We start from the raw sequence: 57,671 nt of genomic DNA on the forward strand, positions 1-57,671 counted from the left end.
ATGAGAGGAAATGTCAAAATTATCAGCAGTGCCGATCGCATTAATGGGACCGCCGCTGAGGCCCATTTCGATTTTGGGAAGAAGGCAATGAATCTGAAGGGAAGTGAAAAGCAGAGCGTGAAACTGATTCGTGGCAATGGTTCCCAGAATACACAGATTGAAGCCACGGAAATTCAGGTTCAATTTAAAGATCAGAGTGGCATGGAACTGAAAACACTGGGGGCGGCTACCTTTACGGAAACAAAAGCGGCTCAGTCAAACCCGTTCTCGTTTCCCGATTCTCGAAAGAAGAACCAGTTACCGTCGTTTTCTACGGATGATCAGTTTGGACCAGCGCGTTTCGAACCTCCAAAATCGAACAATAAGCCGGCTGGCGGCGTGTTTCAGGATAACACGACACCGTTTTCTGGTTCGTTCGCTCCCTGAGTCATAAATCCGGTTAATCAAATTAGATACCGTTCGTCCCGATGAGTCCATTTTCCCCCCAGAGCCTGTCAGCAGTCCGGCTGCCGACAGGCTCAAAATCGCTATTGACCCCATTTGCTGTTTGCAATAAGCTCCCGATCTCCACAAATCTCTCTCAAATCAAATCTCAATTTCTCTTCAGGTTTTCTGCTGTGTCGATTCCGGCACTGTTTGATCACTCAAGACAAGATTCAGTCAAACAAACTGAACTCAGTCAGGTTCTGTATATGCCTGTCTGCTTGAGAATCAACGTCTGTCCGGAAGCGGTTTCAGTGGCAAAACAACCATTCTGAAAAGACTATTTTCTCACAAACGGGGTCGTACTGTGAAGAACACTGTCAATTTATTAATCGTCGTGCTCATCGTCGCAGCCGGTTTTACGGGCTGTCAGAAACTCAATCTGAATCCGCAGAGCTGGTTGAAGTCGGCCAGTATGCGTTCACAAAGTCCGGATGAAGACGATGACAGGTCTGAAATTGAGAAGTTTGAAACGAAGGTCGAAACACCATTCATTGGTGAATACACACAAATTACCGGTAAGAACCTGATCGCGCTGCAAGGCGTCGGTCTGGTGACCGGCCTGAACGGGACAGGGGGCAACCCGCCTCCTTCGGTGCACCGCGAAGCGTTATTGCGCGAGATGCGTCGCCGAAATGTCAAAAATCCGAACCAGATTCTGCGCAGTCCCTCAACCGCGCTGGTGATTGTTAAAGCTTATCTGCCACCACTGATCCGCAAAGGGGAGACGTTCGATGTGGAAGTTTACCTGCCTGGAAACAGTGAAGCGACCAGCCTTGAAGGGGGCTGGCTGATGGAATCGTATCTGGCCGAGCAGGCGATGATCCAGGGACGGGGGCTGCTGAAAGGTCATATCCTGGCGAAAGCCCAGGGACCGATTCTGATTCCCCCCATGGCGGAAGAAGATCGGAAAAAAGGAACCTCGGGACTCCTGCGTCGTGGTCGTATTCTGGCGGGGGGTGTTTCGGTCGCGGAAGATCGTGACCTGGCTTTATACCTGCGAAATGATTTCAAAAGTATTCGAAATGCACAGCGTATCGCCAATCGTATCGGCACCCGGTTTCATCACTTCGACCGATATGGGATCGAAGAACCACTGGCCGAAGCCAAGACAGATAAAAAAGTGGTACTCAAGCTGAAGCCACGCTATAAACATAACGATTCACGCTACCTGCAGGTGGTCCGTTATATCGCTTTCCGGGAAACCGATGTGGCGCAACGGGTGCGCATGCAGAAACTCACAGAAGATATTATGATTCCGGAAAAAGCAGAACGGGCCTCCATTGAGCTGGAAGCGATCGGGAAAAAATCGATTCCGATTCTGAAATCGGCATTGAAGAATCCACTGCTCGAAGTTCGCTTCCATGCGGCGGTCGCGCTGGCTTACCTGGATGATGGTTCCGGGATCAAGGATCTGGCGGAAGCCGCCCGCGAAGAACCGGCGTTCCGAGTGTATGCTCTGGCTGCCATGTCGGCCCTCGATGAACCAGAGGCGCATCTGCATTTGCGGGAGCTGATGTGCATGACCAGTGCCGAAACTCGCTACGGCGCCTTCCGCGCACTGTGGACGCTGGATAAAAATGATCCCTTTATTCGTGGCGAAGATATGAACGGCCAGTTTCTGCTACACGTGCTGCAGACAGAACTGGAGACTGTGACGACCCATGATCCCAATGCCAAGCCAGGGAGCCCGAAAAATGGTGGCCCGATGATTCATATCACTCACCGTAAACACCCGGAAGTGGTGCTGTTTGGTTCGGAACAGGAATTCCGAGTGCCGCTTACCGTTCGTGCCGGGAAAGTATTGGTCACCGGAGCGCCCGGAGTCGAACAGCTGACAGTCAGTAAATACGAAGTAGGTGAACCCGATCAGCGTAAACTGGTCCCCAAAAATATTGCGGTCGTCATTCGTACCGCGGTGGAAATGGGAGCCAGCTACCCCGACATTGCACAAATGATTTTGCAGGCACACCAGCAGGGGAACGTGGAAGGTCAGGTGGAAATCGATGCCTTACCGGAAGGGGGCCGCATGTATTATCGCCCGGTTCACGACGATTCTCTACTCGCTCTGAAGTCGGGTGATATGAAATCATCCAAATCGAAGCGGAAGAAAGGATCGCGGGTCGGCAATCAGAATATGGTCCCCAACATCTTCACAACAGGTGCTCCCAGTACAAGTTCTTCCAGAAGATCGATAAACAGGGATGCAGAATCTGACGAAGAATCAGCGGATGAAACCGTGGATCAGTCAGACAGTAAAGGAAAAGCGACGCTGGTTGATTCACGTAAACCCAAATCGACGGAAGATGATGATGACAAGTTCGTGAAACAGAGTGCCTTCCAGAGCTGGTTCCGCTATTTCTACAAATAAAAACAATCGGTAAATATGATTGATACTGAATGGTGTAACTCCACTGCAAGTCAGGCTTCTGTTGTTTGTTTTCCCGTGTAAGGTTTTGTGATGCTGAAATCATTGGAACTGTTCGGCTTTAAGAGTTTTGCCGACCGGACCATCTTTGAATTTTCGGATGGCATCACTTGCGTTGTCGGGCCCAACGGAAGTGGCAAGAGTAACGTCGTGGATGGGATCAAGTGGGTTCTGGGTGACCAGAGCCCCAAAAGCCTCCGCGGCAAAGATATGACAGACGTGATCTTTAATGGTTCCGCGGGCCGCAAGGCCAATGCGTATGCCGAAGCGACGTTGACCTTCAATAACCGGCAGGGCTTTCTGGATATTGATGCAGATGAAGTTCAGATCGGCCGTCGACTCTGGAAAAATGGTGATTCGGAATACCTGCTCAATCGTAATCCGGTCCGTTTGAAAGATATTCGTGACCTGTTTATGGGTACCGGTGCTGCGACGTCGGCTTACAGTATTATCGAGCAGGGCCGCGTCGATCAGATCCTGCAGGCCAACGCTGCCACCCGGCGCGTTGTATTTGAAGAAGCCTCGGGCATCAGCCGCTATAAATCCAGGAAAATCGATGCGGAACGAAAACTCGAACGTGTCGGCCAGAACATTCAGCGGTTAACCGATATCGTGGATGAAGTCGAAGCGCAGTTGAATTCCACGCGCAGCCAGGCTTCCAAGGCAGCCAAGTACCGTGAAGTGTCTACCGAGTTGCGCAAACTGTGGATGGGGATGGCAGCCGACGACTGGCGGCATCTGACTTCGCAACAGTCGACTCTGAAGGACAAAATAAATCAGTACCAGCAGCGCATTGAAGAGTTGAATACAGACTACCAGACTTACGAAGAGAAGCTGGGGGCCATTGATGCTGAAGTCTCTGAGTTTGACGACCAGTTACGAGCCGTCGAGAAAAAATTGTCTTCACACCGCGAAGGGATTGCCGGTAATCAGACCGCGATAGAACATCAGCTTGAACGGAAGCTTGAATTCGAAACGGAAATTATCCGGTTACGAAAACAACGCATTCTGATGGCCAGACGCACTTCAGAAATACAAAGAGACCTGGAAGCCGTCACACAGGAAAAACTTAATTCTGAATCCGGTTTTCAGGAACAGCGTCAGAAGCTGGAAGAGACGCGCGCCAGAATTACTGCGGTCACAGCAGAACTGGATGCAGCCAGCGAGCAGATTCAACTGAAGCAGCAGCAGGTGCATGAACTGAACAAGACATCGCTGACGCTTGATAACCGCGTGTTTTCGATGCAGACACAGCTGGAAACCTATAGCAATTCCATCGATAAAGCCGAGGAAAAACGCGAACAACTTGAGGCAAAAGTTGACGATGCGCAATCTGTTGTTGAAGCTTGTGAATCGCGTTTTCGTTCCGCAGGCCAGCGGGTTGCTGAATTTGCGCAAAGCCTGTCAGAAGTAGATGAAAAGCAGCAGACACTCCTCAGTGAGCAGGACCAGAAAACACAACAGCTGTCCGAACTGCGGGAAAGACGCAGTGCCTACCAGGCCCGGAAAAGTGTGCTGGAAGATCTCGAACGGCGGCAGGAAGGGATCAGTATCGGGGTCAAGGAGATCCTGAACCGGGCGCAGACGTCGCAGTATTCACCATGGAATACGATCATCGGCAGTGTGGCAGATCTACTGGATGTGGATCTGGAACAGGCTGCGCTGCTGGAGGTGGCGTTAGGCATTCGCTCTCAATTACTGGTGATCAGTGAATTTGAACCTCTCTATGAATTTCTCAAAGAAGGCAAATACTCCATCTCCGGCCGGGTTGGATTTATTACCCGTCCGAGTTCACCGGCAGAACTGCCTGCGGCAATCCAGGGGTTCACTCTGGAAGGTCAGGCTGCTGACCCGGCGGACTTTTCTACTGATCAACCATCGGAATTCCTGGATCTGTCTTCGGAACGTGGTGTTGTTTATCGTGCAGATCAGTTGGTGAAACCCACTCCGGAAAATCAGTTGCTGGCGCAAATGCTGTTGGCGGATACGTGGATTGTTGATTCGCTGGAGACAGCCATCAATCTGTCGAAGGGCGCGGGCAAAAAATGTCGCTTTGTCACCCTGCAGGGAGAACTGGTTGAAGAAAACCAGTCGATCTTCGTGGGTGCCATCGGCGGTGAATCTGCGATCTTCACCCGTCGCAGCGAATTGCGAAAACTCAAGAATGATCTGATTCGTATCGACCGGACATTGAATGACAATGAAACCGCGCTGGAAAAGCTGGACGCGCTGCTGTCCACCGTAGATGAAGAACGGAGTGCCTGTCAAAGTCAGATGCAGGAGGCTTCCGAGGCACTTTCACATGAAAAAGCTGCAAAAGTCGCTGCCGAACAGAAGCTGGAACAGTGGAAGGAAGAATGGACGACCGTCAAAAATGATCTGCTCGATCTGGAACGTCATTCTCAAAAACTGCATGCTGAGATGGAAACTGTTTTAACAGAAAAGCAGGAAACAGAAGCGAGACTGCAGTCATTGAATACGCTGATTCAGGAGGACGAGTCAGTCCTGCTGAATAAACAGTGTGAAGTCCAGGAACTCAAAGAACAGCAGAATGCCCGTAAACTGGAGCTGGCGACACACGAAGAACGCCTGGCAGGACTGAATCAGCGCTGCGACCGACTTCAGCAGGATTTTGAACAGCGACAACAGCAGCAGGAAGAATCCAATCGACGTTATGAACTGTCGCTGGAAAAAAATTCGCAGATTAAACTGCACATCCTCAACACACGCGCGGTGCTGGATGAACAGTATTTAATTCAGGAACATCTGCTCGCATCTACATCCAGCCTGACAACCATTCGCGATCAGAAGCGGCAGCTCAAGAAACAATTCAGCTCAGAAGAGGCGGCGCTCCGCAAAGAACGTCGTGAATTAAGCGAACAAAAACACGAAGAAGAATTCAAAACCCGGGATATCGATCATCAGATCAGTACCCTGGCGGAACGAATCGAAGAGGAATACCAGCTCACTCTGGAAGAAATCGTTTCTTCAGGCGAATCTGTTCTCAAGCAGCATCTGGAAGAACAGGCACAATACGAGGAAGAAGAGACGGCTACTGCAGAAGAAGCAGAAGAGACTGCTGAGCTGGCAGAATCAACCGATCCGGTTACAGATGGATTCGAAAATGAGGACGAGCCGGAACTCGTGGAAATCGAACTGGTCGAAGAGGAGGATGCGCCGACCGAACCCGGGTTTAATGTAGCGCTTTACCTGGAAATTCGTCCCGAGATTGAAGCGCAGGTCAATCGTTTGAGACGGAAGATCAAGATGATGGGCAGCATTAACTCAGACAGTCTGAACGATCTGGATGAACTGGAATGCCGCTTCGAGTATATGAAATCACAACTGGATGACTTAAACGAAGCCAAGTCGTCGCTGGAAGAAATTATCCGCCGGATTAACGTGGAGAGTCGGCGTCTGTTTCACGATACGTTTGAAGTCATTCGAGGACATTTCCAGGAAATCTTTCGTAAGCTGTTTGGCGGGGGAGAAGCGGACATTATTCTGGAAGACCCGGATGATGTGCTGGAATGTGGTATCGAAATCGTCGCCCGTCCCCCTGGAAAAGAACTCCGCGGTCTGACCTTATTAAGTGGTGGAGAAAAAACATTAACTGCCGTCGCGTTACTGATGTCCATTTTCCGCAGCCGTCCCAGTCCGTTCTGTATTCTGGACGAAGTGGATGCAGCTCTGGATGAAGCCAATGTGGAACGCTATGCCGGCCTGATTGATGATTTCAAAGACACGACCCAGTTCATTATGATCACACATAATAAACGATCGATGACTGTTGGAAACGTTTTATATGGCGTTACAATGGAACAGTCAGGAGTCTCCAAACGGATGTCTGTCCGCTTTGATGACATCAGTGAAGACGGGAACTTCAAACAGTCGGCGACTGCCGATGATGCCTCCGAGGCTGCCTGATCGTTGCGGGGCTGTCTCACTGCTCCACTGTTAGCCAGGATTCCAGAGAGGTTCTCATGTCTGAATTAACCCATTTTGATGAAGATGGCGCCAGCCGCATGGTAGACGTGGGGGACAAAGCGGTGACTTCGCGCATTGCCGTCGCTGAATCCCTGGTGACCATGCAGCCTCACACACAAAAACTGATTCTGGATCGCCAGATTTCCAAAGGTGATGTCCTGGAAATCGCCCGTATTGCAGGGATCATGGCGACGAAAAAAACTGCCGACCTGATTCCGTTATGTCATCCATTGAGTATTACCAGTGTCCGCCTGGATTTTGATGTCCCCAATGAAACGACAATCCGCATTCTGGCAACGGTAAAAGTTGATGGCAAAACCGGGGTGGAAATGGAAGCACTGACTGCCGTCAGCCTCGCTGCCCTGACGATTTACGATATGTGTAAAGCCGCTGATCGTGGCATGACCCTCGGCCCGACCCGGCTTGTGGAAAAATCAGGCGGAAAAAGCGGCCATTTTATCAGGGAAACCTATTGAGCCTGCCCGTTTCTTCTGTGGAATCACACGATATTTCTCGCTGGTGAACCGGATTAGCTTCCCCAGCAGACAGGAAAGTCTGATTTCAACCCCGGAAATCCAACACCGGCCCCTGTTTGCATTCCTATCTGCAGGGAGAATGCTTACAATGGCTGCGAATAGTGAGCTGGGTAACGGGTCATTTGTTCCGTATCTGTGATATAACCGACCGCCAGACGAAAACTGGATAAACGATTCGATATTGTGGTGAGGCTGTAATGGGGGACCATCTTACGACACACGACCTGCTGGCACGTGTCGAAGAGTTAATTGGCGGTGAGCTGGAACAGGCAGAACGAGTCTTCTTGAGCGAAGTCAGCTCGAAGCATCCTTATGTTCATGATGTCCTGCAACATATTACCCGATTTCAAGGCAAACGACTGCGTCCGATTCTGTTACTGCTGTCCGCAGCAGCATCCGGGGGAATTAACGAAAGTCATTATGTCCTGGCCTCTGTCGTGGAGATGATCCATCTGGCCACGCTCGTGCATGATGATGTATTGGATGATGCCCTTATCCGCCGCCACGTCGCGACGGTCAACTCCCGCTGGAATAATGAAACCAGTGTGCTGGTAGGCGACTTCCTGTTCACGCATGCATTTCATCTGACAGCCAGCCTCGGTGATGCCCGTGCCTGTCGACTGATTGGACGGGCAACGAACCTGGTCTGTGAAGGTGAACTGGCTCAGATTTACGAACGGGGAAATCACGAGCTGTCCGAAGAACAGTACCTGCAGATCATCAACGGAAAAACCGCAGAGTTGTGCGCCATCAGCACTCAGCTGGGAGCCTTGTATGCCAGTGCCGACGAAAGCATTGTCGAGGCCATGGATGAGTATGGTCGTGCCCTCGGGGTCGCATTCCAGATTACAGACGATCTGCTGGACCTGCTGGGCGATGAAGAGCAGATGGGGAAATCACTGGGATCGGATCTGCAGAAAGAAAAATTGACACTGCCGCTGATTCGACTGCTCGATCAATGCAGCCCGGAAGATCGTGCAACAATCCAGGAAATTCTGTCACAACCAGATCCAAACACCAAACAGCGACTTGCAGAATATATTAAAAACAGCGATGCGATTGATTACGCCAGTAACCGGGCACGCGAATTCGCGAAGCAGGCCCGAGACTCGCTCCAGAATTGTCCTGCTTCTCCGGCTCGGCAGATACTGGAGGAGCTGACAGAATTTGCCATTCAGAGAACGATTTAGAGCATACGACAATGAACCAACGCATCTCTGAAACTAAAACACTCGGTCCAAATGCCCCTGGAGACGCGACAGGAAAACTGGACACAGTCTAAAATGATTAGTGAAGCAACAGATTATCAGGTTGCACGCTTCGGTCGTGGGGAGAAGGACGCCTCTGATTGACTGCTGTCACCTGTCGGATAAAGAGGTGAGAGAGCATTGTTTAACAATCCAATTTTTGTTCGGGAAGCGTTGACTTCCCCCCGTCAGTTGAAGCATTACCTGATACGTTCCGGTTATGTTGCCGCTGTGTTTATTCTGATCTTCACTGCCGGTCAGACAATCCTGGGGACACAGCAGATCCAGACAACAACGATCGGCGAATTTGCCCGGCTGGGAAATCTGATCTTTCAGATGATCGCATTTCTGCAGTTATTGCTGGTCCTGTTTTTCACACTCCTGTTCTCTGCCAGCAGTATTGCTCAGGAAAAAGACCGTGGAACGTTGATTCTGCTGTTGATGACCGAACTGAAAGACCGTGAACTTGTCAGTGGGAAAACTCAGTCCAGCCTGTTAATCGTCTACGTGCTGCTGGCATCATCAATTCCCGTCTGTGTATTTCTACGCCTGTTGGGGGGGATTGAACTCTCGCAGATTTTCTGGATGGAACTGTTATGTCTGATTACGGTTTTTGCAACGGGCAGCTGGGCCGCCTTAGTGGCTTTCTGGCGGGAGAAAACATTTCAGACACTGGCGATCAGTGTGCTGGGAATGGTTGTCTTTCTGGGGGTTGTGGAAGTCATTGTGAATCTGATTCCCGTGGGTTCCGGCCTGCGTCCCTGGATTGCCGGTCTGAATCCGTTTCGTTCACTGTATGAAATTCTGAACCCGCTTACGTTATATAATGGTCTGGATCCGATTACCGTCAGTGCCTGGCCTTCCCTGATCAGTCTGTTTGTATTGGGGATCGCTTTGAAGGCATTTACCGTGCTCAGGCTGCGGGTCTGGAATCCTTCCCGTTCGGTTTATAAATCCACCGCCAAAGCGGAAAAAGAGACGGTCATCGTCAAGGAAAAATCCCGTGTGATCTGGTCTAATCCTGTGATCTGGCGCGAGATCATGACCAAGGCCTACGGGCGAAAAGTGTTCGTAATCAAGCTCGCGTATTTTCTGCTGGCTGGATTTACGCTCTGGTCCGCGGTTAATTCAGAGGCCGTCGCGCAAGGCGTTTTGTACCTGGGAGTGATTCCACCACAGGGACTGGCATTCGCCGGGATTGCCTGGTTGAGTCTGGTACTGGCCAATACGCAGGCGGTGACCTCCCTCACAACCGAAAAAGACAGCAAAACACTCGAGCTGTTGCTGGTGACGGATATCACTGCCAAAGAATTTGTACTGGGAAAACTGGGCGGGATCTTCTATAACAGTAAAGAACTGATCCTGGTCCCCGTCCTGGTTTTGTTCTACCTGGTCAGCCAGGGGGCATTTTCCACAGAAGGTTTTCTGTGTGCCCTGATTGGATTTCTGGCATTGATGGTGTTTGCCATCGTGCTGGGGCTGCATATGGGACTTACGTATGACAACAGTCGTTCTGCCATCGGTGCCAGCCTGGGAACCATGTTCTTCCTGTTCGTCGGGATTGGTATTTTCATGATTCTACTCGTGCAGGCCCGCTCTTCGTTTGCCCTGCAGCTCCAGAGCTTCCTGGTCTTTATTGTCGTGGGTAGTGCAGCCCTGCATTCCGCGATTACACACCGGAATCCGTCGCGGGCACTGGCTATCTCGGCCTGGATGCTCCCGTTTTTGACGTTTTATGCTATTACTTCGTTTTTGCTGGGGGGAACTCTGGGAGTGCTTGTTACCATTCTGTTTGCCTACGGGCTTCCCGTTCTTTCCATGTATATTCCGGCAGTATCTGAATTTGATGTTGCCTTGGGAAAAACCACTTATGATAAAGGGTAGAGTGGCTGTTCCTGATTCATGATGATCGCATTCATAGATACCGTTGCAATTTGGTTTCCAGGGTCACTGGCGTTACTCGCTCTGATTTTTGCTTCCGGGTTCTTTTCGGGCAGTGAGACAGCGATTTTTTATCTGTCGCGGAGCGAACTGAGACAGTTCAGCAAAGGCAAACCAAGTGAGCAGATCGTCGCTGCCTTGGCCGCGGACGCCGACCGCCTGCTGACAGCCGTCCTGTTCTGGAACCTGCTGATCAATCTGAGTTATTTTGCGGTCGCTGGAGTGATTGCCAGGCGCCTGGCCGATCAGGGGATGACAGCCGCAGCCGGGGTTTTCACCGTAGGCAGCCTGCTGGCGATTATTCTGTTCGGCGAAGTCCTGCCTAAGAGTCTGTCGATTGTATTTCGCAAAAAAATCGCGATCCTGGTCAGTTGGCCTCTGGCTGCTTCTGTCCGTCTGCTGGATCCGGTAATTCCATTGCTGCAGAATATCAGTCGCCTGATGCGACGCACCTTCTGGCCACATATCCAGAAAGAATCCTATCTGCACTCCGAAGACCTGGAACGCGCCGTCGATGCCTCGGGCTCCAGCGAAGAAGTCATCCGTCATGAAAGACAGATCCTGCATAATATTCTGGACCTGTCGGAGATGCTGGTCGAAGAAGCGATGCGTCCCCGCGGGACTTATCTCACGTTCAACATGCCTGTGCAGCTGGAAGACCTTACAAAAATCACACCCAACACGGACTACATCATTTTAAGAAAACGGGACACCGAAACAGATGAAATTGAGCGGATTATCTCGCTGACGGAACTTTCGTCTTTCTCAGAAAAAATGCTGAATCAGAAATCGAAGCGTGTGATTCATGTGCCCTGGTGTGCGAATCTGTCGGATGTGTACTCCCGCTTTCAGGCAGAAGATTGCCACTTTGCCTCCGTTGTCGATGAATACGGAGAAACGATCGGCATCGTCTCTCACGACGATATCATCGATACGCTACTCTCGCCTGAACCGAGCCGGGCCAAACGAATTCTCCGCAGAGAACCGGTACGCGAAGTTGCCCCGGGGGTATACCATGTCGAGGGGATTACGACGCTGCGGTATTTGTGTCGCAAGTTGCAGCAGGATTACGAAATCGCCGACGATGGTCTGCTGACAGTTGCCGGCATGTTCCACGAAAAACTCGAACATATCCCGGAAGTCGGTGATGTCTGCGACTGGCTGGGTTTCGAACTGGAGGTAGTCGAAGTCCGCAAACTGGGGCACCTGATCGCAGAACTGCGGGAAAAGATGCCCGGCGATGAGACTCCGGAAGCAGAATAAAGCCAGCGGGCTGGTTGCCGTCAGCGAAGCTACTTCTTCCACATTCCCGTCATCAGGTAGATCGCAATAAAAGGTGTTACGAGTGTCGTCAGCATGAAATGCCAAGGCCAGGTCTGGGAGAATACATAATTCTTGAGGATGAACTGATCGATCAGGATCGCCCCGCAAAAAGCCCAGCCACAAAAGATGAAGGCCAGCTGTTTCTTCTCTTTCAGTTCTTCCGCAGTCAGCCGGCTCCCGCCCCGTTGCGGTTTCTTTTTTTCAACTTTTTTTACAGGCTTGGCTGCTTTGGCCGCTTTTTTCGATTTGCTGCCAGAGGCAGCTTCTGCTGCAGCCGGCTCTTCGTCTTCCTGCTCCTCTGCAGCCGCATAATATTTTGTGATTCCATTATTAATGGAGCGTGGCATGGCCAGTACCCAGCGGGAAGGAACCTGATACCGCATCCGCAGGTCATCTTCCAGTTCATGGGTTGGCTGGTCTGCACACGCTACGAGCAGCATATCGTCATCGATGAAAAGCGGGAGAATCGTATTTCGTTTCGCCATCTGTTGTGGCAGTTGCAGGAGAATACTGTTATCCGGGATCGTTTCGTCGAGATCGATATAAGGCATTCCCTTTGAGCGGGCCATGGCCTGGGTTGCTGTCTCGCCGTTGACAAACCGCATCTGGACGGCGGCATCCCTGGTTGTCAGTCCCCGTTTTTCTGCAAATTCCTTCAGTTCCGCTGCCTGGGCTTTATCGATATGCCCCTGTTCTACGAGGATCTGTTCAACGGATTTAAGGCCGGTGTCTTCATCTTCATCAAACTCACGACCCAGACTTTCATCATATTCGTGTTTTCGCTCGGGGTCGGTCAGGCAGAGCATGGCTTTGGCCAGCTCGTTCAACAGTTCCTGGGATTCATTAGAGTATTTCCCCGAGGCATACTTCCGCACATGGGCATTCAGCTTTTTATAGTGCGCCCTGATTTTTTCTTCTTCATCTTCAAATTTGACTAATCGCAGTAAGTCATAATGATGTGGAGGTCGCTCCCCTTCCGGTATACCCAGCCAATCCTTATAGACGTCTATTGCCACCTCAGAGGACTCCTTGCTCTTAGATCAAAATCGAAGTGAAACAGTTTCAGTATGACACGGTCGTTGACGCGATTCAAATTACCCCCCGCAGGGAAACCGGGACTGTGTCCCTGCAGGGGATTGAATCATTACTCAACCAGGTAGTCTTTTGCCAGCAGTTCAAACCGGTCCACTCCCGCAGTGTCCAGACCAGAGTCACGGACAATCTCGGTGGCCGATTCGTTATTACCTGTCAGTTCTCGTGCCGAAGCATGAATTCGACCGTTGGCATCATAACGGTATGTCACTTCAACAGGAGAACCTTTAGGAAGATTGGACGGCAAATTCAGAATGCGGAAGTCACCGATCGTAGAACAGGCATCAGGATCACTGGCCTCTCCTTCCAGAATGATGACGTGAATCCGCTGCTGGTTATCAGAGGTGGTTACGAACTTCTGACTGACGCTCGCGGGAATCTCTGTATTACGTTTAATCATGATATGATTGATTTTGCGGCTGCGCTCTTTGGGGTCTGTGATTTTGACGCCCAGCGAGTGGGAGTTCACATCAGCAGTACTGACGCTCCGCAATCGTTTGATGACCGCCTGTGCCATACGGCTTTCGCCACCGGTCGCACGTGCTTCCAGAATGGCGGCATGGATCGCTGCTCCCTGGGCCACTGCTTCTTCGGGGTTCATGGTGCGCGATGGTTCGCGTCCACAGACCTTTTTCAGCATCTCTTCAACCACAGGCATCAACGTCGAACCACCGACCAGAACCACATCGTCCAGCTGACCTTTTTCCACACCCGCCTGCTGCATGACCAGCTCGGTTGTGTCGCGTGTTCGTTGCAACAGGTCCGCGGTCATACGTTCGAAATCGCCACGGGTCAAAGCAACCGTCAACGTGTTGCCTTTATGATAAATGGAAACGGGAGTCTGTGCTTTCTGGCTTAATTCTCGTTTGGCGTCTTCGCATTCCTGCACACAGGTTCGCAGTGTCACGGGATCCTGGCGGGGATCGCTGCCGAATTTCTTCATGAATTGTTCAGCAACATGATCCACGATACGCTGACTCCAGTCGAGTCCCCCCAGCATCACATCCCCGTCAGTGGCGAGCACGCGGAATTGTGTGGGAGAATAACGCACAATGGTGACGTCGAAGGTACCACCACCCAGGTCGTACACCAGGATCGTGCGTTCGCCATCGGGCATGGCGTCAGGGTTCCCCAGCTCATCCCGTTTCCAGGCATAAGCCAGTGTAGCCGCCGTAGGCTCATTGATAATATCAATCACGTTCAGACCGGCAATGCGGCCTGCATCCTGAGTGGCTTTACGACGCACATCGTTGAAGTAGTAAGGAACCGTGATCACGGCGTTGGCGATTGGCCCGATTTCCTTTTCAGCATCCTGCTTCATCTTTTTCAGAATCAGGGCGGACAGGAATTCAGCCGTCAGTTTTTTTTCCTGGTAGACAACGTAAAAGTTGTCGTCTCCCATATGACGTTTGACCGCTTCAATGATGCGGGAGGGATCATCTTCGATGGCCGTTCTTTCAAAAGAAGGCCCGACTACCACGCGCCCCTCTTCACCCAGCAGGACGACCGAAGGAGTAATCGATCGACCATCCGTGTTTTTCAGCGAAATGGGCTGACCTTCACTGTTAAGCTGCGCAATTGCTGAATAGGTGGTTCCCAAGTCAACGCCAACAGTATGACCTTCAACAAACTTCATAGTGCTACCTTAATTTCGTTATTCATGCAGGTTCATCATGGATCAGGACATTAGAGCGGATTCGAGAGAATCAGGAAACCAAATGGGAGAATTCCCTCCTCTATTCTCGTGACTCTGAAATCAAGATTGGTATAACGTGAATTGTGCTATACCGTTTTAATTCACCTATTCTGCCACTGTTAGGATGGGGAATCAAGGACTTGATCGGTGGGAAACCAAAAACTGGCAAAGTCTTAACGTATGGAAATTGCCTTTCTGGGCAAAGATTCAGTGCGTTCGTCTGTACTGACTCAATCCGTCAGCTGATACATTCGTTGTAATCAGACTTTTTATCTGATTCGGGCACTCCTTGAACCGGATTTCGCGTGAGGGTTGGCTCACAGGGTTTTTCACTCTACAATCTAGAACATGTCTGGAAAGTGTGATCTTTTTCAGTTCACTCTGGCTCAATTTTGTCAGGGGAGAGAAAGCCCGTACCGTCAATATCTGGTTTCTGGTCAGACCTGCATTACCGGAAACTGACACGCCGGCAGAAAATCCCTTCGGGTCAAGACGGGTAAAGAGTTGTTCCGAAATGGAACTCAAACCTGTTTCAGTTACAAACACGCATCAAGAACCCGCGATCTCAAATACGGAAAAAGTCACAGGATGAATCAGCCTTCTCCCTCTATTGATTCCACACAGGCAATGGAACTCGCTCGTACTGCCGTTGCCGAGAAAAAACTCTCCGAATCAGCCCTCGGAAATCTGCAACGCTGGGTGACGGAACCACAGTATGCTCCTTACCAGCCCGCTCTGATGAAACTGCTGCAAGAAAAAGATTTTGCTCAGCTCGATACCTGTTTCTGGGAAGTCATTCCTTTTGGGACCGGCGGTCGACGCGGACTGATGAGCGAACTCGGTTCCGCGACCATCAACGAGCGTACGATTGCAGAATCAGCGCATGGTCTGGCTGCCTACAGCAAACAGTTTTCGGGTAAAGAAACAGGTAAAGCCGCGATCGCGCATGACTCGCGAATCAATTCCTCTCATTTTGCCCGCATCGCAGCCAGTGTGCTGGCAGGGCACGGACTGACCGTCTATTTCTTCAAAACCTCCCGCTCCACACCGGAACTCTCCTTTGCCGTCCGCGAGTGTGGTTGTGACGTCGGTGCCATGATCACCGCTTCACACAACCCCCCCTCAGATAACGGTTTCAAAGCCTACTGGTCTACCGGGGGGCAGGTTCTGCCACCACACGATCAGGGAATTATTGACGAAGTCTATCAGGCGACCGATATCCCGCTGCTCGATTTCGATCAGGCAGTCGAGCAGGGCCTGATTCAATTGATTGATGAAGAAGTCGCCGCCAAATATCGCAGTTCGGTGGTGAGCCACAGTCATTCAGACAATCGCGACCTCACGGGGTTCTTCACACCTCTGCATGGCGTGGGAGAAGCGTCCGTGTATCAGGTACTGCAGCAGGCGGGCTTTGCGGGGATTCAGCGGTATGAACCGCAGTGTGCCCAGGACGGAAATTTTCCGAATGTTCCCGATCAGCTCCCGAATCCCGAGCGGACGGAAGTCTACCAGCCCGCGATTGAACAGGCGAAGCAGACCGGCGGCGAAATCATTCTCGCCAGCGATCCCGATGCCGACCGCATGGGCGTCTGTGTCAAAAACGATGCGGGTGAATTTATTCATCTGACGGGAAACCAGGTGGGGGCCTTACTCGCCGACTATGTGCTCCGCAAACGTCAGGCGGCCGGAACACTCTCGCCGGAACACTTTGTGGTCGAGACAATTGTCACCACTCCGCTGATCGCCGCCATTGCCCGCAAAGCCAATGTGCGGATCATTAATAACCTGCTGGTCGGTTTCAAGTACATCGCCGAGACCATGGACGAGGAAGGACCGGACAAATTTGTCTTCGGAACCGAAGAGTCACTGGGCTACCTGGCAGGGGAGTACTGTCGGGATAAAGACGCGGCGATTGCTGCCCTCTGGGCCTGTGAACTCGCTGCCGAACTCAAAGCAGAAGGCAAAACGCTGCTGGATCGCCTGGATGAACTTTATCGTGAACACGGGTTTCATCTGGAAGGCCAGGTCTCCAAAACCTGTAAAGGTTCCTCGGGGAATGAGCAGATCAAACAGCTGATGAAAGCCTTTCGCAATACGCCTCCCGAGAAAATGGGAAATCTCAACTTTACATTAGTCAGAGACTATCAGGATCTGGAAATTCGGTCATTACCCGAAAATACGGTGACCGAGACCTTTTCGAAACCTCGGGGAAATGTTCTGATGTTTGAAGCCCGAGCCGAGGGATCGCCGCTGACGGTGCAGTTGGGTGTACGGCCTTCAGGTACTGAGCCCAAAATTAAATTTTATTACTTCGCGCAGGCAGAAGTCACAGATCCAGGTCAGCTTGATCAAACCAAGGAGACAGCCTGCTCGACGATTGAAGACTTCAAAGCTGCATTGATGGAGTGGATCGACCAGACCCTCGCAAATACTTGATTTTATGACTTTATTACAGAGATACGGACATTCTTCTCTACAATCAACATTTCTTTGATTGTGAACAGCTACCAGAGACCTATAATTAATAACATATTTTATTATGTACCATGACCGGTTTTTTTTCTGATGACTGGTCCCGGAAATAATATTCAGCAGAAAGCAGCAGGGGAGTCTGTGCAACGACAGGTCAGGCAGACTGCGATCTGTCTGCTCCCACCTTCGAAATCACCCGTTTCAATTGAATTCAGAAATATCAGTTTCAGGCAACATCATGACGCAACAACGTATCGGGATTTGGATCATCGGCGCATGGGGCGGTGTCGCGACGACCGCCGCCGTCGGATTATCAGCACTTAAACAGGGACTCACAGGGACCAGCGGTCTTGTTTCAGAGAATCCCTATTTCGAAAAACTGAATCTCAAAAGCTGGGACCAGTTTGTCGTCGGCGGACACGAAATTCGCGACACCTCATTTGTCGAAGCCGCCCGGTATTTCAGCGAAAACTCCGGCGTCTTTCATCCGGCTCTGTTACAGGCTGTAGAAGAAGATCTCAAAGCTTACGATCAGAACGTCAAACCGGGGACCTTGATTCATGTCGGCGATACGATTCGCTCTCTGGCCGGGGATGCAGTCAGAAAGTTCGATACCGAATCTCTGCAGGAAACCCTGGCACGATTAACGAATGACATGAGTGAATTCCAGAAGCAGCATGATCTGTCACATGTTGTGGTTGTCAATCTGGCCTCCACGGAACCCCCCGTCGAAGAATCTGCCAAATCACTGACGCTTGCAGAACTGAAAGAGTCACTCGCTTCAGCGGTAACCTCTCCCGTTCCCGCCAGCGCCCTGTACGCGATCGCCGCCATGAACGCCGGCTGTTCGCATCTGAACTTCACCCCCTCCGCTGGCACCGATTTGCCGGCACTGATTGAACTGGCTGAAGAAAAACAGGTACTGCATGCAGGCCGTGACGGCAAAACGGGTGAGACGCTGATGAAAAGTGTGCTCGCGCCCATGTTCGCGCATCGCAATCTGAATGTGATGAGCTGGGTCGGACATAATATCTTCGGAAACCTGGATGGAAAAGTGCTGGATGATCCGATCAATAAATCCAACAAGGTTGTCTCTAAAGATCACCTGCTGACTGAAATCCTGGGTTACAAACCACAGACTCTGGTTTCGATCGAATACATTGAATCCATGGGTGACTGGAAAACCGCCTGGGACCACATCCATTTTAAAGGCTTCCTTGATACCAAAATGGCCCTGCAGTTCACCTGGCAGGGAACCGACTCCATCCTGGCGGCCCCTTTGATGCTCGATATGGTCCGCTTTACCGAACGCGAATGGCGTCGCGGAAACAAGTCGGGCGTTATGACCCATTTAAGTTCGTTTTACAAAAGTCCGATGCAGGCAACCACACCCGAATTCGAACGCCAGTATCAGCAGCTGGAGCAATGGGCCGACACGGTTGCGGAAGAATCGTAGGTCGTATGAAAACCCTGCTTGCTTACTTTCAGTTGATGCGTTTGCCCGCTGTGTTTACAGCGATGTCGGATATCATTCTCGGCTTTTTACTGACGCATGGATCGTTCTCACCCCCCGTCTCATTTGCGTTACTGCTGGTCGCTTCGGCCAGTTTGTATCTTTCGGGAATGGTGTTCAACGATGTCTTCGACCGCAAGGTTGATGCAGAAGAACGTCCTTCACGCCCCATCCCCTCCGGGCGCATTTCGACCCAGAAAGCAGCGACGCTGGGAGGCCTGCTGATGCTTGCCGGCGTGGGCGCTGCCCAGACAGTAGGCACGCAGAGTCTGATCGTCGCCAGTCTGCTGGTTGTCGCCATCCTCAGCTACGACATGCTGTTGAAAAAAACGTTTCTCGCCCCCCTGATGATGGGCATCTGTCGTTTCCTGAATGTCATGCTCGGCGCCAGTGCTGTTTCCCGGGAAATCAATCTCTGGGTCAAACCACAACTGCGCATCGCTGCTGCACTCGGGTTATTCATTATCGGGTTGACCTGGTTTGCCCGTATGGAAGCAAAGAACAGTCATCGCGGCCACCTGGTCGGCGGTCTGCTGGTTATCAATTCCGGCCTGGGGGCACTCGCCTGGATGCTGGCCACTTATCCCTGGCCTCGAGAAACCAATCTGTCGATGGTTCTGGCTGCTTTAGGAGTCGTCGCGCTGACCATCAATCGCCGCCTGGTTCAGGCGATCCTCAATCCTGTACCGCAGAACGTCCAGATCGCCGTCAAAACCATGCTCTCATCCTATGTAATGCTGAACGCGATCCTGGTCTTCGTCTGGACAGCCAATCCGCAATATGCCATCCTGACGGCAGCACTCCTGCTGCCGACGATCCTGCTTTCACGCTGGATGTCGGTGACGTAATCAGTCAGGAGCGCAGTCTGCAAACGAGGGGGCCAACGAGCGTGCGGACCATTTCGGGAAAGCTTTCAATCCAGGACCGATAAGAGTCTATGTTGTCGGCTGAAATCCCATCACCTGGTAACGGGCCAGTTCTACCGGATCAGTCAGTTTGATGGCACAGATCGCACTGTAGGCAAGCATTACTTTTCGCGCCCCGAGTGAGTCGGGCTTGTCCCGTTCGAACATCACGACCGAACTCGACAGCAGGAAATTCTGAAAGGGAATCGATTCCTGGTAAGTGGTGACGATAATCCCCTTTTTGGGAATCGCTGCCGGCCAGTTTTCCAGAATCGAACGCCAACCTTCTGCACTATCCATGGTATTTCTCGTTATGTTAATGGTGGAAAAAACAGCTCTCGGAAAGTGAAAGATAAATCTTCCCCTCAAATTCGGCAAGAGGAACATTTTCAGTATTGAATGGGAATGTGGTTTCCGGCTGGCGGGGGACACGCTATGATTCTCCTGGATCGCATCACTTGTTAGCATGGTGTCTCGCGTTCTATGATACTCAGTCCAAATGCCTCTGGAGACGCTCCAGTAAAACTGGACACAGTCCAGTTGCTCCCGACGCGATCGACATTACTGTTGAGATTGTTTTCGAACATTGCTGACTCCCGAACTAAAACAGAAACCTGCGACGATTGGTTTTCGCGAATTCGTCGCTTTAATGGCATTGATGCAGTCATTGGTGGCACTGTCGATCGATGCCATGCTGCCGGCGTTAACTGAAATCGGTAAGGAACTGGGCGCATCTCAAGCGAATGACAGTCAATTAATCGTTTCATTCCTGTTTCTGGGACTTGCTTTCGGGCAAGGTATCTACGGTCCCCTTTCGGATACCACGGGGCGAAAACCCTCCTTGTACCTCGGATTTGCCCTGTTCCTGGCAGGCGGTTTGCTCTCCCTGTTTTCCACCGATCTGAAAGTCATGCTCGCCGGCCGCTTTCTGCAGGGACTCGGGCTGGCTGCTCCCCGGTGTGTGATTGTGGCTATCGTCCGTGACCAGTACGAAGGTCCGGAGATGGCACGCGTGATGTCATTTGTTATGACCATATTTATTTTCGTCCCCGCAATTGCTCCGACGCTGGGGCAGGGGATTCTCATGATCGCGCACTGGCGGGCTATCTTTGCCGCTCTGATTGCCTGTGGGATTTTCACCCTGATCTGGCTGGCAACCAGGTTGCCGGAAACCCTGCCGGTAACACGCCGCATTCCCTTTTCACTGTCTCGAATCAAAAACGCGATTCGGGAAGTCTGTTCGCATCGGGTTTCCATCGGCTATACGGTTTCACTGGGTCTCATCTCCAGCGCGTTCCTGGGCTACTTGAGTTCGGCCCAGCAGATCTTTCAGAAACAGTACGAACTGGGAACACTGTTTCCGCTCTACTTTGCCATCCTGGCACTCTGTATCGGCGGGGCTTCCTTTGCCAATGGCCGACTGGTCATGCGGTTTGGTATGCAAAGTCTGTCCCGCTGGTCCAAGCGAATCTCCACGGTTCTCTCTCTGCTGTTTTTTCTATATGTTCTCTCCGTCGGTGGTCTGCCTCCGCTGTGGACTTTGATGGCTTATATGATGGCGATCCTCTTCTGTTTCGGTATCATGTATGGAAATCTGAATGCAATGGCGATGGAACCGCTGGGACATATCGCCGGTGTGGGAGCGGCCGTCATGGGAGCCCTCTCCACGTTGATCTCGGTTCCCTGTGGCATTCTGATCGGTCTGAGTTATAACGGCACGGTGATTCCTGTGATCAGCGGTTTTACGATTTCTGGAATCCTGATCGTCATCGTGATGCACTGGATTGAATCAGCGCCCGAGAAGAGAATTATGGATTCTGATTCTTCAGAGTGACATCTTGACAGGGTCAGACCGGTTAAACTCGCTGATCGATTATGATAAAATGAATAGGAGGTCTGTCTCGCGTTTTTAAACAGGCGCTTCCCTTAACAACAGAGATGACTTCAGTCCTGCCTTACCACTTCAGATTTGGAAATGAGAGATGGGTTATCAGTTCAAGCAACAGGAATCGCTGGCATCAGGCGTCCGTCGGATTGCCGATGAACAGTTGAGCCAGGCGATTCAGATTCTGCAGGATCCAGAGCAGAACCGCCATTATGCCATCCACGAAGTCCGCAAACGTTTCAAAAAAATGCGAGGTTTGATTCGCCTCGTGCGCAGTGGACTGGGAGATGAGTACTCCACCATCAATGTCTGGTATCGCGATGCCGGCCGCCGACTCTCGCGGATTCGCGATGCAGAATCGCTGCTGGAATCGCTGCATGCATTGCAAGAGCGTTTTCCCGATCCTGCTTATTCGGAATTATTCGCAGAGTTCGAAATGCGTCTGCAGGAACGCAAACAGAAAGTTGTCGATGAATGGGTCGACCTTGATCAGGAACTGGAAGAACTCTCTGCGCAACTGACGGAAGCAAAAAACCTGGTGGAAAACTGGAAGATCAAAGGCGCCTCTACCAAAGTGCTCAAGGCAGGGTTGAAACAAAATTACCAGCGTGGCACAGAGGCGTTAGCGCAATTGCATCAGAGTCCGAATGATGAACTCTTCCACGAATGCCGCAAACGCAGCAAATACCACCTGTATCATATCCGACTGCTCAACGCAGTCTGGCCGACGATTCTTTCCGCGCGCCAGGCCGAACTCGATGAACTCAACGATTATCTCGGCGACGATCATGATCTCGCAGTCATGACACAGGTCATCACCGGCGAACCCGAGGTTTTCGGCACTTCTACTGATGTCGATCAACTGTTAACACTCATTTGTCAGCAGCGACACGACCTGCAGACAGCGGGACTCAAACTGGCGGATCGCATCTTCGCAGAGAAGCCCAAGGCGTTCGCCAACCGCATCAAAAACTACTGGAAGCTCTGGAAGGCGGATCGTGCCGACTGAGCACTGCTGCCGCCTGTTCAGCGATCAGATTCGACTTGACCCACACACGCCGTTAACGAAACTCCGTGGTTATGCGTCGCGCGCGTAGCACAGATTCTCGACAGTAAACATGTTTCACAACCAGGCATCTGATCAGCATAAAACCTCCCTGTTTCACATCATTTTGTTAAAAACAGTTCGCTGCATACACTCATGTTCGATACCCTGTCAGACACTTACGGGACGCTTTCACGCATCAGAAAACCAGTTTTTCGTCCAGTCACGCACTGTTTCGCACTTGTCAGTCTGGCATGCTTAAAAGATACAAAAGACGGGTTGCATCAGCGAAGCCCAGCAGCGGCGCTATCTCATTTCATACACGTTCATCGGGAGTGGTCGCCTTACGACTGCGAATAGTTGCAATCTTCCGACTGGGATTTTATCAGAAATCCATAGACGACCTGAGATGAACATTCCGCATCACTCTGCTGCCGGGATCCGCAGCAGCGAAATCAGCAGCCCCCGTTTCTGTCCCTGCACTTCCGCGATTTCGGGCAGATGGCCGCAGACTTCAAATCCGAACTTCTCATTCAGATGCCGCGTCCCCTCGTTGTGATCAAAGTGCATGCCGACCAGCGTCGTGATTCCGAGCGCCGGGCAGGCGTCAATCATCTTCTGCAGCAGAAATGTGCCCAGTCCCTGCTTCTGATGAGAGTTCGACAGATACAGACTGACTTCCGCGGTCTTGTCATACGCGGGCCGTCCTGCATAAAACGAAGTCACATAGATGCAGCCCACGATTTGCCCCGCTTCGTTTTCAGCGACCCAGATCGGTCGTTTGTCCGGGGAGAACTGCGCGAACCACTGCCGCCGACTCTCGACCGTAATCGGCTGCGTGTCTGCCGTCGCGGTGCCGGCGGGGATCGACTGATTATAGATATCGACAATCGCAGGCAGATCGTCCAGGATGGCATCGCGGGTGGTGATCATGGTTTTCTAAATCCGGAGAGAAGGAGAATCGCACACGCTTTCGAAGCGAGCATGTGCGTGTACTTTCATGTTTACATGGTAAAAAAATCAAAGAATGTAAAGCAGTGGCTCCTGTACTCACTGCTCGAAAAAGTATACTACAACTCATAAACAGAACGTAGCCAGGACATCTGTCGGCAGCAAAATTCCCTATTGAAACATCACGCGATAAAAACAGAGAGAACACTCAGATGATCAACGACCTGCGGGAGCTACAGTTTCACCGTCTGGAAGACGCCGTCGCCGAAGTCGAGTCGCTGTTGCAGACCGGTTACACGCAGCGGGGCAAGTGGAATCTGGCCCAGGTCTGTCGGCATCTGACCCTGGTGCAGGATCCGGGTGTCGACGGCTATCCGCTCTGGCTCTCCCTGTTTGCACCGCTACGACCGCTGATGCGCCGCATTCTGTTACCCCGCCTGCTGAAAGGCGATTCCCCGCAAGGCATTCCCACGTCTCCGATCTTTGTCCCGTCCGGTGATCTGGATGACGCGAAAGAAGCGGAAAAATTCGCAGCGAGTGTGACCCGCTACAAAGCCCATCCAGGACCCTATGCGCCGCATCCCGGTTTCGGCCGCCTCGATCCCGAAACCCTGGAAAAAGTTTACACCACCCACGCTGCCCATCACCTGCGGTTTCTGGAACCGTGTGTGGATGATGAGAAAGAAGATTATTAAGAGTGATCACAAGTCTAAAGCTGTTCTCAGGCAATAATCGATCTGTTCCATAGTCGTAGCGGAAAGCGATCCAATTACTTTAGCGATATGCTGTTGATGAATGGTATCTGTTCGAGCAGTTGATTACCGAGGGGCGGCGGGGTCCCGATTGTTGCCAGTCGGGATGCTGCTGGTCGATCAGAAGTTGAGTATTTTCTAAACTACGGCGAATGGTTGTCGTAACCTGCACCACGATCGTATTTGACATACGAGAATTGTCTCTGTTGTTTTGGGCAACAAGCGCAGGGCGAACGCCTGCAGAAGGTTTCGTAGAGCGGAAATCGACAATGACCAGATTACTTCTCATTGAGAATACGTTTTATCTCAACGCACCTGTCCCAGCATTTTGCGGGCGCCTTGGCCCAGCATCACGGTGTCGACGCCGACGGTGATCAGGGTGAAACCTTTTTCGATGTAGGGTTTGACTGCGTCGACGGTCACGCCGAAAATGCCGAGCGGAATGTTGTTTTTCTTACAGACTTCCGTGACATGGTCAATCGCGCCGGTGACTTCGGGGTGATCAATTTCGCCGATCCGTTTCAGGCTGGCAGAGAGATCATACGGACCGATCAAAACGGCATCCACGCCGGGGACCTGGGCGATGTCTTCGATCGCGTTGACCGCGTCGATGTGTTCGGCCTGAACGACGACCGTGGTTTCTGCATTCGCTCTCGACAGGTAATCGTCGAACGCAAACCCGTATCCGTGGGCGCGACCCAGGCCGACGCCGCGGGTGCCCTCGGGGGAGTAACGGGACCAGGACACGATGTTCGCGGCCTGTTCTGCGGAATTGACCTGCGGTGCGATAATCCCGGCGGCTCCGATGTCGAGCGCTTTCTTGACTGAGACCTCTTCAGGGGCCTGCAGTCTCACCAGGCTGGGCAGCCGCTTCCCGACGCGACCAATAATTGCCTGCAGGTCCGCTGTGGATAAGGTGCTGTGCTCCGCATCAAGGAACAGCCAGTCGTATCCCACTTCGGAGAAGATCTCGGCGACCTCCGGGTTGGAGAGGCTGACCAACGGGGAGATCAGCAGTTTGCCTTGTTTGAGTTGCGAGCGAAAATTGTCTGGTAAATTGTCTGGCACGGCGGTGTCCTTTATCTGTTATCTGTCGTTGAGATTGATGGCTGAAGTTGTCATCGGTAAAGAATCTGTGACCTGCGATTGTCTCCGGCGGGGGCCTGCGGTATCCTGAATTCTGAACGTTCTTACCAGAAAATGATACCAGATTCCGGGAAACCTCAAATGCGCCGACCTGTGCTTTTCACACGCTGCTGTTTTTTCGTCTGTCTGATGACAGCTTTCATCGTAACTCCCCTGGCTGCGAATGACAAGAAAACCGAACCGACCAACGCTGCAGAAGCGGCTGCGAAAAAAGCCGAGCAGGCAGCGGCCATCAATAAAAAATTCGCGGCCTGGAAAGCAACACTTTCCCCCGAACAACAGGCGTGGGAAACGGTTCTGGAAGAAAACCTGGGCGGCTTCTATCTGCCGATCTATAAAAAACAGAAGGTGCAGGGCGTCGTCACTGCCTGGGATTACGTGGCCGATGATCCCAAGCTGCCACGCGTGTTACTGATTGGGGATTCCGTTTCACGGGGTTACACGCAGGCAGCCCGCAAAGCCTTGAAAGGCAAAGCCAACGTGCATCGCGCGCCGGCCAACTGCGGTCCGACTGCGACCGGTTTGAAAAAACTGGATGTCTGGCTGGGGGATGGCAACTGGGATGTAATTCACTTCAACTTCGGAATTCACGACCGCCGCACACCGGCGGCCGACTATGAACAGCGGCTGGACGAGATTGTAAAACGTCTCAAGAAAACGGGTGCGACTGTCGTCTGGGCCAGCAGCACGCCAATTCCCGCTGACTGGAAAGAGGGACCGGAGATGAAAACGAAACTGGAAGAAAAGAACGCGATTGCCGCGAAGGTCATGCAAGACAACGGCGTGGAAATCGACGACCTCTATTCCTTCATCATGCCGCATCTGTCAGAGACACAAAATCCCAAAGACGTACATTTCAACGGCAAAGGCTACGACATGCTGGGCCAGCAGGTCGCGAAGCATCTTGAAGGCACGCTGCAGTCGCAAGATAAAAAATAGAGACTGATTTGAAAGGGATTCATCAGAAGCATGCGTGGGAGTGAGCTGCAACCTTCTGCTCGCTGCGTTCGGCCCGAATTTTATTCGGGCTCACCCATTTCTTATCAATTTCACTACGACAGCAGCCAGTAACCGATGCCGGCGATCAGACAGATGCCTGCCAGGACGGAGGCCGCGATGAGCATCGGTTTGCTTTTGTTTTTCTTGACGTACTGGTTGGGAGAGGCGACGCGAAAGTGGTAAGAGGCTGCCAGCGAGAGCGTATTGCCGGGGAAGAGGATCTGTTCCTGAACGCGTTTGCCTTCGACTTCGGTACCGTTTTTGCTTTTGAGGTCCGTTACGATCCAGCCGGTGTTCTCAAAATGGAAGGCACAGTGTTCGCCTGAGATGCCCGGTCGGTCCAGTTGAATATCACAGCTGGCGTTACGTCCGAGCACAACCCGTTGTTTCGTGATGGGAAATCGCTGCTTGTTATCCAGGTCAATCAGATCAATCGGCTGCAGGATACCCGTCATGGCGCTGCTGGCTTTTTCCGCCATCTGATCGGTGGACTCGGTCGGGACCGAATGCCGCAGGATGCCGCTCTTGGAAATGTCTGATTCGCCGCGTGTCAGCCGTTCGATGCCATCTGATTTTTTCTTGGCCATTTCCGCGACATGGCTGGCTGTCGCGATGCGGGAGGAGAGTTGTGGTTTGACGATACTGGACTGAGCGATGGCACTGCGGGCTTTCGCCTGCTGCACACGTTGTGAGACAATTTTATTAAAGCGAAATTCGATCGGTTTGCGCTTTGCATAAGGTGCGAGGGCTGCAGAGACCTCTTTCATTGACTGAAACCGATCATCAGGCTGCTTGGCCATCATTTTTTCGACGATGGCGACGACTTCAGCGGGAACTTTAGGAGCGATTTCAGCAATCGATTTCGGCGTCTGTTCGCGGTGTGCCTGTATTTTCTGAGCCGCGGTTCCGGTGGGAAAGGGAAGTTTGCCGGTCAGCAGGAAATACATGGTACCTCCCAGGCTGTAGATGTCCGTGCGGGCATCGGCTGACTGGCCATCCTTTGATTGTTCCGGTGCAATATATTCCGGTGTGCCCACGCAACCATGACCGAAGATCATTGCCAGTGAGAACTCAGCTTCGGGGTGATCCTTGAGCAGTGCCAGGCCGAAGTCGAGTACTTTGACGTTACCTTCTGAATCAATAATCAGGTTTTCGGGTTTCAAATCGCGGTGGATGATTTCCGCCTGATGTGCGACTTCGAGTCCCCGGGCCGCCTGAGAGATGACATCACACACCTGGGGTGTCGGCAGTGATTTCTGCTTGAGCAGCACCAGTTCGAGCAGGCTGATCCCTTTCACGAACTCCATTGCGATGTAACAGACGGCGCCTGCTTCTTCATAGCTGATCGTATGCACGACATGTGGATGTTTCAGTCGGGCGCCGGCAATGGCTTCCAGTTTGAGACGCGTCATCATGCCGGCATCATTGCGACATTTTTCGTTAAGCACCTTCAAGGCAACCGGGGCGCGCGTTTCCTTATCTTCCGCCAGATACAGGCTACCCATGCCCCCGAATCCCAGTACTTCGAGGATTTTGTAGCGGTCGATAAAAAAACCGCGTGTACGGCCTGACAGCAGACGCTCGCCCTGATAACGGGTCAATACTTTTGCAGTTACCAGTAGCTGGGCTGCTTCTTTGGGGGAAGCCGCTTTTTCCAGTTCGTGTTGCTCAATGACCGTGCGAACCTCTTCTGCTGAGAGCAGATGGCTCTCCCGTAAGAGATTGAGAAATGTCTCTATGTCTGGCGGCTTAGGCATAACATCCTGTAGTGAGAACTCGTTGAGAAACGTTCTTAATTATATACATATGCTGAGCATTTTGGTAGCAGGTTCTACTACAGATTGCCCAGATCTGAATATTGCAAAAAACAGGAAAACAGCGCTCCTGATCACTCCAGTAAAGGGATTCATACTAACGGAGCATCTGCCAGGTGGGCTTCTCAGTTCGATTCTTGACTCGCCATGGGCAGGCCGCTAATATTGGATGGTGATGTCCACAATACTGCCGCTCAAGCCTGGAGATTCACCCGCCATGTTCTCACTCCCCCTCTCACTTCGTCCGATTTTCGTGTTGTTATCCGTTGTCGTTTTATTTTCTGTAGTCTGCATTGCAGAAGAGAAGCACACTGAAGCGGACCGGCTTTGTGAGAAGAATTTCACCGCTGAGCAAGAGGGGGCTAACGTCACAAAAAAAGTCAGCGTCGATGCAGCCCGGGCGCAGGCACGGCTGTTACATGAGACTCTGCATGCTACTTTATTAATAGTGCATCAAAAGTATTATCGTGAAGACGAAAAACTGCCAATCCCTTCCAGTGTGCTGGATGATGTGTTTGAGGATCTGCAGAAAAACCGCGATATCAACTTTCGCTGGATCTCAGTCAATGCAGAAGCGATGAATATCGATCACGAACCAAAAACAGAATTTGAAAAGCAGGCTGCAGAGGCGCTTTCTGACGGCAAGACTGAATTTGAGCAGGTCGAAAAAGGCGTGTATCGACATGTGGGTACGATCTGCCTGCCTTCCCAGTGCCTTAAATGTCATCTGCCGAACCGCCGCAGCACCGCGACCCGCTTTGCCGGCCTGATCATTTCTCTTCCCGTAACAGAAAAATGAAAAGGCGGACACGCGTGACACTGGATTATTTTGTCATTTTGTAATCCAGTGTGAACTGATGCTGATCGCGTGCGGGAACAATTTTCGTTGTTTCGCACAGCCGTTTCTTGACGGGATTCCAGGTCCGGACTTCGATCCGGTTCTGCGTCGGATAAAACCGCATCAGGCGAAAGCCTTCTGCGCCATAATCTGACAGCAGTTCGTGCACGGAATTGCCGTGTTCTCCTTTGACGGTCTGGCGTAATGCCTGGGTGCGGCTCTGGTCGCCACAGCAGATCAGGAACAGATTTTTGTGTTTACTGAAACATTTCTCCCACATCTGCTGCGAGGTATTTCCATTTGCACCATGGCATTTTTTCCAGACCATGCGGCCTTTGGGGGCATCGAAATAATCACGGGGATCTTTGGGATGCTCTAATGGTCCCAGATCCATGTGTGTGGTGATGATGGCTCTGCGGTCCGCGTGTTGTTCCAGCACCTGGTCTGCCCAGGCTAAGACATTGTCGGGGGCATTGCATTCCAGATGGATAATGATGAAGTCCATGCCGCCTGCGGAGAAGAGTTGAAAGCTGTTGGCATTGTTGCCTGAGACTTCGGGTTTACCACTGGCAGGTTCAAAACAGCCGCCATACCAGTCAAATTCGGTAAACCGGGATTTGGGAAAATACTTCTGAAACAGTGTGGAAACTCCTGTCTTGCCCACCATGTCATGATTGCCGACGCTGATTCCATAGGGGACTTTGCCATGCAGCCGATCCATGCATTGTTGGGCGACTTTCCATTGCTCAGCGTTATTGAGATCGACGATATCCCCGACATGGCTGACGAACACAATCTTCTGCCGATCCAGTTCTTCCACAATGCAGTCGGTGATCGTTGCAAAAACCGGATTTGAAGTTGGATCTTCGGCCTGTGACTTACGATTGGTTCCCTGACCCCGGTAGTGTTGCGTATCAGGGATGACGGCGATGGTGAAGGTTCCCTCTTCAGCGGGAGGCAGTTCTTCAGCAGAGACAGGGAGTACTGACGCGGCAGTCACAAGCATGGTGTTCAGAATCGTGGCAAGTTTCATGAGGCATTTATTTCTACGAAAAGCGCTGTCTGTTTGATGTTATCGCTGAGTCCGGCAGATGGAAACAGTCAGAATTATAACGGGAACTCAATTTTTACATTCGGGTTCGATGACTTCAGAGTGTCAAACGCGGTCTGCTGCAGGTCGGTTTCTGATGCGTCCACTCGTTTGAGTTTACTTAAACTGGCGAGGGTGGCAATGACCTCAGGGCTGGTTTTCTCCGGTAACTTGACGGCGACCACTTCACCGGCCTCATCGAGTACGATTTCTGCACCGCTTTCGTTGAGTTGCGCAACCGCCTGTTGCACCTGTGCTGCGGGTTGGCTGGCCGCCTGATCCTGGGAAGAGGAGCAGCCGCTGTTCCACAGTAATATTGAAACGAGGCAGAGCAGTGAAGCAATGCCAGATTTTGATCGGATGGTCTTCTCTTGATGAGTGAATATTGAAACGTTCATTGTCCAAAATAGCCTTTTGAATATCAGGAGTGAGACTCACCTGCAGGACGACTGTTGCCGGCCCTCCTGCAGTGAGCTCAAGAGTAGGAATCTTATTGACCGTTAGAAATCGCCGATGACTTCGCCGTCCGCGCGACTGCCCAGGTAGGAATAAATAGTGCGGCTCATGTTTTCACTGAGGAAGCGGACCGAACCATCCATCATCAGAAACTGGGCGCCGCCCACATGCATGCTTCCGAATGCGACTTCGTTGTTCGTATTCATGGGGACATCAGTGCTGGCCAGATATTCGGAATACTCGCGGGGCGCGCCATCCCACCCGCCGATGGAAGTCGAACCGATGTAGAAGTGATCTTTAAATGCATCAAAGTCATTCACACATTCACCGACTCCAATGGTATTGGATGAGCCATCGGTGAGGTCACGCATGCGGATGGAGCTGTTCAGAAAGAAGATGCCGTCTGCGTCGGTTACATTGGCTTCACTGTCCGAACCACGGGTCCCTGAGAAACAGGCGAGGTAAGAAGTGGGGACGCGGGCATCGATACCATCGTGGTTGCGATGACTTACGGTCGTGTCAGAGGGGCAGCGATAGACGCTGAGATAAGTCGCACAGGCATCTTCATTCGCACCGGTGCCCCAGTCTGCATTGAAGTCGATCGTGTTATACAGGTTGGCCTGATCGAGTCCGGGCAGAATCGAACCGCTCCAGCCGAGTCCGCCGTTCCCGGTGCCGGTATTTGCGATGACCAGATCAACGTTGAAGCCCGGGGGCAGGATGCGGTAGGTGTCATGGTAATTGTGGATGGCCAGTCCCATCTGTTTCAGATTGTTTTTACATTCAGAACGACGGGCTGCTTCACGTGCCTGCTGGACCGCAGGCAGAAGCAACGCTATCAGAATGGCAATGATGGCGATTACGACGAGTAATTCAATCAGCGTGAAACCGCGGTTTGATCGATTACGGGAGTGGAGTTTCATCTTTCATCTCACTTGGGATAAATACAGGGTTTGTTGTTTTTCCGGTTACAGGATCCGGAACAAGTTTTCGTTAAAATTAAAAGGGACCGTTTTCAGTCCTCCGTGGCGACCAGGATCCGAATCTGGTCTCGGCCAATACCTCCTCCGCCCCGCTGGCTCCAGGCCACGTGCAGTTGTTTTCCGGAGAGGGAGAGTTCCGTTTTGTCACCACGATCAATGCCGCGTCCACTGCGGCCGAATTCCTGGTTGTCGTATTCAATATCAAAGCGACCTAAACTCTGGTCGGTGGCATATAAATCCGGATCGATTTTGAGTCCCCCCAGAACCGGATTGCGGAAGTGAATGGTGCCATTCACGGCTACCCGGGGATGGTCTTTGCCTGCTGCATCTTTGTGTGGCCCGTCCAGATGCAAGAGAAAGACGTTCACTTTCGTGCCTTTAGGGATGGTCTGCCTCTGTTCTAACTGAGCCACAGCTTCCTCCGCTGTCGGGATTTTCCAGACGGTGACATCCTCTTGCAGAACCAGGTCTTTTTGTTCCTGAAACAGGGCCAGGTACTCACTGCTGCAGCAATCGCCGGCTCCCAGTCGGGCAGGCATTTCCTGTCGGTATTCGATCGCGCCTTCGAGGGTTTCAATCTGAGCCTGAAACCGCAGTGCACGGGAGAATCGGCTTTCGTCGGTCTCCAGGGTCACGGCCGGGCTGCCATCTCCTTTCAACTGAATGGCCTGACCGGCTGTCAGGAAGTGGGTGTTTCCTTTTGTCTGTTGATTCTGTTTTTCGGCGCAGACCACTTTCCCCTGAAAGACGTGTGTCTCTGAGGTACCATTCTGCTCGACAGCTACGCCGAACCGGGTTCCCAGGTCAACTACGCGCTGGGAAGGCGTTTCTACCACAAAGCCGACGGCTGCGGGATTGACTTCTGCGGCCAGGGACCCTGAATAAATTCGAATGCTGTTCTGATGGAGCAGTTCAAAGGCAGCCGGGCTCTGGAGCACGATTTCGACGCCGGAATTCATCAGCAGCCGGACAATTCCCTGTTGCAGTTGATAAGTATGACCGGTAAACAGATCTGTCTCCGGTGACAGCTGCTCCGTATCCTGAGTAAAAATCGCATGATCCATTTCTCCGAGGACTGCCACCTGGGTGTGCGGCTCAGGCTGGATCGCATGCCAGGTGAAGTATGCCAGAACGGTAAAAGGGAGAACATAGCAGACGGTCAACAGCAGGTAATGTGAGAATGGTTTTCGCGTGCGCGGCAGTTTTCTGACCGTGCGTTCCTGTTCCGTCTGTTGGGGAAACAGCTCCCACTGTTCCGGGGCGAGGAACTCTTCTTCAAGGATCAGTTCGGCGTGCATGTCCATCAGGTAGATATACAGTTTCTGTGCTTCTACATCGCCGCGCAGGCGTTCGGAGAGTTCTTTCAACTGGGCGCTGCTGGCTGTTTCATTTTGTACTTCGTGGATCAGTTTGATAAGTGCCCGCTGTTTACGCTGGAGTGATTTCATGGGGAATCCTCCGCGTTCATTTTTCGTTCAATGCAATGAAACAGCGCATTGCGGATCCGATCCAGATGTCGATAGATCGTGCTCAAGGGCTGATCCATGATACTGGATGCGGTTTTGGCACCATGCTCCGATTCGTAAATCAGCTGTAACAGGTACAGATCTTTTTCCGGCAGCTGACGTTTACATTGATCGAGGAAATCACGTCTGATTTCCAGCAGCTCTTCACAACGGGCGCGGGTGGATGCGATTTGATTCAGAAGCTGTTCATCAAACAGGGCGGCGAATCGTTTTTTGCGTTCCATCAGTCGCAGGACTTCGAGTCGGGCAATACCACAGGCCCAGCGGGTGAAATTTCCTTCCGACTGATATTCCTCAAACTTCCGCCACAGGACCAGGCTGGTTTCCTGCATGACTTCATCGGCATCATTACGACAGGGAATCAGGGTGAGGATAAACCGGAAAATCCGGGAATACGAGTTGGCGTACAGCCGCATAAAGCGTTCATCCTGTGCAGCCTTCTGCAGCGGCTCGGCGTCTGTGTCTCTCTCTGATTTCGAATCGAATGTGCTTCGATTCGGCGTCATAAATATGTCAGAACGATCCATGGGAGGCTTTATCGTGAAAGAATTCGGGTTCAGAAAACGTGTCTGCGGACTAATGGGTCTGCATGATGTCTCCCTGTAGAGCCGAGAAAATTCTCAGGCTAATTTGAAATAATTCTCATTTCGATCAGTTGAGGAAAATGGGCAGGGATCCAGAGGCAAGAAACGTGCTGGACGTCTTACAGAAAAAGGACGCTATCGGACTCTAAGCCGGTCTGAATAAAAATAAATGCTCCGAAGCTACGTAGCCGGAATATATATGGAATCTTCATATTCGATATGCGAAATCTTCATTGTTCTCGGCGGCTCGCTGTCGATCTGTCAACGTGTTCGAATCGTTCCACATCCTTTCCGTTGCGACTTTCGTCAAATCCGTTTCCTAAATGGGAATTCCCGGCTTCACCATGCACGATATGTTGATGTTCTGTTAGAATTGAAAGCAGCCAACACGGAATTGAATTCTTCAGCAGCTTCGAGGTCAGCTTATGAGTGGAATCATCGGTCATACCATGTATGCAGTTCTGGCGGGGAAAGCAGTGGCGCAACAAAAGCTGCCCGTCGCTTCCCTGATACACAGGCACTATGCCAGTTATCTCGCAGGTGCCTACATGGGTTGCGATATCCAGATCATGCCGGAAGCCATCTGCGTTGATACGGGGCAGGAAGTCGGGTTTGGGACCGCCCCACTGCAACACAGCCCGCTGACCGGTGGTGCTGTGAAGCCGTGGACGCTGAAGTTTCAGAATCAGGAATATCGGCCTCGGGAAATTCATCAGCTGTTCTATGGTCGTGCGCATCTGGTGTTTGGCTGGACGCCTGCAGAACGAAAATTCACGATCCCCTGGGATCATCTGCCCGATTACGCCGCTTTGGTATTTCAGGATACCCGGGACCTGTATGGGCCCGGTGATCGTAAGCTGGCATATCTGTTCGGCTGGCTGGCGCACATTGTCGGAGACAGTTTGATTAAATCGGTTCAGCCGGGAATCACGCTAAAGTTACTGGATGGAAAATACACACCCGCTAATCGCCCGATCCAGGATCTGTTCACGTTGCATGAAGTGGGCCGCAAGGAACTGAACCTGGACTGGGCCAGCCTGCTGTCTGATCTGGCAGATACTCCCGTGGAACCAGTTCAGTTACATTATATGCGGGTCGGCCAGCCACGGGGCATACTGGCTGCTGATTTTCCTGATGCCTGGGCACCACAGCATGCACCACTTTTGTTAAGCGTCCTGCAGGAAAATCGTCGTTATCAGCAGATACGTAATCCAGGGCTGATGAAACGGTATGCACTCAAACAGAAAGGGACGCAATGGGAATGCGATGCAGAACTCAGTCGTGTGACGGGAGGGCTTTCGTATTCCGACATGCTGGCACACGCGGAGCGGGCAAATTTCAGGCATGCCTTATGGGAAATGGGAGAGGCCATCGCGACCTTATTCACACAGGTCGTGGAACGCGTCCCATTTCTGCAGGAGTACCCGGACGGCAGTGTGCCCGGCTGGGAAGAACTCACGGTTCGCTGGAAAGCAGACTGAGGCGTTTTCTGCGACTATTGATTCATCGTCTTTTTCTTGTTGGCTTCGTGTTTGGCGATCCATTTTTCCGGGTCGGCGTCAAAGGCCTTGCGACAACCACTGCAGCAGACCCAGAACGATTTCCCCTGGTAATTTACCTGTGACGTTCCCAGGCCACCTGAAATGACGCAGGTTTTGTCGCCGTAATCAGAATCGCTTTTCGCGAACGAAGTTCCCTTGCGCCGCGTGGTGATCGTATCGACCCGGGCAACACTGTCGCCGCGGAGATCGTAGATTTCAAACAGGTAGCGATCGTTGTTTTGTTGATTCAAGGTGATCTGGGCATGTTTTCGTTCATTCGGCGGATCGACGAGAGACAGGCTCAGTTTATAAGTCGTCTGCAGGATGTTGGGATCGGCATCACCCTCCACTTTGGCAACAGGGACGGAGAAGTCGCCTTCGTAAATTCGCTGGTCTCCGTCTTTATTCGTGATCGTCAGCTGGTACTTCTGTTTGTCCGTCAGATATGTTAAGCGGGCATTTTCATAGTAACGGCTTTTGTCTGCCTGCATGACGAGGGCAGGTTGCTGCGGATTGGTCTGCAGGTCCCAGACCCAGCCCAGAGTTTCTACCGAGCTGAAGCCATCGGTTTTTTTGAATGTGATCCCGCCCCAGTCACCGAGCATGATCTGCAGGGGCTTCAAGGCTTCAAGCACGTTGTCAAATGTCTGTTCGTCCGGAACTTCTGATTTCGCTCCTGCCGTTGGCGATTGACTGCCCAGCGTGATTGGTTCGAACCGACGGGCCGGCTTTTTCTTTGTCCCGGCTGACGCAGTGGAGCTGTCTTCCATCTCCAGAGGTTCCCCGGCTCCCAGGTCGACGCCACTCCCACCGAGGTCGACGGTGACCTGTTCGACCGGTTCCTGAGGCGCATCAGAAGAACTGCAGCCCATGCAGCAGGCCAGTAACAAGGTGCAGGCGGTAACTGGAAACAACGGACGCAGATTCATATCGACTCACTCCCGAAGAGAATTTCTGTTTGCACGAAAAACGCTGCCGGTTTTACAGGTGAAACTGACAGGTTTTATCTGTGAGACAGTATAACAGTCTGTTCACGTTTGTGTCACGGCGAATTCAGTTCTAATAAAATTTGTGCAATCGGGTAGAGGTCCTTTGTGTCTCGTCAGGATCGAGAGTACAATCGGTCGCTTAACGCTCAACTTAGAGATATTCGTTTAGAAGTGAGGGCCGTGCTATGAGTACCGCACCATCGAACGACACAGAGTCAATGCAGGTTGACCCTGTCTTTTTAAACTCAAAACGTGAAGCCTGGATCATTCTGGGATTATGGGTGGTCGCTTTATTGTGGTCCGTCCCTTACTGTTACATGAACGGGTTTCAGTCCGGTCTCGATCCGGAATCCATTGAAACCACCATGGGTATTCCCAGCTGGGTGTTCTGGGGGATTGCCTTACCCTGGTTGGTTGCCGACCTGTTTACGATCTGGTTCTGCCTGTTTTATATGAAAGAAGACGACCTCGGAGTAGCTCACGAAGGTGAAGATCTCGCAGAAGAAATTGCAGAGATGCATGCAGCAGAAGATGAAGCAACTGCCGGGGGGGATAAGTCTTGAGTTTTCTATCTACAACGAATTTGAATCTGCCTACATTGTTTGCCGAGTCCAGTACGAACGCGGCTTTGGTTTCCTTTTTGATCTATACCGCGGCGGTTTTCGTGATCGCCGCGTTGTCGAATCGCCTGCTCAAAAGCAAAAGCTTTCTCAGTGAATACTTTCTGGGAAGTCGCGGGCTGGGGGTCTGGGCGTTTGCGTTGACCTTTGCCGCTACCAGTAGTTCCGGCGGGAGTTTTACCGGTTTTCCTTCCAAGATCTATTCGCATGGCTGGATTCTGGCACTCTGGATCGGCAGTTATATGGTGGTTCCGATCTGTACGATGGGCCTGATTGGAAAACGTCTGAACCAGGTCGCACGCCGCTCCGGTTCAATCACGGTTCCCGATGTGGTTCGTGACCGTTTTCACAGTCCGCTACTCGGTCTGATGGCGGTCTCGCTGATCGTGTTTTTCATGTCATTTAACCTGGTAGCCCAGTTCAAAGCAGGCAGCCTGATCCTGCAGACACTGCTGGATGGAGTTTCCATCTTTGAAAGTACTGCGAACGGTTTATCCCAGGCAGTCGCCGGCATCCCCTATATTTCAGAATCGGAAAGCCCTGAATACCTGCTGTGTCTGCTGGTCTTCGGTGTTGCCGTCATTCTCTATACTACCTACGGCGGTTTTCATGCGGTTGTCTGGACCGATGTGATGCAGGGAATCGTGATGGTCATTGGTGTGATCATCATGCTGCCTTTAGCAATTTCACAGGCAGGTGGTCTGGAAAATACGACGAAGCTGATGGCGAAGATGACGCCTCCCCGCATATCGGATCCGGACAAGGGGGGGATTACATTGTCCCTTGCGCAACCCGCGTCGGAAACACTTCGCATCGAAGCGGGGACCTGGATTACGGACACCCCGATCGACGACAATAAAACGCCTCTGTTGTTTCGCGTCACCAGTGAGGCAGAAATCCCCGAGGGTGAAACCACTGTTGACGAAGTCAAAGTGCTGCAGTTGACCACGTTGGATGATATTGAACGCATTTTAGGTCGCAGAGAAAGTGAAAAGTTTCTCGATGATGTGAGCGTTTCCAATATCGATCTCAAATCGTATGCGTACGGAGAAGAAGGCAGCCAGCAGGGAACCTATATTGTCGGCCCCGGGCCCAGTCCCAGCAGCGACAGCGGTTTCCTCCCCTTAAGCCTGGCGATTTCGTTCTTCTTCATGTGGGCCATTTCCGGTACCGGTCAACCTGCCAATATGGTGCGTCTGATGGCCTTTCGCGATACCAAAACGCTGCAGCGTTCCATCTGCACGGTTGCCATTTATTACACACTGATTTATTTCCCGCTGGTCGTAATCTTCTGCTGTGCCCGTGTTTTATTGCCGGGGATGGAGGGAGAATCGGACCGGATCATGCCGGCAATGGCCGTTTATCTGACCGAACATATCGGTATGGGCTGGCTGGCGGGGCTGCTGGTGGCAGCTCCCTTTGCCGCGGTGATGTCGACTGTTGACAGCTTCCTGCTGCTGATTTCCTCGGCCTGGGTGCGCGACGTCTATCAGCGGAATATTAACCCCGAAGCGAGTGAAAAAACCATCAAGATGTTAAGTTACCTGGCAACCTTTGTTGTCGGTACCGCTGCGATGGTGGTCGCCATCAATCCTCCCCAGTTCCTGCAGGATATTATTGTGTATGTGGGCAGTGGCCTGGCTGCCAGTTTCCTCGCGACGATCGTCTACGGTCTATACTGGAGACGCGTCAATGCAGCCGGCGCCATGGGGGCCATGCTGGGCGGTTTTTCCGTGCATCTGGCGATGTATGTCACCGGCTATTTCGTGAATGGCAGCTTCTTCAAGCCCTACCAGTTATTTGATTTTGATCCGATCATTATCGGCCTGTTTGTCTCGTTTATCTCCGGCTTTGTTGTCACAAAGCTGACGGCTCCACCGCCAGAAGAACTCGTGCACAAATTCTTTTACACCACCAAAGCCGATGCCTGATTCGGACTGTTTTTCCCGCTGACCTTTTCTATCAGAGGCTTATGCAATGGAATACATTGACGCACACTCGCATGTCTGGACTCCCGATGTCAAAAAATATCCCCTGGCACCCGGGTACCAGGTTTCTGACATGGTCCCACCCAGCTTTACGGCTGAAGAACTGCAGGCAGAAATGATGCCCGTCGGCGTGAATCGGGTCGTGTTGATTCAGATGTCGTTCTATGGCTTTGATAACAGTTACATGCTGGACAGTATGGCAAAATACCCGGGCATGTTTTCGGGTGTGGCTGTCATCGACCAGAACGGAAAAAACCCGACGCCGGAAATGCTGGCGCTGAAGAAAAAAGGGGTCCGTGGATTTCGCATTCGTCCCCAGTCGAAAAAAGTTGATGAATGGTTGGACGGAGAATGCATGGAAGAAATGTGGACGACCGGCGCCAAAGAAGGGATGGCCATGTGCTGCCTGATGGATGCCGTCGGCCTGCCTGCCCTGGATAAAATGTGCCAGAAACATCGTGATACGACGGTCGTCATCGACCACCTGGCCCGCATCGGTGTTACCGGGGAAATTGATCCCCAAGAAGTCGATATGCTCTGCAAGATGGCAAAACATCCCAATGTGTATGTCAAAGTCTCCGCCTTCTACGCATTGGGCAAAAAGAAGATGCCTTACCATGATCTGCTGCCGCTGATCCAGAAAGTGTACCAGGCTTTTGGAGCCAATCGTCTGATGTGGGCCACCGACTGCCCGTATCAGGTTCAAGGCGATCATTCGTATCAGGCATCAATCGGTCTGGTCAAAAATGGCCTGCCATTTCTGTCTGCGATGGACAAAGAATGGATTCTGGAAAAGACAGCGGAAAACGTCTTCTTTCAGGGTATTTAATTTTTCAAACTGCGATCAGGTCTGCTCATGGATGCATGCTATCAGATAGACGATACAAGTCAGATCATTTCTCCGGGAATGATTATCTTCAAGGATCTGCTTGAGGACAATTTACGTAAAATGATTGAGCTGGTCGGAGACCCTTCCCGACTGCGCCCGCATTGTAAAACCCATAAGATGCGCGAGATCATTCAACTGGAACTTTCACTGGGAATCTTGAAGCATAAAGCGGCGACTTTTGCGGAAGCGGAAATGCTGGCTGATACGGGTGTCAAAGATATCTGTCTGGCTTATAACCTGGTGGGGCCCAACATCACCCGCGCTGTGGAATTCCGTAAACGCTGGCCCGATGTCTCGCTGCAGGTGACCGCCGATCATCCGGGACCCATTGAATTACTGGGCGAAGCGATGTCCGCTGCAGGGCTCGAAATTGAAGTCCTGCTCGATCTGAATACCGGACAGAATCGAACCGGTCTTGCACCGGGGGATACTGCTGTCGAACTCTACCAGATGATCGCCAACACCCCGGGTTTAATTGCTGCGGGTCTGCACGCCTACGATGGGCAGAATCATCAGGTCGATTTTCATGAACGGGAAATCGCCGTCAAAGAGGTCTGGAACAATGTGAATCGCTTGCGGGATCAACTGGTCACCGAAGGGCTCTCGGTCCCGCGAATCGTAGCAGGTGCAACCGGCTCGTTCCCGATTTTTGCCAGCATTGACGATCCTGAGATTGAAGTCTGCCCGGGAACCTGCGTGCTGCATGATGTCGGGTATGGGGAAATGTTTCCCGATCTGAAATTTACGCCGGCAGCGCTGGTTTTAACGCGTGTCATCAGCCGCCCCGGCCCGGATCGAATCACCTTTGATCTGGGTTATAAAGCGATTGCTTCTGACCCTGCGATGGAAAATCGCTGCCGATTCCCTGATCTGCCCGATGCGAAACCGGTGCTGCAGAATGAAGAGCATCTGGTTGTCATCAGCGCGCGGGCTGGCGAATTTCAGCCCGGCGATGAACTGCTGGCGATTCCCCGGCACGTCTGCCCGACATCGGCTCTGCATAAATCGGTTACGGTCGTCAGTGGCGGAAAAGTGATTGACCACTGGAATGTAGCTGCACGGGACCGCTATATTACTGTCTGATCTCCGATCAGGATCATGGCTGGCACAAGCCGTAAACAACAAAGGCGCGGAGGTTCTTTCCGCGAAACGAAGATTCATCATGGCTGACTTGCGACAACAAACGGGAATTCCGGAACTCGATGAACTGCTCTCGGGCGGATTACTGCCAGGCAAACTGACCGTCGTTCTGGGCGCGACCGGGATCGGCAAAACACAGCTTGGTCTGCAGTTCGCGGAGGCAGGGCTGCAGCAGGAAGGGCAGACCGGGGTGCTGTTTGATATGGCCACCCGCGGGGATTCGCAGAGCCACAGTGATTACGCCGAGCGACTCTTTCAATGGAAACTGCGCGAACAACTGGTCGATGCGCCTTTTGACCTGGACCAGATCTGGGATGCAGAAACGCGAACCGACTACCAGCATCTGTTTCGCCAGAGCGGCCGCCGGGTGACGCGCCGCGATATGGAACTGGATGAATGGAAAGAGTGGAAGCTGGAATTCGTCAAAAAACTGGATGCGGCGATTGCCTTTTTTTATTCCAACTTTGTGCACGGCGTCCGGCGGACGGTGATTGATGGAATTGAACCGACGGATCGCCCCAGCGAATCGTTCCAGTTTCATGCCTTTGAATACGTTTACCATCAGATCCTCCGTAAAGAATGTGACTGGGTCGCCCGTGATCTGTTTCGGGCACAATTTCGCAGCCATCAGGCTCAGGTCGAACAGCATCGATACGATTTTCAGCAGATCGGGTGTCTGCTGCTGCTGACGACGCATGAAGTGATGCTGGATGATCTCATACAACGTCCCATCGAGAGTGGAGATGTTCTTTCCAATGCAAATACCATCATTCTGATGGGGAAAATCAAGGACGGAAACCGGATGAGCCGGGCACTGCATGTTGCCAAGCATCGTGGCAGTGCCGTCGATGAATCCCTGGTACCCTATGAGATTCAGGAGTCCGGGCTCAAACTGTTGAAGTAAGCCCAACCAGGATTTTCTGAGGAGGGAAAACCATTCTCAGAAGCGGGAGCCAAGGCGCGCTATAATAGTCCCGACCGTTATTTCTGGAACACTTGCCTCCGAGTATCAATAAACTGGTTTTCGGATTTCAATTATTGACCGTGTCTGCGTTCTCTCAAAGATAGATTTCAAGAGAAGAAAACCCCCCAACGGGCTAAAAGGCAACGCAGTAAACTACAAAAAGAAGGACGGTCATGTTAGTTGATAATTGTGCAGACCCTATTGATCTGGCAGATCTATTTGTTCAACGTTTAGATCGCTTACACTCGGCCCCAAAAGTGGCGCAGCAAATCCTGCAACTGACTCGAGATCCGGAAAGCCGCATCGATGACATTGTTCGATGCATCGAGCATGATCCCGGGCTGGCAGCGAAAATCCTGCAGGTCGTGAACTCATCCAAGTATGGTGTTTCCAGACAGATCACCAGTATCAGACACGCGGTCTCCTATCTGGGAAAAGATGCGATTCGCATGTTGACGGTCAGTTTCTCGATGGTGGAATCACTCACCAGACGCAGCAAGGGCCGCATTTTTGCCGATTACTGGCAGCGGGCACTTACGATTGCTTCCATCTCATCACATCTGGCAAATCACCACAAATGCCTGAAGAATGATGAAGCCTACACAGCGGGTCTCCTGGCGGATGTCGGAATTCTGGTTTTTTCACAGGTCGAACGTGAGCAATACAGCCTGATCTATGAAAGTTATCCCCATGGAGAGCAGTTGCTGAAAGGGGAACAGCAGTATTTTGGCTTCGATCACGCTCTGCTTGGAGCGCGTCTGCTGGATCACTGGGCGCTGCCTCAGGAAATGGTCACAGCGATTGAACAGCATCACGGTGACGGACAGCATGGTTGTCCGTTGGGAATGGCGATACGTACTGGGAGCCTGTTGGCAGGTTCGGTGTGGAATCGTAGCTCCGAAGAGTATCTGGAAGCAGAAGAAATTATGCTGACCTACTTCGACCTTGATGAAGAGCAGATTGAAAACATGATCGAATCATGTAAACAGGATATTACCGAGAGCGCCACATTTTTTGGTGTGAACCTGGAAGGCTGACCAGTCAAATTAATGGGCTGGGATCAAACGCGATTTCAAAGGAACCTGTATTCAGGTTAGCGATAGTATCTCAAGGAGCGTTGGGGCTGAGTATATCGTGGCTCGGGAGATGCTACAGTTAAAATGGATACAGTCTAACGGTTCCTCTTTGATTTCGCGTTTTCTTTTTCATACGCCTGTCGGAGAACATCCGTTAATTGAGTCTGGGTATAAATATAGGGAGTGGGCTGGTTGAATCCTTTTCCTGTTTTCGTTTTGGACAGGTATTTACCCAGATTTTTGCCCCCTTTGGTGGTCGTCATATATTCGATCATCGTGTATCCGCCAGGCGAGTTGATGAATTCCCGGATACGACGCTTGCCATAAGGCATGACCAGAATATGGTCGAGACGATCGTAGCCCCCCGGCATCTGGGCAATGCGCCGCATGAAAATGATCCCTTTGGGCGTACTGAGTTGAGCGGCCAGAAAATCGGTATCAGCATGCAGTCGTTTGAGGATTTCTTTCTCCGCTTTAACTGGCCAGCCCGCCTGTTGCAATTCCCGTAACAGGGGTTTGATCTGACCGCGGGTCAACAGATCTCCTGATTTATAGCCTTTGCGATCAGAAAAATAGTCTTCAATGATCTGCATGACTTCATCCAGGGAGGGAACTTTTTTCTTTTCAGCCGTCTCGGGTACGATTTCCGGCAGTGAATCGGCAGCAGGAGCTTCTGAATTCTGAGCATTTCCTCTGCTCACGGGAAGCAGGCAAATAAGAATTGCGACGACAAGAGACAGTTTCCGCATGGCTGACATGGTATTTAATCTTCCTTCCCGGTTGATGAGCGACCAGGAATATGAACCTGGCAGAGTTTTGACTCCCTATATTTATCGACCAGACCCATCTGGTTGTATCACAGGCAAAACAAATGGCTTCTGGACAGACTGCTACATCAACTCTACCATGCTGTTGCAAAGTGAGACACTTTTTTGCCACAAAAGTGTATAATCCTGACTGTAGATCTCAAAAAAGATAGAATGGGATAAATGTGGCACTTGGTGGATAGGTCACATATTTGCGGTAAACTTTAGGGATTATGATAAATATTTTAATTTTTTCGATTTTATTTCAAACTGGAATCGGGTTTGCTGAGTATAATATACAAGTTCTAAGGAAGTAACTTGAGACTATCGTGAGTTTGTAGGGCCTATTGGAATAATCAAAGGAATGTATCCCATAAGAAAGGAGTCCACTGATGTTAGTGCTCACAAGACGCAAGGATGAAGAGATCATTATTAACGATAATATCTCCATTAAAATCCTGTCAGTTAAGGGAAATCGAGTTCGACTGGGTGTTGAGGCACCTGATGACGTGTCAGTGAATCGAGCTGAGATTCGAAAACTGGTACAACAGTTCGAAGTCGAATGTGTTCCCGTGCAAGGTTGTGGTCTTTAAACAACCAGACTGGTCGATGAACTGTCTGGCAGGTTGATCAGGAATCAGCTGTCTACATTCAGGCCAGCCTGAGAGGGCTTGAAACAAGCCTTCTGCTCCCCCACCACTAAACAGATATTTTCTGTTCACATTTCTTGTATTGCTTTCAGAAGATTACCCATTCTGTTGCTGGATCGACACCGATATCAGACATAAATGTCTGGTTATGGTTTCGATGCAGGATGTTATACTGGGTGTGCATGGATGGATGGGGTGGTTGGAATAAATTTTCCGATTACATTAAAGATACCTGTTGTAGGGGTCCGATAGATATACGGGGGGAAGTGTCTATCGAAACTCTTTGATTTCGTTGTGAAACGGTTTTAGATACCGGAAGAGCAACGAGTTCAAGTCAGGTATCCCAATGATTTACGGCATGTACCTCTCAGCGCAAGGCGCCGAAGCAAATTCGGTGCGGCTTGATGTGCTTTCAAACAATATGGCCAATGCGAACACAACATCATTTAAACGTGATGTTCCCATCTTTCGCATGAATCCCCCCCATGATCAGCAGGAGGGGGCTCTCAACCCATTGCCCGGTGATCTGGAAAATCACACTGGTGGCATTACCCTGGAAAGTATCACCACCGACTTTGAACCCGGTTCGCTCATCACTACAGACAGTGAGTTCGATCTGGCCTTAAAAGGACAGGGCTTCTTTCAGGTTGGCAGCGCACAGGAATCATTTCTCACACGCAATGGATCACTCTCGCTGGACGGAGATCGCCGCCTGGTGACAGCCGACCATGGCATGCCCATTCTGACGACAGATGGAAGAGAAATCAAAGTTCCCATTGAAGCCTCCCACGTGGCCATTACACCCGATGGTGTGGTCAGTCCCTTTGATATTGATAATCAACCGATGGGGAAACTGGGCCAGCTGGCAGTAGTGATGCCAGGCTCCCTGGATGAGCTCGTCAAAATCGGGAAGAACATGTACACAACAGAAGGACGTGTAAATCCGCTGGAAGGATCAGCGAATATTGCACAGGGCTTTATTGAAGCATCAGGCACTAATTCCGTAGAAGAGATGATGGAACTGGTGACCTCTTCCCGGATGTTTGAATCCAATATTAATATGATCAAGTTACAGGATGAATCACTCGGGCGTTTACTGCAAAGTGTGCCACGACGTTAAGCAAACAATTTTTTAGATGGCGACCTGCTTTTATTTTTTAAAACAGGTTAAGGGAGTAAGGAGACAACCCATGGCAGTAAGAGCCCTGTATTCCAGCGCTTCGGGAATGGCTGCAAACAGCTTTAATCTCGATGTCATTGCCAACAACCTGGCCAACTCCGGCACCACTGCGTACAAACAGAGTCGGGCCAATTTTGAAGACATTTTCTACGAAAATTTCAAGCTGCCAGGCGTGCAGGACAATCAGGGAAATATCACTCCGACAGGGATTGCCCTTGGTATTGGTACCCGGGTCCAGAGTACTGAAGGCGATTTTGAACAGGGTTCGATTTTGCCATCCAATGGAGTCTATGACCTGGCGATCGTCGGCGATGGCTTTTTCCGCGTCAATGACGGGACACAGGATCTTTACACCCGTGCCGGTAACTTCTCATTGAATGCCAATGGAAACCTCGTGATGGCTTCTGCCGATAAAGGTTACCAGCTCCAGCCCACGATTTCGATTCCCCAGGATGCGATCAATGTTACCATCTCCGGTGATGGCGTTGTCAGTTATCAGCAGCAGGGATCGAACCAGATTCAGACCGCCGGCAATATTCAGATCGCCCGTTTCATCAATAATCAGGGTCTGCTACGACAGGGAGATAACCTGTTTATGGAGACCACCGGTTCCGGTCCTTCCCAGTTTGGTGATCCGGGAACAGAAGGTCGCGGCCAGCTGCGACAGGGGTTTCTGGAACAGTCCAACGTGGAGCCCGTTCGAGAACTGGTCGAGCTGATCAAAACCCAGCGTAACTTCGAACTCAACAGTCAGGTCGTGCAGGCAGCCGACCAGTCTCTGCAGACCATTGCCAACCTGCGTCGTTTCTAATTCCTCTATGAAATAAACCGTTATACTATACAAAGTTGATACTGCATGTTTCGTTTCTGGATCAAATCGTTCTTGAGTTTCACAATGCTTGTCTGCTGCGGTGTTTGCAGTACGGACAGTCTGCATGCGGAAATTCTGCGGCTGAAAGCGACCGCTGAGGTGAATACGTCTGTCGTACGCCTGGGCGATATCGCTGATGTTCTGCACGCCGATCCGGAACAGGTGACACGCATGCAGAGCATGATCCTGCAGCCGGCTCCTCCACAGGGGCGCACTCAGGTCATTACCATTTCACAGATCCGGGGACGTTTACAGGCTCTGGGGGTGGATTTAAGCCAACTGGAACTGACGGGCCGCAGCCAGGTTCGCGTCAGTTCACAGAAAGAAGAGCAGGAAGCCAAGCGACCACAGGTGGTCACGACGCGACAGGATCTGGAACAGGCAGAACAGAAAGTTCAGCAGGCATTCTCCGACTGGATCAGAAGCAGTTACCCGAACTCGCAACAGTTTTCTCTCACAGTCCGTCTGCCACGTGAAAATGTGCAGCAGGTACTCGATAACCGTGCCGACATGTTTCGCTTTGCCGGACTGGATCAACTGCTGGAAACAGAGCAGGCCGTCGGCATGAAGCTGATTGATGCACAAGGTCAGGTTCACGAAATGCGTATTATCTGCCAGCTGAAGCGGATCCCTGAGATTCTGGCAGCAAAATACACTTTAAACAAAGGCACGGTCGTTCGTGCTGATGATCTGGTCTGGATTCGACCAGAGAAAGAACAGACTGGCATTACTGATCCCCGCCTGGTGATTGGCAGAGAATTGACGCGGACCGTGTACCAGGCCCATGTGATGCGAAGTCAGGATCTGATGGAAGTCCCGCTGATCCGTGATGGTGCGATTGTGACTGTTTATGCCCGACGTGGTGGTATTTCGGTTCGTCGTGAAATGCGGGCCCAGGGGACAGGTGGCATGGGGGATCCGATTACATTGATCGCGCTGGAAGGCCGGGACCGACTGATGGCGACCGTGACTGGATATAACCAGGCGGAAGTGAATTACCGACCCACGAATGAAATACAGCCAAAGAACGGGATTCAATTCATTTCCGGTTCATCTGACGCGGCTGTCGGCAATACTCAGTCCGGAAACATTCGCAATGCGGGCGGGTATGCGATTCGAAGAGGGGGAATTCGAAAATGAAAAATAGTACACGAAACAGTGAGCGAATCTGTCAGCGCACGAAGCTGCTGGCAGTGTTACGGGAGGCGATTTCCCTGGGAAGTATCGTATTGTTTTGTTCGTCTGTCGTGCAGGCGCAGGAACCCACAGTGCAGGGAACCGCGCAGGCCAATTCGAGCACTGCAATACGATCCTCCCAGGGTACTTCCACAAAAGAAACGACCACGCAGACACAGCAGCCTGCGGAAAAAAAAGAGCAACGCGTCCCCCGTCTGGCCTCGGCTCAAATCAACGAGTTTGGTTTTCAGACCGAAGCCCTGCAACTGACATCGTCCCTGGCGAACACCTTTGGTCAGGGAGACCTTTATTCAAATTCTCCCAAGCCGCCGCTGATCAGAGATTATTCACTGATCTACGTGCCGGCACCGGAACCGATCGTCGTGAAGGTCCATGATATTATTACGATCATGGTGGATGAAAAATCCAGCGTGACCGTTGATTCCCGGTTCAACCGGAATCGAACCGAAACACTGAAGGCGGAACTGAAGGAGTTCATGCGAATCGATGCAGCAGGGAACCTGGCACCCGCGGCTTTGAACAGTCCAAAAATTGATACACAGCTGCAGGGGCGTCTGCAGAGTACCGGTCAGTTAGCAGACCGGGAAGGCATCCAGTACCGGATCGCCGCCATTGTCGTCGATATCCGTCCGAACGGAAACCTGATTCTGGAAGCCCGTAAAAGTATCCGAACCAATCATGACGTCTGGGAATATCGCTTGACGGGTGAAATTCGCAGTAAAGATGTAAACCGTGATAACACGGCGTTAAGTGAGAATATTGCCAATCTGGATATCGTCAAACACCAGAGAGGTAAAGTGTATCAGAGTACCAAACGACCATGGGGGGTGGTGTTGTACGACTGGTTCTTTCCATTTTAATTCGACTTCTCTCTGTTGAAGTGTGACGGGAAATTACTATGCCAGCCCGACTAATCAAATCTGTTATATGCCTGATGATGTTCCTCGTCTGCCTGCAGTGTTCGGTTTCCGAACTGCAGGCGCGGACTCGCGTGGAAAATATCTGCAGCGTGTATGGCATGAAAGAAATCAAACTGACCGGCATGGGCCTGGTCGTCGGTCTGGATGGAACGGGTGACGGAGGCAAGAATCTGCCCACGATTCGCAGCCTGGCGGCGGCTCTCAAGCATTTGAATAACCCGGTCGTCGATCTGGCGGATCTGTCTGCTGCCAACAATGTGGCGCTGGTCATGATTGAAGCGACTATTCCTGCCAGTGGGATCCGCAAAGGGCAGAAGCTGGATTGCTATGTCAGTTCCATGCTGGGAGCGAAAAGCCTGCGTGGCGGTCGACTGCTGGTCGCGCCCGTGGCAACACCGGAGATCGGAAACGGCATCGGTGCCGGTCTCTGCTCTGGTGGGATCATCCTGGAAGATGAACTTTCACAGGCAACAGGAAAAATTATCAACGGACTGGTCATGGAACGGGACTTCGATCTCCCGTTCATCGACCGGCGAACACGTTCCATCACACTGCTGGTCGATCGACATCATGCCGGTTTTCATACCGCCAGTGAAGTGGCACGCGTGATCAATTCGGAATTCAGTTTTGAAGCCGGCAATCGGCAACTGGCGATTGCCCAGGGACCGGGGCGGGTTTTTATCCGTATTCCCAGGCAGTATATGGAATCACCGGTCGAATTTGTGGCTGCCGTGATGGAGGTGGGCATTGATCGCCCCCATCAGCAGGCACGGGTTGTGGTCAATCCAAAATCACAAACGGTTGTTGTCACCGGCGAAGTGGAAATCAGTCCGGTGGTGATTTCACATAAAAATTTAACTGTAGGTGTCGGAAATCCTGCAGAGGGGGGGCTACCGGGAGGCTTTGTGCCAATCACGGGTGAGCAGGGACAACAGAGCACGCAACGGTTACAGCAACTGGTGGAAGCATTGAACCAGTTGCGTGTACCGACGGAAGATGTGATCAGCATCATCCGGGAGTTACATCGTTCTGGAAAACTGCACGCTGAGTATGATGAGCATTGATCTGGGCTGACGCCGGTTCCATTTTTAAATCACTTTTCAGGAAATACCAGTGATGACCTCTCTCTCCGCCATTCAACCTTCGATCAACCAGACCTCGCTGTTGTCAAATGTGACCGGCGCACCTGCTGAATTAAATCAAACTGGCGAGGATGCATCGGAACTGAAAGAAAAGTTCCAGGAGTTCGTCGCAGGTACATTTTACCAGCAGATGTTTAAAGCGATGCGGTCTGCCCAGGGCAAGCCGGCCTATTTTCATGGTGGTCAGGCCGAAGAGATGTTTCAGTCACAACTGGACCACCAGATCTCAACAGATATGGCAAAAAATGAAGGGGGCAGCTTCTCTGATGCGTTGTTTTCCTCGTTTTCGCGACAACTGAATGCGAAATCGCTGGATTCCATAGATACCGCTGCAGGTTTAACACCTTAGGCATCATCAGCTTAAGTCGGTGGAAAAGATTCTGGTTAAAACAGACGCGAGACCTGGATCGAATATGCCGATTATAACGATAGGCGATTTTCTCCGCTCACAGGGCGGATTATATAAAACGGGAGAAAGGGGGCTCCTATGCATGAAGCACAAAGTGCGTCTGCACAGACGCAGCATCGGCAGTTACTCAGCCAGTTATCAGGGATCCTGCGTGATCTGGAACCCGTGCAAAACCAGTTGCTGGAACTGTATCAGAAGAAATCTCAGGCGCTCAGGCAGACCGATGTGAAACTCATCGACGAATGCGGTGTCATCGAAGAGGAACTCACGCGCGATCTGCAGTTTGTTCTGCTCAGGCGACAACAGCTTCTGCAGGCCGCCGAGCAGCAGGGACTGCCTGCCGACTCACTGCATACACTGCTGTTGAAACTGGATGTCCCTGAAGCGGAGCCTCTCTTTCAGAAAATTGAAGCAGCCCAGCAGCGATCAAAAAAGCTGCGGCATGAAACCTGGGTTCAGTGGATCGTCTCCACACGCTCTTATCAGCATTACTCACAGGTGCTGGAACTGATTGCACACGCCGGCCAGAAAGTACCTACCTACTCTCGTGGTCAAAATGAAAGCAGTACAGGGGGGGTGATTTTTGACGCATCGGCTTAATTCTTCACTGTAAGATATTCCAGCCGTCCGTTGTGTTGAAAACACGTCATTTACTACGGAAAAACTGTCATGGGACTTAACGCTACCCTATCAATGGCCAAGCAGTCGCTGGAAATATTCGGGACCGGGATCCAGGTCGCCGGTCAGAATATTTCCAATGCGGGTACGCCTGGCTACATCCGTGAAGAGCTGGTACTCAATCCGGCTGCCCCCTATCGACAAGGCGCACTGATTGTCGGCACCGGAGTGGAAATCTCCGGGATTCAGCAGCAGATCGATCAGTTCCTCGAGACACGCATCCATTCCGCGAATACCGATTTTTCTTCCATTGATGAACGAAATACGATCTTTAAGCAGTTGGAGAACGAATTACGGGAATTAACCAGCGGAGACCTCTCCACGGGGCTGAATGATTTTCTGTCAACGATCAATAATGTCGTCAATCAGCCCAACTCGATTCCCGATCGACAATTCGTCATCAACGAAGCAGAGAAATTTGCTGCCGATATCAGTTCGCTCCGTTTGCGGCTCAACGGGCTGCGTGAAGTTCAATCAGTGAATGTGGAAAACCTGGTGACAGAAGCCAATGAACTGATTGACCGAATCGTCGATTTGAATCCCAAGATCTCCAAGCTGGAATCATCGGGGTTACTGCAAAGTGATGCCGGTGCACTGCGTTCTCAACGTTATGATGCACTTAATCGACTGTCAGAGTTGATACCGATCCGCTATCGAGAACGCTCGGACGGCGCGATCGATCTCTTTACCGGTTCCGATTATCTGGTTCTGGCGGGAACCTCTCAAAAACTGGAATTAAGTACGGATACAGATCGCGGCGTGGTTGTACATGATGTTCTCTTAACCCAGACGCAGAGTAACATCTCTCGAACGGGAGGCGAGCTGAAAGGAATCATTGAGGGCCGTGATGACATCCTGGGGGGCTTCGTTGATCAACTTGATACGTATTCATCAAACCTGATTTTTGAATTTAATAAAATTCATGCCTCCGGTGAGGGAACGGCGGGATTTGCACAGGTGACCTCCGTTTCGCGGGCCCTGGATTCAACGGCAACGCTGAATTCGGAACTGTCCGGCTTACCCTTTCAGGCAAAGCATGGCAGCTTTCAGATGAAAGTTACTAATAAAACGACCGGGATTACCAATACCGTAACCATTAACGTGGACCTGGATGGTATTGGCGCCGATACGACTCTCGACAGCCTGGCGTCCTCCATCAATGGCGTGGCCAATCTCAATTCCAGTGTTTCCACAGACGGGCGACTGTCGATCAGCGCCGATGCAGATTACGAATTCAAATTTTCGAATGATACCAGCGGCGCTTTGGCCGCCATCGGTATCAATACCTTATTTACCGGCGGCGATTCCAGCGATATTGGCATCAATTCCGTCATCAGGCAGAATCAGCAGTTTCTGGCGACTGGCCAGGGAGGAGGCCCTTCGGATGGCAGCAATGCCGTGTTGCTGGCGGCTTTCTCTGAAACCTCCATCGAATCACTGGGAGGGATCAGTCTCGATGATTATTACGAAAAAATTGTATCCAATCTGGCGCAGTCTTCTGCGTCCGAAGGGGCACTCGCGGAAGGGGCACAGACTTTTCGTGATTCCCTCCAGAGTCAGCGTGAACAGTATTCCGGTGTCAGTATCGATGAAGAAACGATCAACGTGTTGAAATACCAGAGAGCGTTTCAGTCGGCAGCCCGTCTGGTCAGTACGATTGATGAATTATTTACGATTCTACTTAACATATGAAAGTTTGACTCTCCAGCGCTTTTAGTCTGTTTCAATTTCCTGTTTTTCGGTGTGATGCATCATGACAATTGGTCCCATATTGCCAGGTCGACTGCCTTCGAGTATGTTGTCGGAGCGGTTGAAAGTATCCCTGAATGACAATGCGCTGGAACTGGCTAAACTTCAACAACAGGTCGCTACCGGACAGCAGTTTTCGCTGGCCAGCGAATCTCCCGGAGCCGCCTTGCGGACGATCATTCTGCAGTCGACTTTCGAACGACAACAACAGTACCAGTCCAATATCAATACGAGCCTGAGCATACTCGCGATGAGCGAATCTTCGTTGAGCAGTGTCGGTGATGCGCTGAATTCGGCGAAAGCGATTTCGCTCTCAGGTGTGGGTACTACTTCAACCGACGCCGAACGTGTGGCGCTCGCCGATCAGATTGCCTCCCTGCGAACGCAGGTGATCAACGCCGGTAATACCACCTTTCGCGGGCAATATATTTTTTCCGGAAGTCAGACCAGTGTCGCGCCTTTCGAAGAACGCGCAAACGGTCAGGTGGTCTATCATGGTGATGATCATCAGATCCAGTCCTATATCAATACCCAGACGTTACTGCCTAATAACTTTGACGGCATCTCAACATTTGCTGCCAGCTCTCCGGAATTTGGAAGTGACATCAATCCCGCGTTGACACTGCAGACCCGCGTTTCTGATTTGAACGGGGGACGAGGCGTGAAACTCGGTTCGATCTCGGTGACTTTGGATAACGGGACCCCCCAATCAGAGACCGTGGATCTCTCCGGCGTGGAAACGCTACAGGATCTCAAAACGGTGCTGGAAAATGCCTTCGCCGGAGGCCCGCTCACTCTGACCGTGGATATTGACCCTGCCAGCGAGAGTGGTTTGAGGCTGACTCCCTCTGCCGGTACTGTCGCAGTTTCCAATGTCACCGGTTCCACGCTCGCGACAGATCTGGGAATCGCCAGTGCCGCCGTGGCTCAGGTGAACGGGGGGGACATTGATCCTGGGATCACGCTGCAGACCACATTGGCTTCACTCAACGGGGGCACCGGAATCGGTACCACGGTTGGCAATGGGCTGGTCATTAATAATGGAGGGCAGACCATAACCGTTGATCTCTCTACCGCGACCACGATCGAAGATGCCTTTAATCTGATTCGCACCGCTGATCCGGATCTTAATCTTGGCTTAAATGACGCCAGGAACGGATTGGCGATCTCCAGCCGGATCAGTGGAGCCGATTTCTCGATCGGTGAAAACAATGGCGGCTCGAATGCCGCCGGTCTGGGGATTGCCACTTTCTCTGCCAGTACATCCCTTTCGGAATTGAATTACGGGCGGGGCGTCGATGTGGATTCCGGTAAGCAGTTACAGATCATCCGCCGCGACGGGACCACGATTAATCTGGATATGAGTGGCACGAAAACTGTCCAGGATGTGATTGATCGTATCAATGATTTTGAAGACTTTGATGGAACAACACCGCTGGCTGATCTGAATCTGGGGCAGGGGGTTCCCGTCGGAGCCACCACTCTGGATATTACCCGCCGCGATGGCTCGGTGGTGAATGTGAACCTGGCCGGCGATGCAACGGTGCAGGATGTACTCGATTCGATCAATGCCGTCGATCCGGGCAATCTGGTCGCGAGTATCGACCCGAGTACCAATGCGTTCCAGATTACGGATAATTCAGGTACCGGGCCTTTGAGTATCGCCAGCAATGTTGTCTCAGATGCCCTGGGACTGGCAGTCACCGAAGGGGGAACTGATAACAGCGTACCGCTCCAGGGCAATTTTGTTCCCATTAAACTGCAGGTGACTCTGAATACAACCGGGAACGGCCTGACAATCTATGATGCTTCAGGTACGGGGCCCCTGGAAATTCCTGCGAACGAAATTGCCTATTCTCTGGGGATTGATGGAATTGAGTCCGGCACTGATCCACTCGTTGGCTTAGTGGGTGATGAACCGAATCCGAAAGAGTCTACAGGCGTGATCAGCCTGCTCTCTCGTCTGGAGAACGCGTTGAGGAACAGCGATGATCGGGAAATCGGACGGATTGGCGGTTTACTGGACAACGAAATTGCCCGCATGAACCGGGTTCGTGGAGACATCGGCAGCCGCATGAGCGTCCTGGAAGAGTCGAATAACCGACTCAAAGACCAGGAAGTTTACATTCAAGAATCAATTTCCAGCGAATTTGATACGGATCTGACCGAGGTGATCGTGGAAATTACACAGAGGCAGAACGCATTTCAGGCAAATCTGCAGATAACTTCTCAGGCCATGCAACTGACACTGCTTTCCTATCTGTAAAACAGCGTCTGTCTCGAAGGCCCAAGCTGCTGAACGGTGATGGTTAGACTGTGTCCCGTTTTACCGTAGCGTCTCCAGGGCTGTTTGGCCCGAGTATATTAGATTGCGAAACGCTCTGGTTAAATGTGATGCGCTCCAGCAACGATCCGTCGAACTGGTCAGCGGTGCTCTGAAAAGTCACTTTTCTCTGCTTTTTTGTGTTGCAGCACAGATTTCCGCCCTGCCAAAGTTGAAGATATAGATCAAAAAGGTTACTGTTATCCGCTCCCTTGCGGTTAGTATGCGCTCACATTACCGGCGTTTTTCAGACTGTGAGGCGGAATTCCCTCTATGAACTGACATGCATTTTTATAGTGCATATTGACATAAGTATTGAATATTATATCGTTTACGTTTGAGGAATAACCGGTGTCTACTACAAAAACCTTTATGGCAAATGCAAAGACTGTTAACCCTGAGTGGTTTGTTGTTGATGCAGATAATCTGATTGTGGGTCGGCTGGCCGCTAAAATTGCGACTGTTCTGATGGGCAAGCATAAGCCAACCTACACACCCCATGTGGATACCGGAGATTATGTGATTGTCGTAAACTGTGACAAGGTAAAGTTTTCCGGTAAGGAACTTGCCCACGACTCACACCCCTATTTCTCTCAGAAGATGCTGCGAAAGAGCTACGCGACTTACTCGGGTTATCCCAGTGGTCTGAAAGTAGTCACCGCTGAAAAGAAACTGGAACGGGGTCAGTCGACTCAGGTTCTCTCAGAAGCCGTTCGCCGCATGCTTCCCAAGAACAAATTGGGTCGCCAGATGCTGAAGAAACTCAAGCTCTACGCGGGTCCTACGCACGAACAGCAGTCACAACAACCTCAGGATATGCCAGCTTACCTGCTGCCTTAATCTGAACCGAAGCATACAAACTTCTATTTATCCCTTTTCAGAATAATAAGATAAGAGTAGTTAACCGTCATGGATAATGAGACTCCAGAAGAAGAAGTAACAACCGAAACGACTGAGCAGCAGACTCCGATTGAAGCTGAAACAGCGACTTCAGAAGAAGCGACCGCTGACTCAATGACAACGACATCCGGTGTGCCTGAGCTAACTCTGGGATCCGGTCTGCCTACTGAGACCGAGGAAGAGGAAGTTGTCAAACCAGAGCCTGTTATCCGAGGGAAACTGGATAAAATGGGTGTGGCTATGGGGACCGGACGTCGCAAAACTGCTGTCGCACGGGTTCGCATCAAAGCCGGTTCTGGAAGTCTGTCGATCAACGGTCTGGCACTGGATGAATATCTGAAAGTCGAACGGGACCGTCAGATGGTCGAAGCGCCTCTGAAAGCAACCGAGACCTTTGGCAAAGTTGATGTCTGGGTCCGGGTGACAGGCGGCGGAACCACTGGTCAGACCGGTGCCATTGTGCTCGGTATTGCCCGTGCTCTTGAAGCCTATAATAATCAGTTCCACGAAACATTGAGCGCCGGTCGATTCCTGACTCGTGACAGCCGTATGGTGGAACGCAAAAAGTTTGGATACAAAAAAGCACGCAAGAGCTTCCAGTTCTCAAAACGATGATCTGCGTGTGATCAATATCAAACAGCATCTGATTCTGTTGTTTGTATAAAATCATCAACACCCTGGCTGGCGCTGATTCCGGTCAGGGTGTTTTTTTACAGAGAAGCCGGCCAGGACGATGGGAGAGCGAGTTGCTCCCTCTTTCTGTCCGGTCTGATCAGAATACGGTTTGTTGAACTGGTCAACATCTCAGGCAAACGAGGCATTCCGCATGTACGGGCGATTGTTGCTACCTGAGCTTCAGGTACTGTTGAGTGAAAATGATAACGCAGGTGTCAAAGAGTTCTGTGAGGCACTCTATCCTGCCGTGACCGCGGAGATCCTGGCGGAACTCGAGAGCGAGAAGGTCTGGCGTGTACTCAGTTGCTGTGAAGCCCAGAAACAGGCTGAGATCTTTCAATTCCTGCCTCTGCCCCAACAGATCGAAATTGTCGGCGTGATCGAGCGGGGACCGCTTTCCAAACTGATCGAAGAGATGGCGCCCGACGACCGGGTCGACCTGCTGACGCGGATGGATGATGAGCATGTGGAAGAACTGCTGCCCCTGATCGCGCAAGCAGAACGCAGCGATATCCGTAAACTGCTTTCGTATCCGGAAGATAGTGCCGGTGCGATTATGACGACCGAATACGCGTCGTTGCCTGAAAATATTACGGTCGCTCAGGCGCTGGAACGGTTGCGTCAACAGGCGCCCGACAGTGAAATTATTTCCTATATCTACGTGGTAGACGAAGGCCGTCGCCTGCAGGGAATTGTCTCTTTGCGCGAACTGATCTTCGCCCGTCCGGCGCGTCCCCTTTCAGAAATTACCAACCGCGATGTGATTTCAGTGCGCGTCGACGATGATCAGGAGTTTGTCGCTCAGCAGATGGCCCGCTTTGACTTTGTCGCCATTCCGGTGGTGGATCATCAGAATCAGCTGGTGGGGATTGTGACCCACGATGATGCCATCGACATTATGCAGGAAGAAGCAACGGAAGACACCCATCGTCTGGCCGCAGTTGAGCCACTGGAAGACAGCTATCTTGCCACGCCATTAAAGACGGTTATTCAAAAACGCGTTGGCTGGCTGATTTTCCTGCTGGTGCCCTCCTTTCTGGCGGCGAAAGTGCTGGAGCACTTCGAAGGCGTTTCGGACAAGTTCGAATGGCTGGTCCTGTTTATCCCCCTGATCCTGGCGAGCGGCGGTAATGCCGGTTCTCAATCAGCCACGTTGATCATCCGGGCCATGGCGCTGGAGTCAAATATCCAGCGCGATGAATTACGGGCGCTGCTGCGGAAAGAACTTCAACTTGGGCTGCTGTTAGGGGGCATGCTGTCGGTGATCAGTTT

General features: G+C 51.5%; 49 protein-coding genes (2 of these 49 cut by a window edge). 35 read left to right on the forward strand and 14 right to left on the reverse strand.

Annotated elements, in window-relative coordinates:
- From ACN0YH_RS24480 to ACN0YH_RS24510, 7 genes are all read left to right on the forward strand, one after another.
- Window positions 1–426, forward strand: the 3' portion of a protein-coding gene (locus tag ACN0YH_RS24480) for a hypothetical protein (protein WP_417382221.1). It extends 306 nt beyond the left edge of the window; the window shows 426 of its 732 coding nt (coding positions 307–732); its start codon lies beyond the left edge, outside the window; the stop codon is at window positions 424–426.
- A 364-nt stretch (window positions 427–790) separates the two neighbouring features.
- The gene (locus ACN0YH_RS24485; RefSeq protein WP_417382222.1) at window positions 791–2,854 is read left to right on the forward strand and encodes a flagellar basal body P-ring protein FlgI; all 2,064 of its coding nucleotides are present in this window, start codon (window positions 791–793) and stop codon (window positions 2,852–2,854) included.
- 90 nt (window positions 2,855–2,944) lie between these two features.
- On the forward strand, window positions 2,945–6,838 hold the full coding sequence (gene smc, locus ACN0YH_RS24490; protein WP_417382223.1) for a chromosome segregation protein SMC: 3,894 nt from the start codon (window positions 2,945–2,947) through the stop codon (window positions 6,836–6,838).
- Between the two features lie 56 nt (window positions 6,839–6,894).
- Window positions 6,895–7,374: a cyclic pyranopterin monophosphate synthase MoaC gene (gene moaC / locus ACN0YH_RS24495; RefSeq protein WP_417382224.1), complete on the forward strand. Its 480-nt coding sequence runs from the start codon at window positions 6,895–6,897 to the stop codon at window positions 7,372–7,374.
- A 257-nt stretch (window positions 7,375–7,631) separates the two neighbouring features.
- Window positions 7,632–8,624 carry a polyprenyl synthetase family protein gene (locus tag ACN0YH_RS24500; RefSeq protein WP_417382225.1) on the forward strand — a complete coding sequence of 331 codons (993 nt, stop codon included), beginning with the start codon at window positions 7,632–7,634 and terminating at the stop codon, window positions 8,622–8,624.
- A gap of 198 nt (window positions 8,625–8,822) precedes the next feature.
- Window positions 8,823–10,565, forward strand: coding sequence for an ABC transporter permease (locus ACN0YH_RS24505; protein WP_417382226.1), 1,743 nt, complete (start codon window positions 8,823–8,825; stop codon window positions 10,563–10,565).
- Between the two features lie 18 nt (window positions 10,566–10,583).
- Entirely contained in the window at window positions 10,584–11,885 is a 1,302-nt protein-coding gene (locus ACN0YH_RS24510) for a CNNM domain-containing protein (protein WP_417382227.1), read from the forward strand.
- A 29-nt stretch (window positions 11,886–11,914) separates the two neighbouring features.
- Here ACN0YH_RS24510 and ACN0YH_RS24515 read toward each other — a convergent pair whose 3' ends face one another.
- Together ACN0YH_RS24515 and ACN0YH_RS24520 are read right to left on the reverse strand one after the other, a co-directional pair.
- A complete protein-coding gene (locus ACN0YH_RS24515) occupies window positions 11,915–12,961 on the reverse strand; it encodes a hypothetical protein (RefSeq protein ID WP_417382228.1) in 1,047 nt (348 codons plus the stop codon).
- Window positions 12,962–13,089: 128 nt separating this feature from the next.
- Complete coding sequence (locus ACN0YH_RS24520) at window positions 13,090–14,673, reverse strand: Hsp70 family protein (protein WP_417382229.1); 1,584 nt, start codon at window positions 14,671–14,673, stop codon at window positions 13,090–13,092.
- Between the two features lie 648 nt (window positions 14,674–15,321).
- On the opposite strand from ACN0YH_RS24520, the gene ACN0YH_RS24525 reads away from it, so the two are divergent.
- The 3 genes from ACN0YH_RS24525 to ACN0YH_RS24535 all read left to right on the forward strand — a co-directional run bounded on the left by ACN0YH_RS24525 (window position 15,322) and on the right by ACN0YH_RS24535 (window position 19,566).
- A complete protein-coding gene (locus ACN0YH_RS24525; protein WP_417382230.1) occupies window positions 15,322–17,169 on the forward strand; it encodes a phospho-sugar mutase in 1,848 nt (615 codons plus the stop codon).
- A gap of 274 nt (window positions 17,170–17,443) precedes the next feature.
- A complete protein-coding gene (locus ACN0YH_RS24530) occupies window positions 17,444–18,661 on the forward strand; it encodes an inositol-3-phosphate synthase (protein WP_417382231.1) in 1,218 nt (405 codons plus the stop codon).
- A 5-nt stretch (window positions 18,662–18,666) separates the two neighbouring features.
- A complete protein-coding gene (locus ACN0YH_RS24535; RefSeq protein WP_417382232.1) occupies window positions 18,667–19,566 on the forward strand; it encodes a UbiA family prenyltransferase in 900 nt (299 codons plus the stop codon).
- Window positions 19,567–19,653: 87 nt separating this feature from the next.
- Here ACN0YH_RS24535 and ACN0YH_RS24540 read toward each other — a convergent pair whose 3' ends face one another.
- Complete coding sequence (locus tag ACN0YH_RS24540) at window positions 19,654–19,923, reverse strand: hypothetical protein (RefSeq protein WP_417382233.1); 270 nt, start codon at window positions 19,921–19,923, stop codon at window positions 19,654–19,656.
- A 286-nt stretch (window positions 19,924–20,209) separates the two neighbouring features.
- On the opposite strand from ACN0YH_RS24540, the gene ACN0YH_RS24545 reads away from it, so the two are divergent.
- The gene (locus tag ACN0YH_RS24545) at window positions 20,210–21,457 is read left to right on the forward strand and encodes a multidrug effflux MFS transporter (protein ID WP_417382234.1); all 1,248 of its coding nucleotides are present in this window, start codon (window positions 20,210–20,212) and stop codon (window positions 21,455–21,457) included.
- 148 nt (window positions 21,458–21,605) lie between these two features.
- Window positions 21,606–22,517 carry a CHAD domain-containing protein gene (locus ACN0YH_RS24550; protein ID WP_417382235.1) on the forward strand — a complete coding sequence of 304 codons (912 nt, stop codon included), beginning with the start codon at window positions 21,606–21,608 and terminating at the stop codon, window positions 22,515–22,517.
- A gap of 459 nt (window positions 22,518–22,976) precedes the next feature.
- On the opposite strand, the gene ACN0YH_RS24555 is transcribed toward ACN0YH_RS24550, so the two are convergent.
- Window positions 22,977–23,486: a GNAT family N-acetyltransferase gene (locus ACN0YH_RS24555; protein ID WP_417382236.1), complete on the reverse strand. Its 510-nt coding sequence runs from the start codon at window positions 23,484–23,486 to the stop codon at window positions 22,977–22,979.
- A 230-nt stretch (window positions 23,487–23,716) separates the two neighbouring features.
- On the opposite strand from ACN0YH_RS24555, the gene ACN0YH_RS24560 reads away from it, so the two are divergent.
- A complete protein-coding gene (locus tag ACN0YH_RS24560; RefSeq protein WP_417382237.1) occupies window positions 23,717–24,199 on the forward strand; it encodes a DUF1569 domain-containing protein in 483 nt (160 codons plus the stop codon).
- Between the two features lie 79 nt (window positions 24,200–24,278).
- Here ACN0YH_RS24560 and ACN0YH_RS24565 read toward each other — a convergent pair whose 3' ends face one another.
- Both ACN0YH_RS24565 and ACN0YH_RS24570 read right to left on the reverse strand, forming a co-directional pair.
- On the reverse strand, window positions 24,279–24,545 hold the full coding sequence (locus ACN0YH_RS24565; RefSeq protein ID WP_417382238.1) for a type II toxin-antitoxin system PemK/MazF family toxin: 267 nt from the start codon (window positions 24,543–24,545) through the stop codon (window positions 24,279–24,281).
- A 17-nt stretch (window positions 24,546–24,562) separates the two neighbouring features.
- Window positions 24,563–25,324 (reverse strand): HpcH/HpaI aldolase family protein, encoded by a 762-nt coding sequence (locus ACN0YH_RS24570; protein WP_417382239.1) that lies wholly within the window; start codon window positions 25,322–25,324, stop codon window positions 24,563–24,565.
- Between the two features lie 159 nt (window positions 25,325–25,483).
- Here ACN0YH_RS24570 and ACN0YH_RS24575 point away from each other — a divergent pair, with 159 nt between their 5' ends.
- The gene (locus tag ACN0YH_RS24575; RefSeq protein ID WP_417382240.1) at window positions 25,484–26,341 is read left to right on the forward strand and encodes an SGNH/GDSL hydrolase family protein; all 858 of its coding nucleotides are present in this window, start codon (window positions 25,484–25,486) and stop codon (window positions 26,339–26,341) included.
- 113 nt (window positions 26,342–26,454) lie between these two features.
- Here ACN0YH_RS24575 and ACN0YH_RS24580 read toward each other — a convergent pair whose 3' ends face one another.
- On the reverse strand, window positions 26,455–28,158 hold the full coding sequence (locus tag ACN0YH_RS24580; RefSeq protein ID WP_417382241.1) for an FHA domain-containing serine/threonine-protein kinase: 1,704 nt from the start codon (window positions 28,156–28,158) through the stop codon (window positions 26,455–26,457).
- Between the two features lie 232 nt (window positions 28,159–28,390).
- Between ACN0YH_RS24580 and ACN0YH_RS24585 the strand changes: the two genes are divergently transcribed.
- Window positions 28,391–29,014: a c-type heme family protein gene (locus tag ACN0YH_RS24585; protein WP_417382242.1), complete on the forward strand. Its 624-nt coding sequence runs from the start codon at window positions 28,391–28,393 to the stop codon at window positions 29,012–29,014.
- Window positions 29,015–29,039: 25 nt separating this feature from the next.
- Here the strand turns inward: ACN0YH_RS24585 and ACN0YH_RS24590 are convergent, their stop codons facing one another.
- The 5 genes from ACN0YH_RS24590 to ACN0YH_RS24610 all read right to left on the reverse strand — a co-directional run bounded on the left by ACN0YH_RS24590 (window position 29,040) and on the right by ACN0YH_RS24610 (window position 33,635).
- The gene (locus ACN0YH_RS24590) at window positions 29,040–30,086 is read right to left on the reverse strand and encodes a serine/threonine protein phosphatase (RefSeq protein WP_417382243.1); all 1,047 of its coding nucleotides are present in this window, start codon (window positions 30,084–30,086) and stop codon (window positions 29,040–29,042) included.
- Between the two features lie 74 nt (window positions 30,087–30,160).
- A complete protein-coding gene (locus tag ACN0YH_RS24595; protein WP_417382244.1) occupies window positions 30,161–30,541 on the reverse strand; it encodes a hypothetical protein in 381 nt (126 codons plus the stop codon).
- 102 nt (window positions 30,542–30,643) lie between these two features.
- The gene (locus ACN0YH_RS24600; protein WP_417382245.1) at window positions 30,644–31,522 is read right to left on the reverse strand and encodes a DUF1559 domain-containing protein; all 879 of its coding nucleotides are present in this window, start codon (window positions 31,520–31,522) and stop codon (window positions 30,644–30,646) included.
- A gap of 92 nt (window positions 31,523–31,614) precedes the next feature.
- Window positions 31,615–33,030 carry a FecR domain-containing protein gene (locus tag ACN0YH_RS24605; protein ID WP_417382246.1) on the reverse strand — a complete coding sequence of 472 codons (1,416 nt, stop codon included), beginning with the start codon at window positions 33,028–33,030 and terminating at the stop codon, window positions 31,615–31,617.
- Complete coding sequence (locus ACN0YH_RS24610; protein WP_417382247.1) at window positions 33,027–33,635, reverse strand: sigma factor; 609 nt, start codon at window positions 33,633–33,635, stop codon at window positions 33,027–33,029. Before ACN0YH_RS24610 ends, ACN0YH_RS24605 begins: the two co-directional genes overlap by 4 nt.
- Window positions 33,636–34,117: 482 nt before the next feature.
- Here ACN0YH_RS24610 and ACN0YH_RS24615 point away from each other — a divergent pair, with 482 nt between their 5' ends.
- Window positions 34,118–35,173 carry a hypothetical protein gene (locus ACN0YH_RS24615; RefSeq protein WP_417382248.1) on the forward strand — a complete coding sequence of 352 codons (1,056 nt, stop codon included), beginning with the start codon at window positions 34,118–34,120 and terminating at the stop codon, window positions 35,171–35,173.
- Between the two features lie 14 nt (window positions 35,174–35,187).
- Here the strand turns inward: ACN0YH_RS24615 and ACN0YH_RS24620 are convergent, their stop codons facing one another.
- Window positions 35,188–36,162 (reverse strand): hypothetical protein, encoded by a 975-nt coding sequence (locus ACN0YH_RS24620; RefSeq protein ID WP_417382249.1) that lies wholly within the window; start codon window positions 36,160–36,162, stop codon window positions 35,188–35,190.
- 245 nt (window positions 36,163–36,407) lie between these two features.
- Here ACN0YH_RS24620 and ACN0YH_RS24625 point away from each other — a divergent pair, with 245 nt between their 5' ends.
- From ACN0YH_RS24625 to ACN0YH_RS24650, 6 genes are all read left to right on the forward strand, one after another.
- A complete protein-coding gene (locus ACN0YH_RS24625; RefSeq protein ID WP_417382250.1) occupies window positions 36,408–36,785 on the forward strand; it encodes a hypothetical protein in 378 nt (125 codons plus the stop codon).
- On the forward strand, window positions 36,782–38,773 hold the full coding sequence (locus ACN0YH_RS24630) for a sodium:solute symporter family transporter (protein ID WP_417382251.1): 1,992 nt from the start codon (window positions 36,782–36,784) through the stop codon (window positions 38,771–38,773). Before ACN0YH_RS24625 ends, ACN0YH_RS24630 begins: the two co-directional genes overlap by 4 nt.
- Before the next feature lie 46 nt (window positions 38,774–38,819).
- Window positions 38,820–39,659, forward strand: coding sequence for an amidohydrolase family protein (locus ACN0YH_RS24635; protein WP_417382252.1), 840 nt, complete (start codon window positions 38,820–38,822; stop codon window positions 39,657–39,659).
- A gap of 27 nt (window positions 39,660–39,686) precedes the next feature.
- Window positions 39,687–40,802 carry a D-TA family PLP-dependent enzyme gene (locus ACN0YH_RS24640; RefSeq protein WP_417382253.1) on the forward strand — a complete coding sequence of 372 codons (1,116 nt, stop codon included), beginning with the start codon at window positions 39,687–39,689 and terminating at the stop codon, window positions 40,800–40,802.
- Window positions 40,803–40,881: 79 nt separating this feature from the next.
- Window positions 40,882–41,763 (forward strand): RAD55 family ATPase, encoded by an 882-nt coding sequence (locus ACN0YH_RS24645; RefSeq protein ID WP_417382254.1) that lies wholly within the window; start codon window positions 40,882–40,884, stop codon window positions 41,761–41,763.
- 233 nt (window positions 41,764–41,996) lie between these two features.
- Window positions 41,997–42,860 (forward strand): HDOD domain-containing protein, encoded by an 864-nt coding sequence (locus ACN0YH_RS24650; RefSeq protein ID WP_417382255.1) that lies wholly within the window; start codon window positions 41,997–41,999, stop codon window positions 42,858–42,860.
- 134 nt (window positions 42,861–42,994) lie between these two features.
- On the opposite strand, the gene ACN0YH_RS24655 is transcribed toward ACN0YH_RS24650, so the two are convergent.
- Window positions 42,995–43,657, reverse strand: a complete 663-nt coding sequence (locus ACN0YH_RS24655) for a hypothetical protein (RefSeq protein WP_417382257.1) — start codon at window positions 43,655–43,657, stop codon at window positions 42,995–42,997.
- A 440-nt stretch (window positions 43,658–44,097) separates the two neighbouring features.
- On the opposite strand from ACN0YH_RS24655, the gene csrA reads away from it, so the two are divergent.
- The 13 genes from csrA to mgtE form a co-directional block, all read left to right on the forward strand.
- Complete coding sequence (csrA, locus tag ACN0YH_RS24660) at window positions 44,098–44,298, forward strand: carbon storage regulator CsrA (RefSeq protein ID WP_417382258.1); 201 nt, start codon at window positions 44,098–44,100, stop codon at window positions 44,296–44,298.
- Window positions 44,299–44,701: 403 nt separating this feature from the next.
- Complete coding sequence (locus ACN0YH_RS24665) at window positions 44,702–45,475, forward strand: flagellar hook-basal body protein (RefSeq protein WP_417382259.1); 774 nt, start codon at window positions 44,702–44,704, stop codon at window positions 45,473–45,475.
- Between the two features lie 70 nt (window positions 45,476–45,545).
- Window positions 45,546–46,346: a flagellar basal-body rod protein FlgG gene (flgG, locus tag ACN0YH_RS24670; RefSeq protein WP_417382260.1), complete on the forward strand. Its 801-nt coding sequence runs from the start codon at window positions 45,546–45,548 to the stop codon at window positions 46,344–46,346.
- A gap of 72 nt (window positions 46,347–46,418) precedes the next feature.
- Window positions 46,419–47,546, forward strand: coding sequence for a flagellar basal body P-ring formation chaperone FlgA (flgA, locus tag ACN0YH_RS24675; protein ID WP_417382261.1), 1,128 nt, complete (start codon window positions 46,419–46,421; stop codon window positions 47,544–47,546).
- Window positions 47,543–48,463, forward strand: coding sequence for a flagellar basal body L-ring protein FlgH (locus ACN0YH_RS24680; RefSeq protein WP_417382262.1), 921 nt, complete (start codon window positions 47,543–47,545; stop codon window positions 48,461–48,463). Before flgA ends, ACN0YH_RS24680 begins: the two co-directional genes overlap by 4 nt.
- A gap of 38 nt (window positions 48,464–48,501) precedes the next feature.
- Window positions 48,502–49,587: a flagellar basal body P-ring protein FlgI gene (locus ACN0YH_RS24685; protein WP_417382263.1), complete on the forward strand. Its 1,086-nt coding sequence runs from the start codon at window positions 48,502–48,504 to the stop codon at window positions 49,585–49,587.
- A 52-nt stretch (window positions 49,588–49,639) separates the two neighbouring features.
- Window positions 49,640–50,014 carry a rod-binding protein gene (locus ACN0YH_RS24690; protein ID WP_417382264.1) on the forward strand — a complete coding sequence of 125 codons (375 nt, stop codon included), beginning with the start codon at window positions 49,640–49,642 and terminating at the stop codon, window positions 50,012–50,014.
- 138 nt (window positions 50,015–50,152) lie between these two features.
- The gene (locus tag ACN0YH_RS24695) at window positions 50,153–50,674 is read left to right on the forward strand and encodes a hypothetical protein (RefSeq protein WP_417382265.1); all 522 of its coding nucleotides are present in this window, start codon (window positions 50,153–50,155) and stop codon (window positions 50,672–50,674) included.
- Between the two features lie 69 nt (window positions 50,675–50,743).
- Window positions 50,744–52,444 (forward strand): flagellar hook-associated protein FlgK, encoded by a 1,701-nt coding sequence (gene flgK / locus ACN0YH_RS24700; protein ID WP_417382266.1) that lies wholly within the window; start codon window positions 50,744–50,746, stop codon window positions 52,442–52,444.
- A gap of 61 nt (window positions 52,445–52,505) precedes the next feature.
- The gene (gene flgL / locus ACN0YH_RS24705) at window positions 52,506–54,767 is read left to right on the forward strand and encodes a flagellar hook-associated protein FlgL (protein ID WP_417382267.1); all 2,262 of its coding nucleotides are present in this window, start codon (window positions 52,506–52,508) and stop codon (window positions 54,765–54,767) included.
- Between the two features lie 429 nt (window positions 54,768–55,196).
- Window positions 55,197–55,664 carry a 50S ribosomal protein L13 gene (gene rplM / locus ACN0YH_RS24710; protein WP_417382272.1) on the forward strand — a complete coding sequence of 156 codons (468 nt, stop codon included), beginning with the start codon at window positions 55,197–55,199 and terminating at the stop codon, window positions 55,662–55,664.
- A gap of 288 nt (window positions 55,665–55,952) precedes the next feature.
- Window positions 55,953–56,339 (forward strand): 30S ribosomal protein S9, encoded by a 387-nt coding sequence (rpsI, locus tag ACN0YH_RS24715; protein WP_417382273.1) that lies wholly within the window; start codon window positions 55,953–55,955, stop codon window positions 56,337–56,339.
- Window positions 56,340–56,511: 172 nt separating this feature from the next.
- Window positions 56,512–57,671: the 5' portion of a magnesium transporter gene (mgtE, locus tag ACN0YH_RS24720; protein ID WP_417382268.1), read on the forward strand. It continues 226 nt past the right edge of the window; 1,160 of the gene's 1,386 nt are visible here — the first part of the coding sequence; it begins with the start codon at window positions 56,512–56,514; its stop codon lies off the right edge, out of view.

The organism is Gimesia sp. (assembly GCF_048262075.1).
GTDB lineage: Bacteria > Planctomycetota > Planctomycetia > Planctomycetales > Planctomycetaceae > Gimesia.

What these genes read in the sequence shown, in the direction of transcription:
- ACN0YH_RS24500 (WP_417382225.1), top strand. Translation starts at nt 7,632, where the DNA reads ATGGGGGACCATCTTACGACACACGACCTGCTGGCACGTGTCGAAGAG.
- flgL (WP_417382267.1), top strand. Translation starts at nt 52,506, where the DNA reads ATGACAATTGGTCCCATATTGCCAGGTCGACTGCCTTCGAGTATGTTG.
- ACN0YH_RS24580 (WP_417382241.1), bottom strand. Translation starts at nt 28,158, where the DNA reads ATGCCTAAGCCGCCAGACATAGAGACATTTCTCAATCTCTTACGGGAG.
- ACN0YH_RS24560 (WP_417382237.1), top strand. Translation starts at nt 23,717, where the DNA reads ATGATCAACGACCTGCGGGAGCTACAGTTTCACCGTCTGGAAGACGCC.
- ACN0YH_RS24610 (WP_417382247.1), bottom strand. Translation starts at nt 33,635, where the DNA reads ATGGATCGTTCTGACATATTTATGACGCCGAATCGAAGCACATTCGAT.
- ACN0YH_RS24620 (WP_417382249.1), bottom strand. Translation starts at nt 36,162, where the DNA reads ATGAATCTGCGTCCGTTGTTTCCAGTTACCGCCTGCACCTTGTTACTG.
- ACN0YH_RS24645 (WP_417382254.1), top strand. Translation starts at nt 40,882, where the DNA reads ATGGCTGACTTGCGACAACAAACGGGAATTCCGGAACTCGATGAACTG.
- ACN0YH_RS24585 (WP_417382242.1), top strand. Translation starts at nt 28,391, where the DNA reads ATGTCCACAATACTGCCGCTCAAGCCTGGAGATTCACCCGCCATGTTC.
- ACN0YH_RS24650 (WP_417382255.1), top strand. Translation starts at nt 41,997, where the DNA reads ATGTTAGTTGATAATTGTGCAGACCCTATTGATCTGGCAGATCTATTT.
- ACN0YH_RS24640 (WP_417382253.1), top strand. Translation starts at nt 39,687, where the DNA reads ATGGATGCATGCTATCAGATAGACGATACAAGTCAGATCATTTCTCCG.
- ACN0YH_RS24690 (WP_417382264.1), top strand. Translation starts at nt 49,640, where the DNA reads ATGACCTCTCTCTCCGCCATTCAACCTTCGATCAACCAGACCTCGCTG.
- ACN0YH_RS24575 (WP_417382240.1), top strand. Translation starts at nt 25,484, where the DNA reads ATGCGCCGACCTGTGCTTTTCACACGCTGCTGTTTTTTCGTCTGTCTG.
- ACN0YH_RS24595 (WP_417382244.1), bottom strand. Translation starts at nt 30,541, where the DNA reads ATGAACGTTTCAATATTCACTCATCAAGAGAAGACCATCCGATCAAAA.
- ACN0YH_RS24695 (WP_417382265.1), top strand. Translation starts at nt 50,153, where the DNA reads ATGCATGAAGCACAAAGTGCGTCTGCACAGACGCAGCATCGGCAGTTA.
- ACN0YH_RS24685 (WP_417382263.1), top strand. Translation starts at nt 48,502, where the DNA reads ATGCCAGCCCGACTAATCAAATCTGTTATATGCCTGATGATGTTCCTC.
- ACN0YH_RS24540 (WP_417382233.1), bottom strand. Translation starts at nt 19,923, where the DNA reads ATGGATAGTGCAGAAGGTTGGCGTTCGATTCTGGAAAACTGGCCGGCA.
- ACN0YH_RS24680 (WP_417382262.1), top strand. Translation starts at nt 47,543, where the DNA reads ATGAAAAATAGTACACGAAACAGTGAGCGAATCTGTCAGCGCACGAAG.
- ACN0YH_RS24605 (WP_417382246.1), bottom strand. Translation starts at nt 33,030, where the DNA reads ATGAAATCACTCCAGCGTAAACAGCGGGCACTTATCAAACTGATCCAC.
- ACN0YH_RS24565 (WP_417382238.1), bottom strand. Translation starts at nt 24,545, where the DNA reads ATGAGAAGTAATCTGGTCATTGTCGATTTCCGCTCTACGAAACCTTCT.
- ACN0YH_RS24530 (WP_417382231.1), top strand. Translation starts at nt 17,444, where the DNA reads ATGACGCAACAACGTATCGGGATTTGGATCATCGGCGCATGGGGCGGT.
- ACN0YH_RS24550 (WP_417382235.1), top strand. Translation starts at nt 21,606, where the DNA reads ATGGGTTATCAGTTCAAGCAACAGGAATCGCTGGCATCAGGCGTCCGT.
- rplM (WP_417382272.1), top strand. Translation starts at nt 55,197, where the DNA reads ATGGCAAATGCAAAGACTGTTAACCCTGAGTGGTTTGTTGTTGATGCA.
- ACN0YH_RS24555 (WP_417382236.1), bottom strand. Translation starts at nt 23,486, where the DNA reads ATGATCACCACCCGCGATGCCATCCTGGACGATCTGCCTGCGATTGTC.
- ACN0YH_RS24520 (WP_417382229.1), bottom strand. Translation starts at nt 14,673, where the DNA reads ATGAAGTTTGTTGAAGGTCATACTGTTGGCGTTGACTTGGGAACCACC.
- flgG (WP_417382260.1), top strand. Translation starts at nt 45,546, where the DNA reads ATGGCAGTAAGAGCCCTGTATTCCAGCGCTTCGGGAATGGCTGCAAAC.
- rpsI (WP_417382273.1), top strand. Translation starts at nt 55,953, where the DNA reads ATGGGTGTGGCTATGGGGACCGGACGTCGCAAAACTGCTGTCGCACGG.
- smc (WP_417382223.1), top strand. Translation starts at nt 2,945, where the DNA reads ATGCTGAAATCATTGGAACTGTTCGGCTTTAAGAGTTTTGCCGACCGG.
- ACN0YH_RS24600 (WP_417382245.1), bottom strand. Translation starts at nt 31,522, where the DNA reads ATGAAACTCCACTCCCGTAATCGATCAAACCGCGGTTTCACGCTGATT.
- ACN0YH_RS24525 (WP_417382230.1), top strand. Translation starts at nt 15,322, where the DNA reads ATGAATCAGCCTTCTCCCTCTATTGATTCCACACAGGCAATGGAACTC.
- ACN0YH_RS24535 (WP_417382232.1), top strand. Translation starts at nt 18,667, where the DNA reads ATGAAAACCCTGCTTGCTTACTTTCAGTTGATGCGTTTGCCCGCTGTG.
- ACN0YH_RS24655 (WP_417382257.1), bottom strand. Translation starts at nt 43,657, where the DNA reads ATGTCAGCCATGCGGAAACTGTCTCTTGTCGTCGCAATTCTTATTTGC.
- ACN0YH_RS24590 (WP_417382243.1), bottom strand. Translation starts at nt 30,086, where the DNA reads ATGAAACTTGCCACGATTCTGAACACCATGCTTGTGACTGCCGCGTCA.
- csrA (WP_417382258.1), top strand. Translation starts at nt 44,098, where the DNA reads ATGTTAGTGCTCACAAGACGCAAGGATGAAGAGATCATTATTAACGAT.
- ACN0YH_RS24615 (WP_417382248.1), top strand. Translation starts at nt 34,118, where the DNA reads ATGAGTGGAATCATCGGTCATACCATGTATGCAGTTCTGGCGGGGAAA.
- moaC (WP_417382224.1), top strand. Translation starts at nt 6,895, where the DNA reads ATGTCTGAATTAACCCATTTTGATGAAGATGGCGCCAGCCGCATGGTA.
- ACN0YH_RS24510 (WP_417382227.1), top strand. Translation starts at nt 10,584, where the DNA reads ATGATGATCGCATTCATAGATACCGTTGCAATTTGGTTTCCAGGGTCA.
- flgK (WP_417382266.1), top strand. Translation starts at nt 50,744, where the DNA reads ATGGGACTTAACGCTACCCTATCAATGGCCAAGCAGTCGCTGGAAATA.
- ACN0YH_RS24665 (WP_417382259.1), top strand. Translation starts at nt 44,702, where the DNA reads ATGATTTACGGCATGTACCTCTCAGCGCAAGGCGCCGAAGCAAATTCG.
- ACN0YH_RS24625 (WP_417382250.1), top strand. Translation starts at nt 36,408, where the DNA reads ATGAGTACCGCACCATCGAACGACACAGAGTCAATGCAGGTTGACCCT.
- ACN0YH_RS24635 (WP_417382252.1), top strand. Translation starts at nt 38,820, where the DNA reads ATGGAATACATTGACGCACACTCGCATGTCTGGACTCCCGATGTCAAA.